The organism is Luteitalea sp., assembly GCF_022842525.1.
Lineage (GTDB): Bacteria > Acidobacteriota > Vicinamibacteria > Vicinamibacterales > Vicinamibacteraceae > Luteitalea.
In genome coordinates this window covers 1-46,875 of sequence record NZ_JALHPM010000033.1, presented here as the reverse complement: position 1 = coordinate 46,875, position 46,875 = coordinate 1, and the positions used below count along the sequence as shown (strand labels likewise).

Below are 46,875 nucleotides of genomic sequence, written 5' to 3'. Positions count from 1 at the left end.
CCGGCCACATCGTCGGCGTGCTGCCGGTGGTGGCGTTCCGCAGCCGGCTGTTCGGGCAGTTCTTCTGCTCGCTGCCGTTCGTGAACTACGGCGGCGTGCTGGCCACCACCCCCGACGCGGCCGCGCCGCTGGTGGCCGAGGCGACGCGGCTGGCGCGGGAGCGTGGCGCGTCGCACGTCGAGCTGCGGCACATCGGCCGGCAGTTGCCCGACGCGCCCGTCAAGCAGCACAAGGTGACGATGCTGCTGACGTTGCAGGAGACGGCCGAGGCGCAGTGGACCGCCCTGGACAACAAGGTGCGGAACATGATCCGCAAGGCCGAGAAGAGCGAGCTGACGAGCGAGTCGGGCGGCGTCGAGCTGCTCGAGGCCTTCTACGAGGTGTTCAGCGTCAACATGCGCGACCTCGGGACGCCGGTCTATCCGAAGCGGTTCTTCGCGGCCGTGCTGGCGGCGTGCGGTCCTGCGGCGCGGCTGCACGTCGTGCGTCACCAGGGCAAGGCCGTGGCCGGGTCGATGACCATCGCTCATGCGAACCGCGTCGAGGTGCCCTGGGCGTCCGCCCTGCGCGAAGCCCGGACCATGAACCCGAACATGCTGCTCTACTGGCACATGCTGCGTGACGTCATCGCGCGGGGCGGGCGCGTGTTCGACTTCGGGCGATCCACGCCGGGCGAGGGGACGTTCCTGTTCAAGAAGCAGTGGAAGGCCGAGCCGGTGCCGCTGCACTGGGAGTACGCGCTCATCACGCGCGAGGCCCCACCCGATCAGAGCCCGGGCAGCGGCAAGTTCGCCATGGCCATCGAGCTGTGGAAGAAGCTGCCGGTGCCGGTCGCCAACACGATCGGCCCGTTCATCATCGGGAACATTCCTTAGCAATTCAAAGTTCAAAATTCAGAATGAAGCTCAGCTCGGGGCACCGCCACGCTTCGCGCCAAAGCCGGAGCAGCTCGGAGCATTGCCACGCTCCGCGCCACAGCGGACGCAGCTCGGGGTACTGCCACGCTCCGCGGAGCAAGGCGGAGCCACAAGCGGCACTTCATTTTTGAATTCTGAATTCTGAACTATTGAGCGCGGATCGCAATCACCGTCTGGTCGTCGTGCTGCGGCGCTCCGGCGGCGTGCTCGGCAGCGGCGGTGGTCACGGCACTGACGATGCGGGCCACGGGCGTGTTGGCGAGCGCCAGCGTCGTGAACAGCGCGATCAGGCGATCTTCGCCGAACTCCTCCTCGTCGACGCCGTGCGCTTCGGTGATGCCATCGGTGACGAGCAGGAAGACGTCGCCGGCCGCGTAGGTCAGGTGCTGCTCCTCGAGCTCGGTGGCGAAGAGATCGCTGGCCGTCAGGCCGAGGCCGAGGCCGCGTGGCAACCGACGATGCACCGCGCCGGTGGCGGCTTCGTAGTGATACAGCGGCAGGTGGCCGCCGCGGGCGAGCGACATCGTGCGGGCGACCGGGTCGATGAACGCTCCCAGCACCGTCACGAAGGCGCGGCGCTCCATGTCGCGCCCGAGCAGGTCGTTGGTCCGCACGAACAGCTGGCGTGGTGACAGCGCGAAGCCGTGCAGCGATCGCACGATGCCCTGGAGCTTCGACATGTACAGCGCCGCCGAGGTGCCCTTGCCGCTGACGTCGCCGATCATCACCGTCAGGTGCCCGTTCGGCCCCTCCAGGTAGTCGAAGTAGTCGCCACCGACTTCCTGCGCCGGCACCGACACGCCGTAGACGTCGAGCCCCTCGACCCGTGGGGGGCGCTGTGGCAGCGACTCGAGCTGGATGCGGCGCGCGATGGCGAGTTCCTGCCGCACGCGCTCCTGCGCCGCGAGGTTCTCGTAGAGGAAGGCGTTCTCCACCAGCAGGGCCGCCTGGCCGGCGATGACGCCGAGGAACGCGAAGTCGTCAGCGGTGTACGCGGCTTCGGACAGCTTCTCGCCGATGAAGATCACGCCACGCAGTTCGTCGTGCCCGCCGATGGGATACAGGTGGTGGATCTGGGCCCGGCGCAGCGCGAGCCGCAGTCGCGGTGGCGCATATTCGGTGTCCATTTCGGCACCGCGTGCCGCGCGCAGCACCTGCACGGCCTCCTCGACGCATCCGGTGCAGAAGATGTCCCAGTCACCGGAGTCGAAGCCGATCGACCGCTTCGAACTCACGAGGCGATCGCCCTGCACGAACACCACGCCGGCCCGCTTGACCGGCATCAGGCGGTCGACCACCGTGAGCAGCCCGTCGGCCAGTCCGTCGAGGTCCATGCGCGGCCCCATGACGTCGCTGAACTCGCGGGTCGCGCGCCGATAGTCGTAGCCCTCCTGGTAGTACTGCTCGGCAAGGAAACGATGGCCGCGCTTGAGCAACGAGCGAAACGCGTAGGCGAAGACGACACCAGCGGCGATGAGGACGCCCTTCTCGACGATCGCCCGCGTGGCGACATCGACCGGCGTCGGCAGCACTTCGATGGCGTCGCTGGTCAGCCTGACGTTGGGCAGCGGCAGTTCCAGGTGCATCAGCTCCCACCACAGGAACAACCCGGCGCCGACCACCAGCACCGTCCACGCCGTGCTCACCAGCAGGTACTGCACGTTGCGGCGCACGCGGAGGTCGAGTTCGAGCAGGCGATAGCGACCGATGACGAGCAGGTGCACCGCCAGCACGGCGAGGAACAGCAGCCCAGCGAAGATCTGGACGACAGGGACGGCGAGTCCGGGCAGATTGCGCCCCCGGGTGAACAGGCCGACCACCACCGCGGTCAGGACGAAGCCCACCGCGATACTGGTCATCGTCGACGTCGGCCGCGAGATCTGCCGATCCTCGGCGCTGTAGGTGCGTCGCGTACGGATCGACACGAGCGACGCGTACGTCATCATGATGACGGCCGCGGGGAACGACAGCCCGTCGACGCTGAAGGGTGCGGTCCACGTCAGGGCGAGATTGGCCACCGCGAGCACGATCGCCAGGACGTAGGCCCCGCGGATCGCCCACCGCCGCGACACCAGGCCTGGCCGCTCGCGGGGAAAGTACTTCTGCGCGTGCAGCCACGCGGCCACCCCCAGCGTCGCGCTGAGGGCGAGGACGACGTCTGAGGTGAAGACGTACCAGCCGGGCAAGGTCCGTCGCGGTCGGTTGAGGACCACGGCGATCGTGAAGCCGGCGCCCATCCAGCCGAGACCGAGGTAGTACGCGGCCTTGATGTGCGCGCGCAGCGTCGCCAGCAGCGTGCCGCTGGCGATGAACAGGAAGCCGACCACGAAGAGCAGCAGGCCGCCGGGCGCGATGCCGAACGCCGACAACTGCACGTCGAGCGTCAGCGGTTCGCCGTCGCGCAGCACGTCGTACTGGCTCGTGCGGCCGACCTGCGAGGCGCGCATGATGCGGTCGGCGTCCAGCGTGCCAGAGAAGCCCTGACCGTTGATGCGCGTGATGACGTCGCCGGGCAGCATGCCGGCGCGGTCCGAGGCGCCGCCTGGCGTGACCCTCACCACCAGGACGGTGTTGCTGATCGACCGCAGGGCGTCCTCGAACTGCGCCACGGGTACGACCACGGAGAGCACCTGACCCACCCGGGCGCGGAACACCGTGGCTTCGATCTGCTCCGGGCCTCTGGCACGGGTGCGGGCCTCGGTCGTCCCGCGGACGCGCTCCCCCCCGACTTCCATCAGCACGTCACCGCGCTCGAGCGACGTGCCCGGCGTGACCTCGCGCGGGATCAGGTTGGACCCCGGGCCGGAAAGCTGCCGCGCCACACCCGGCAGCCCCGGAATCCGCTCGACCACATAGACCCCTGACAGCGGGTCCACGAAGATGTTCTCGTCGGTGGCGGCGCGGCCGACGATGAAGAGGTTCATCGCCGCCAGCACGACCAGACACACCCCGAGCGCAGCCACGGCTGCGCGCAGCACGGCACGGGGGCGACTGGTCGTCGTCGGCGTCATCAGGCGAGGGTCACGGCTGCGACGGCGTCGCCGGCTGGCCCGGCTTCGGCGCCGCGAACGGCAGCACGTCCGGCATCACGCGGACGCCCGTGGAGAAGGTCAGCGGGGCTGGGCCACCGTAGTCGAAGACCACCTCGAGGAAGCCGGCCGTGAAGCCCTTCTCCGGCGCCTGGACTTGCGCGCGATACACGCCGCTGGCGTCCGGCTGGACCTCGGTGGCCTTCCACACCGGACCGAGCGACTCGATGCGGAAGTCGCGCGCCGCCGGGTTGGTGGCCTGCCAGAACGTCACCTTCGCGGGCTTCGTGTCCGGCGTGAGCGTCAGTGCGCCGTCCTTGCCCGCCGTCCAGTCGAAGCGGGGCCGCGCCACGCCCTTGACGATGGCGCCGTAGAAGGCGAGCAGGCTGTCGGGCGCGTTGGAGCCCTTCAGCGAGTGGTCGGTGTTGGGGACGTAGCGCAGGTACTTCTCGCCCTTCAGGTCGTCGAAGTAGAACTGCCACGAATCCGGCAGGAAGAACTGATCGCCGCTGGCGTTGATCACGAACTTCGGGATCGTCAGCCGATCGCGATACGAGTACGGCTCGACCAGCGACAGCAGCGTGTCGAAGCGGGGATCGGCCATGCGGTCCATGATCCCGTGCGTCACGTAGTCGCCGACCGACGGCGCCCAGAACCCGTAGGCGCGGTAGTGGTGAATCATCGACGGCCGCATGTTGAGCACGTCGATCACCGCCGGCATGATGGCGACGACGCGACTGTCCACGGCGGCGGTGGTCCACGTCGTCCAGCCGCGCTTGGAGCCGCCGGAGACGACGAACTTCGTCACCGCGCGCCGGCCACCTTCGGGCGACTGCGCGAAGGCCTGCACCGTGTCCATGGCGCGCACGGCGGCCTTGGTCATCGGAAAGCGGGCGAGCCACTGGTCGTCACCGCCATCGAGGTACTTGCGCCAGCCGTAGGCGATGAGGTCGTCTTCCTTGCGTGCGACGCCGTCCTTGAAGAAGGTCAGCGGCTGGTTCGGGATCATCCGCAGCTCGGTGACGATCGTCTTCGTGCGCGCCGCGAAGGCGGCCAGCATCGCGTCGGTCTTCGGCAGCTTGCCGGCGCCGTCGTTGCCGCCACCGGCGATGAACAGCAGCGACGTGTCGCTCTCGACGACCTCGGGTCGGATCACCGTCAGGTAATGCGTCCACTCGGGACGATCGACCTCGGCGGCGGTGAGCCATGTCTGCGACGTCATCTGGAGCGTCGTGACGGTGAGCCGCCCTTCCTGGCGTGTGGCGACGACCGACCACTTGTAGGCCGGGTCCGGCGCCGCGACGTAGCGGTCGAGCGCCGTGGCGGACGCGGCGGTGGCCGGGACGCGGAGGGGCTGCGCCAGGGCAGGCGCGCCCAGGGCGAACAGCCCGACGAGGGCGACGGGAATCAGGCGCAGGGACATGCGGGAACGGTCCTTTTCAGCCGAGGTCGGCGACTGGGAGTGTATCAAGCCACCGCACCACGGTCTCGGCGACGCGGGTGTACACCTCGGCCTGCGGGGCGTCGCGCTTGCGCACCTCGAAGCCATGGCCGCCATGAGGCACGTCCACGACCTCCGGATGGGCACCAGCGGCCGCGAACTCGCGCCGGATGTCGTCAGGCCCCCCGAAGGGGTCGCGATCGCCCTGAATCACCAGCAGGGGCAAGCGAATCGCTGCGAGGTGTGCCACCCGCAGCTGATCCGGCTTGCCCGGGGGATGCAGCGGATAGCCCATCGCCACGCATCCGCGGACGGCAGCCGGCACGTCGTCTTCCGCCACCAGCATCGTCGCCATGCGGCCGCCCATGGACTTGCCGCCGATGGCGAGGGGGTCGTGCGGCCAGCTCGCCGCAGCATGGGCGACGACCGCGCGCCAGGTGGCGAGGAGCACGGGCGTCCGGTCGGGCGCCTTGCGTCCACTGGTGATGTAAGGAAAGTCGAACGTGACGACCCGCACGCCGCGGTCCGCCAGGTCGCCGGCGCGCGCTCGCATCCAGGGATGGCCCTGCCCGGCCCCGGCCCCGTGCGCCAGCACGAGCGTACGACGCGCCTGGGCAGGTGCATACAACGTCGCGCGAATCTCGCCGGCGGCGCCGTCGAGGGTGAAGGATTGGATCGACATGGTGTACGACTTTTCGGGGTTAGGGCGGGCTGTCCCAGCCGGCCTACATCGACATATTTGGTGGCGGCCGGCTCGGAGAGCCGGCCCTACCCACGGCGTAGAATTCCCCCATGCCCGACCGACGCGAGTTCCTTGCCTCCATGGCTGCGCTGGCTGCCGTGCCGTCTGCCCTCACGGCGCAGGAGGGCACTGTCGCCACCGTGACCGGCGACGTCGCCGTGCGCGACCTCGGCATGGTGCTCATGCACGAGCACGTCATGGTGGACTTCATCGGCGCCGAGCAGGTCAGCCGCAGTCGGTACAACGCCGATGAGGTGGTCCGCGTCGCCCTGCCGCACTTGCGGGAGGTGAAAGAGCTCGGGTGCGGCACGCTGGTCGAGGCCACGCCGGCGTTCCTCGGCCGCAACGTCGCGCTCCTGCAGCGACTCGCGCGTGAGTCCGGACTGCACATCATCAGCAACACCGGCTACTACGGTGCGGCTGGCGACAAGCACCTGCCGGCGCATGCGTTCAAGGAGTCGGCGGCGCAGCTTGCCCAGCGGTGGATCAACGAGCATCGGCGCGGCATCGACGGCACCGACATCCTGCCGGGATTCATGAAGATCGGCGTCGATCCCGGCGGGCTCTCGGACGTCGATCGCAAGCTGGTCGACGCTGCGGCCATCGCGCACAAGGCGACCGGCCTGCCGATCGCGTCGCACACGGGCGATGGTGTCGCCGCCCATCAGGAACTCGATCTGCTCGATGCGCAGGGGGTGGCTGCCGACGCCTTCATCTGGGTCCACGCGCAGAACGAGGGCGACGATGCCCAGCTGAAGCGGGCGGCGGAGCGGGGGGCGTGGGTCGAGTTCGATGGCATCGGCCCGGATTCGGTGGACCGCCACGTGCAACTCGTGAAGATGATGGCCGACGCCGGGCACCTGGGGCGCGTGCTGGTGTCGCACGACGCCGGCTGGTATCACGTCGGCGAGGACGGTGGCGGCACGTTCCGACCGTTCGACACGGTGTTCCGCCGCTTCGTGCCGGCGATCCGCGAGGCGCTGAACGACGCGGCCGTCACGCAGCTGCTCGTGGCCAATCCGGCGCGTGCGCTGGCCCGCCGCGGCTGAGGCTCACTGCAGGGCCAGGCGCCGTTACGCGCTGCGGAGTCCTTACGCGAGGGGGCGGTGCCAGCGAAGGCCTGGGAATCTCGCGTAGTCGGCGTCTGTCGACACCCACTCGCAGCCATGTTCGATGGCCAGTGCGGCGAACCAGGCATCCTGGACGAGGTTGCCCGATGCGTGGGTCGCCGCGCACAGGTCGGCGAACAGCGGCCAATGGCGCTCGCCCGGCTGGATCACCGTCGAATGCGCCGGCGCCAGTAAGGCGTCGCAGAACGCCATCGCCTCAGGCATCGTCGATGGCTGGTGGTAGATCCCGGTATGGGTGCAGATCCGGAGCACGCTCGCCAGCACCTGCGGTGAGATGCCATAGGCATTCGGGCCGTCGACCACACCCTGCAGCCAGCCCCGGTACTCCGAATGCCGGGGCGAGTCAGGTCGGAAGGCGTAGATGAGGACGTTGACGTCCGGCATGATCATCGGAGGTCGTCGAGCCGATCGAGCACCGAGCCGGTGTCGTCGAGGTCGACGCCCGGACGGAGGCCTCCGGACGCGCTCGACACGGGCAGGCGTACGCGCCCGGCGCGGGGCCCCTGGTGCGACCCGGACATCGCCAGACGAAGCCCGCGCTCCATCAGGCTGGTGAGCGTCTCTCCTCGCTTCCGGGCCTCTTCCCGCGCTTTGGCCAGAAGACCGTCATCGAGTCGCACCGTCGTCCTCATGCTGGTACGCTAGCGAGCTGACATACGTATGTCAAGAACGGTCGAACCCGTGATCGCGAGCTGGAGGTCCAGCGCGGTCGCGCTATCGTGACCGGCGTGGACTGGTCGCTTGCTCTTTCCGATCCCCAGGCGCTGCGCGAGGCCGGGCACTTCGTCGCCGAGGGGCGCCTCGTGCTCGAGCGCATCCTCGCGGGTGCCGCCGGTGGCCCCGACGCCATCGTCGAGGTCCTTGCCACGCCAGCCGCGGCCCGAGCCCTCGCGCTGGAGTCGCGACTCCCCGATCAGCTGACCGTCAGGACCCCTGCGGAGATGGAGGCGCTGACGGGCTTCAACTTCCACCGCGGCGTGCTCGCGCTGGTACGCAGGCCGGCTATGCCTGCCGTGGGTGACGTGGTCGACGCCGCGACCCCGGCCCCACTCCCGACTCCCGACTCCCGACTCCCGACTCCCGGTTTCCGGTTCCCGGTTTCCGGTTCCCGGTTGCCCGTCTTGGTGGTAGCCGAGCACCTGGTGGACGTCGACAACGTCGGCAGCTGCTTTCGCAATGCGCGGGCGTTCGGCGCGGCTGGCGTGCTGCTCGACGAGCGATGTCCCGACCCCCTGTATCGAAAGGCCGTCCGCACGTCGCTTGGGCATGTGCTCGAGGTGCCGTGGTCGCAGGCGCCGATCGTGGACGTTCTCGCGGTGCTTCAGGCGCGGCGCGTGACGACGGTGGGGCTCACTCCAGGCGGGGACGCGCGTTCGCAGGCGCCAGAGGACCTGCGGACCCTCACCGCGCACCTCGACCACTCGAGACCGGTCGCCCTCGTCGTCGGCAACGAGGGCAGCGGTCTCAGCGCGGAGACCATGGCGCGATGCACGCACCTCGCGCGGATCCCGATGGCCGAGGGCGCAGACTCACTCAACGTTGCCACGGCGCTCGCTGTGGCGCTGTATCAGTTCAGGGAAGGCTCAGGGCTCTAGGCTCAAGGCTCAGAGAACAGGCTCACGGCTCACGGCTCACGGCTCACGGCTTACGGCTCGAGGAGCACGGCCACGGCTCAGGGCTCAGAGAGAACAGGCTCAGGACCCAAGGAGCGCGGCCGCAAGGCGCAGGGCGCAACCGTCTCTGGCGCCGACTTGCAGTACTCGTTGCAGTACTTCTGGCTCGCTGGGATCCGGCGCGTGAACCGCTCAGCTCCCGCTCACAGGCGCGCCCCTTCCGTGACGGAGCCTTCGCTGGCCGGACTCGGGGAGCCGGCCCTACCTTCCTAAGCCGTGAGCCCCGAGCCTGAAGCCCTGCCTTCTGAGCCCTGAGCCCTGAGCCCTGAGCCGCCACCCAAACAGAAAGGGCGGGCACCCGAGTGGATGCCCGCCCCTCCGTCAGCCTTGAGCCCCGAGCCGTGAGCCTGAAGCCCTGCCTTCTGAGCCCTGACCCTTGAGCCCTGAGCCTGTTAGAACACCATCCGCACGCCGAAGCGCAGGATGCGCGGGGCAACGATGCCCGTCACCTGGTTGGCCGTGGACGCGGCCTGGTTCAGGTTGCGCGTCAGCACGGTGTTGACGTTGCCGACGTTGAACACGTCCATGCTGGCCTCGACGCTGCGGCGGCCGAACACGAAGCGCTTGCCGACGCGGAAGTCGAACGTCTGCAGGGCGTCGTAGCGGTTCTCGCCGAACGGCTCGAGGATCAGGTTGACCGTGCCAGCGGCGCCCGCGCGGTTGGGCGACAGGATGCGCTGCGGGAACAGGTAGCCCTGGCGGTAGTTGTAGAACGCGCCGAGGCTGATGTCCCACGGCGCGATGTAGACGCCCGACAGCTTCACCAAGTGGCGGGCGTTGACGAACACGTTGTCGATACCGCTGCCGCCGGCTTCCTGGGCGTACTGCTGGCCGTTGAAGATGCCGAGGTTGGTCGGGTCGAACGTGGCGCTGTAGCCCTGCACGCTGTCGAAGTTGTCGATGGCGTTGTTGAAGCCATAGTTGGCGTCGATCATCCAGCGGTCCGACATGCGCTTGGTGAACACGGCCTCGATGCCGTTGAAGTCACGCGTGTAGCCGCCGCGGTTGACGAGGCGCTGGGTGCCCGGAATGCTGATGTTCGGCTGGAAGTAGGTCAGCTGCGGGCACGACGGCGCTGCCGCCGCGCAGGTCGGCTGGTAGGTGGTCGGGTTCCAGTTCGACTCGCTGATGCCGACGCGCTGGTCGAAGCGGAAGTCCGAGTACTTGCGGTAGATGTAGCTGAACGACACCGCCACCTTGTTGGACACCTGGTGGTCGACGGTCCCCGTCCATTCGATCGTGCGATCGTTCTTCAGGCCCGGGTCCACCGTGTTGGTGGTGCCGAGGAAGCCCGGGTTGTCGGGGTTGTAGTTGCCGCTGAAGGCGATGACCGCCGACCGCTGCAGGGTCACCTCGTTGAGCTGCACGAAGCGGTCGCCGTTGGCGTCGTTCCAGGGGAACGAGATGCTGGCGGCGCTCACCGGGTTCAGGGTGCCCGAGAGGCTGCCAGGGGCAATCTGGCCGTAGTACACCGAGAACGACGAGCGGACGACGGTGCGGCCGGTACCGAAGACGTCGTAGCCGAGGCCGACGCGCGGCGACCAGTTGGAGAACGTCACGCCGGAGTCGGCGCCCTGGAACGCGATGCCGGGGAGCCACTGCGGAATCAGCGGATTGGAGTCGACCGACGAGGCCAGCGCGGCGTCATCCTGACGGTCCCAGCGGATGCCGGCCGTCAGCGTCAGCCTGTTGCGCGTGAACACGTCCTGCACGAACGCGCTGTGCGTCGTCATGGCGTATTCGGTGGCGGCACTGCGCCAGAACTGGGCGCGCTCCGGCACACCGTTGCGCGTCTGGGCGTACACGTCGCCGCCGTACACCGTCGTCGAGCTCGACGGCGTGTCGCGGTAGACGTAGCCGACCTTGAACGCGTGGTCGCCGCCGAGGGTCGCCGGCTTGAAGTAGGTGCTGGTGAGCTGGACACTGGTGGCCGGACGGTCGAACTCCGACTGGTTGAACGAGCGTTCCCAGCGACCGGTGCCGAGGTCGTTCAGCGGCTGGATCTGACGGTTGCCCGGCTCCTGGAACAGCAGGCCGAAACCGCCGCCGACGTGGGCATACGCCGCGTCGGCAATCCAGCGGTCACTGAAGACGTGACGGTCGCTGGCCTTGTGGGTCCAGACCGGGCCTTCCTGGATGTAGGTGGTCTCGAACGGACGCGTGTCGCTGGCGTCACGCGCGTTGCGGATCTTGTCGGCGAAGTTGCTGTGCCACGTGAACGTGTTGCCCGAGAAGAGCAGCGCGCTGCCCTTGATGTTGTAGTTGTCGAGCACCGTGAGGTCGGTGTTGAGGCAGCCGTTGAGCTCGGCCACCGACAGCTGCTGCGCCAGCGGATCGGCCGCGTTGACCGGGCAGCCGGCCACCTTCTGGAAGAAGTTGACGACGCCGACCTTGATGTCCTGCTTGGAGTAGGAACCCCAGAACCACGCCCGACGCTTCCAGATCGGACCGCCGCCCTCGATGCCGTAGTCCTTGATGTTCTGGATCGGCGCGCCGGTGCGGGCGCCCTGGGCGCGCAGCTCCTCGGTCAGGTTGGTCGAGCCGAACTCCTGGTCGGTGATGTAGTAGCGCGCCGAGCCACGGATCGTGTCGCTGCCGCTCTTGGTCACGAGGTTGATGCCGACGCCGCCGGTCTGCTGCGTGACGTCGTTGCCGCCGGTGCTGATCTGCAGCTCCTCGAGCATGTCGAAGTCGTAGTACACGGCCGAGGCGCCGGTGGCTGCCTGGTCGGTGATGTCGACGCCGTCGAGCAGCCACTTGTTGTTGGTGGTCGTCGCGCCGCGCGAGACGTAGCCCGACTGCTGGCCCGACTGGCTGCCGCCCACGTTGGTGCGGTCCATCGTGATGCCCGGCGTGCGCTCGAGCATGACCCACGGGTCGCGCGCCGAGGGCACGTTCTGCAGCTGCTCCTGCGTGAAGTTGGTCTTGGTGCCCGTCTTGCGGGTGTCGACCAGCGGTGCCTCACTGGACACCGTGATGCTCTCCTCGAGCGCCGAGACCTCCAGCGTGGCGTTGGTCGTCGCGTTGCCGCCAGCGTTGACCTGCACGCGCTCGACCACCACCGTGCGGAACCCGGTCAGCTCGAAACGCACCGTGTAGTTCGCCCCCGGCTGGAGGCCCGGGAACAGGTACGTGCCCGTCTCGGCCGTGGTCGCCGTCAGCGGCTGGATCAGAGACCCGCCACTGACCGTCACCACGACGCCGGGCAGGACCGCCCCGGACGCATCCACCACCCGACCCACGATATCGCCGGTCGGGGCCTGCGCCATCGCTGGCGACGACCCGAAGACCAAGCCCAGCGTCGCCAACAAGGCGAGCAATCTGCCTCTCATCCGTGCCTCCTCGAAAGTTCAGACAAGAGCCGTCACACCAGCGCATGACCGGCTCGGCCCCATGAACCGGTGAAGTCTCGCCACGACCCTCCCGCAGAGCCCTCACTCCGGGGAACCACCGGGTCGACGCACCTGCAGCCGGGCCAGTGTGGTGGCCTGCAGGGAAGAACCGCACCTATCTGGGGGCCAGAGAGCAACCTTCCTGCCAGCCCTGCAGGTGCAACTTTGTTCGGGATTTGCCGACTCGACAGGTCCGGATTCGCCGCCAATACGAATTATTGGATGAGCGAGATCCAGTCGAGCGGATCGAAGTTGCAGATTGGAAGGACCACTTTGGAGTGCAAAGAACTTGCTGCTTCTAGTGGTCAGTTCAGCGAGGCGACGCGACGACGGAGCGTCTTGACGTGCTCCCAGACGGCCTCGAACTCCTCCTTGACGTCGGAGTCCTCATCATCGTCATCCCGACGCGTGTGGCGGGCCGTCAGCGCCAGGTAACGCTCGAGGTCGGCCAGGGCGGCCCCGTAGTGCCCCATCTGGTAGGACAGCAGGCCCCGATCGCGCAGCTCGGTGAGCGATGTCGGATCGAGGGCCAGTACGAGACCGGACACGTCCCGTGCGCGGCCGAACGACCGCAGCTTCGCGTACGCCCGCTTCAGGTTCACGAGCATCCGCACGAGGATCTGCGTCTTGAAGGCCGGCGCCAGCAGCGCCCGGTCGAACCGGGCCCCTTCGCCCGCGTACCGCGTGAGCAGCCGCGCGCAGTCACGCTGGGTCAGCACGATCCCGCCGTGGAACGGGTCGAGGATGATGTCCTCGGTCGGCGCGGCATCGCCGAGCATGCCCTTGCAGCGCACCAGGAAGTGCCCGGGGAAGTTGATGCCCTCGAGCCACAGCCCGACGCGTCGCCCGACGTGCATGTAGATGATCGACAGCGTGATCGGAATCCCCGTGCGCCGGGCCAGGACGTCGTTCAGGAAGCTGTTGCGCGGGTCGTCGTAGTCGCCGAGGTTCCCGCTGAACCCTTCGGTGTCGAAGAGGAACTGACCGAGGTGCTGCACGTGCCCCAGCACGTCGCCCGGGGCGGCGGAGGCCTGGACGAAGGCCGCCGTCCGCTCCACCAGCAACTGCAGTTGCGCGAGCGTCTCGGCCTCTCGCAGCGCCGGGTACTCCAGTCGTGCCAGGCACAGCGCCGCTTCGGCGAGATCGTCCTCGCCGGGCCGCTGGGCCAGCGCCACGAAGGCATCGACCTCGGCGCTCGTCACGCCGACGCCCGCTCGGTGGCCACGAGCGCCTCGAGGTGCTCGATGGTCACGTCGGCAATCGACGCGAGATGGGTCTCGGCGCTCGGCAGGCTGTCGCGTCCGTAGGAGGTCAGCACGGCCATCGTGCGCAGCCCGGCGCCGCGCGCCGACTGCAGGCCCCATTCGGAGTCCTCGATGGCCACGACGTCGGCGGGAGAGGCCGTGGAGGGCAGGGCGCCCGACGCCTTGAGCAGCTCGAAGGCACGAGCATACGGATCGGGCGACGGCTTGCTGCGCGGCGTCTCGCCGGCGGCGACGATCACGGGGAAGTGCGCGCGCTGTCCGCTGCGATCGAGGATCAGCTCGATCTCGTGGCGCAGCGCACCGGACGCGATGGCGACGGGGACGCGCGCGGCGACGCGTGCGATGCACGCACCCGCCCCCGGGTACAGCGCGTGGTCTCCGAGCGCCTCTGGGAACAGCCCCTTCTTGGTCTCGAGCAATGCCTCGAGGCCGGCCGCGTCCATCGTCACGCCCCGATCAGCGAACACCTGGATGAAGGCGTCGCGGTCGCTGTAGCCGAGGTACTTCTCGTAGTACTCCTCGGGCGTCAGCGTGATGCCGACCGAGTCGAGCACCGTCTGGAACACGGCCAGGTGCACCGGCTCACTGTCGGCCAGCACCCCGTCGAAGTCGAAAATCACAGCAGCAAGCGGCACGGAGATCCTTACGATGACGGTCGGCTCGGAGAGCCGACCCTACCCGATGACGGCGGGCTCCACCCTCCGCCTTCGCCAAGGCTTCGGCGGACACGTCGGAGAGCCAGCCCTTACGATGACGGCCCGCTCGGAGAGCGGGCCCTACCCGATGACGCCCCGATTGCCCGGCTCCCGGTTCCCGGTTCCCGGTTCCCGGTTCCCGGCTTCCGGTTCCCGCTATTGACGCATCCGCTCGCCGGCGCGGATCGGCACCGTGAGGCGATTCTCCGGCGGCGGGATGGGGCAGTCGTATTTCGGGTCGTAGTAGCAGTACGGCTGATAGGCCGCGTTGAAATCGAGATCGTACAAACCGGTCGGCGTGCGGTCGAGATCGAGGTACCGGCCCGAGGCATAGGTTTCGAGGCCGGCGGTCAGGTCGCGGAACGGCACGAACAGGCGGCGTCGCGCGGCGTCCTCGGCCGTCACGAACGCCGTCAGCGTGTAGGTCTGCCCCTGAATGGTGAACTTCAGTTTGCCGGCCTTGCGCATCTGTCGTCGCTGGCCGGTGGACGTCGGCATCTCGAAGGCCGGCGACTCTTCGTCCGACAGCGGTGCCAGTGCCGCCGGCGTGCGATAGCTGACGTCGATCGGGTAATACGCGAGCGGCAGGAACCGTTCGACCTCGGCTCTCGGCACCGGCGAGTCGAGCGCGTCGCGGAACATCGCGTCCTTCTCGGCGCGATGCGTCGTCAGGCTCGCCGTGTGGTCCACCTGGGGTGGCTGGGTCGAGCACGCCGACAGCACGCCCACGAGCAGGACGGGCAGGGCTCGCCGCGAAAAGAGTGTCACCCGGCAAGCATACCGTGGCGGGCCGACTCGCCGAAGACCGCGCCCGGACGGGCCACGCACGCGGCCGCGAGTGCCCGCCGCCATGGTCGCTGGTCCGCGGCCGGCACCTTCAGCAGGCGACGCGCGCCCGAGAGGGCGATGCGCAGCATGTCGCCCTCCAGCACGGCCGGCAGGGCGCGCCGCACCAGCATCTCCGCCCGAAGCGCTGCCTCGCTGGCGGCGATCAGCGCCGCATCCCGGTGAATCGCGGCCACCGAGGCGTCGGCCCGCGCCATGACGCGCGACGCCCGCAGCGCGGCGCTCTCGATGGCGTACGCCTCGATCGCCAGATCGGCGATCCACAGCAGCACCTCCTGCTCCTCGGCCAGCGATTCCCGATAGCGCTGCATCGCCGCGCCCAACAGCAGGACCGTCGTCTTCTTCAGCCCGGAGACGATGTGGGCCAGCAGGGCGGCGGGGTCGTCCGGTGGCGTCAGCGGTAACGCGAGGAACTGATCGGGCAGGGCCCGTGCGGCGGCGATCAGCGGCAGCTCGCCCTTCACCGCGCGACGTGCGAGTTGCCCGGCGATGAGCAGCCGGTTGATCTCGTTGGTGCCTTCGAAGATGCGGTTGACCCGGGCGTCGCGATAGGCGCCTTCGGCAGGATAGTCGCGCACGAAGCCGTTGCCGCCGTGGATCTGGACGTTCTCGTCGAGCACGTACTGCAGGGTCTCGCTGGCGAGCACCTTCAGGATGGACGCCTCGACCGCGTGCTGCTCGAACGCCCTGCCGCGGACCTCATGTGGCAGCTCGTCGTGCTCGAGCGAACCGGCGAGGCGATACAGCGCGCTCTCCGTGGCATAGAGGCGCGCTGCCATCTCCGACAGCTTCACCTGGATGGCCCCGAAGCGTGCGATGGGCTGGCCGAACTGGCGCCGGGCCGCGGCGTAGGTGGCCGCCTCCTTCAGCGCCTGGCGTGCGCCACCGACGGTCATGGCGCCCAGCTTCATGCGGCCGTAGTTGAGCACCGTGAAGGCGACCTTGTGGCCCTTGCCGACCTCACCGAGCACGGCGTCGGCGCCGACGCGCGCGCCCTGCAGGAGCAGCGGCGCGGTCGACGACCCGTGCAGGCCCATCTTGTGTTCCTCGCGGCCTGGCGTCACGCCCGGGGTCGCCCGGGGCACGAGGAACGCGGTGAAGTGCTCGCCGTCGACCTTGGCAAAGACGACGTAGAGGTCGGCGAAGCCACCGTTGGTGATCCAGAGCTTCTCGCCGTTCAGTTCGTACCCGCCGTCGGGCAACCGGGTCGCCGTGGCGCGCGCGCCGAGCGCATCGGAGCCGGACGCCGCCTCGCTCAGGCCGTAGGCGCCGATGATCTCGCCAGACACGAGTCCTGGCAGATACGTCCGCCGCTGCGTCGGTGTACCGAACCAGAGGATCGGCACGATGCACAGCCCCATGTGCGCCCCTGCCGTCGTCGCAAACGACGCGTAGCGGCCCATGGCCTCCGAGACGAGCACGGAACTCATCACGTCCAGGCCGACGCCGCCCCAGGCATCGGGCACATCCACACCGAGCAGGCCGAGTTCGCCACACTGCCGCATCAGCGTCCGGGCCAGCGCCCAGTCCTTCGCCTCCAGCGCCTCGCGCCGAGGCAGCACTTCCTGCTCCATGAACGCATGCGCCGTCGCCGCGATCATGCGGTGTTCGTCGGTGCGATCCTCGGGCAGGCACACCGCGTCCGCACTCGTCTCGCCCAGCAACCACTCGCCCCCGCATTGCGAGATCATGTCCGTTGCCTCCAGCGTGTCGTCGACCCTCGACTGTAGTCGTCGACCTTCAGGTCGACGGTCAGTGAACTCCGCAGTTTGCTGGCCTCCTTACCGCTCGCCGACCAGCCGCGCGATCGCGCGCATGCCCTCGTCGCCGATGTCGAGGCTGTGCGCGTTGACGTAGAGCGCGATGTGCTGCGCGCAGACCTCGTCCGACATCTCCTGCGCATGGGCACGGGTGTAGTCGCGACTGGCGTCCGGGTGATCGAAGGCGTACTGCACCGAGGCGCGGATGGCGCGCTCGGCCGCGGCCCGCGTCGCCTCGTCCATGTCGCTGCGGGCGCAGATGCCGGCCAGCGGCACCGGCAACCGGGTCTCGTGCTCCCACCAGTCGCCGAGGTCGATCACCTTCACGAGGCCGTGATCGGCGTACGTGAACCGGCTCTCGTGGATGATCAGGCCGGCGTCGACGTCCCCCGTCTCGACTGCGCGCAGAATCTGGTCGTAGCGCAGCTCCGTCACCTGACCGAGGTGCGGCGCCGCCAGTCGCAGGAGTCGATACGCCGTCGTCTCCCTGCCCGGAATGGCGACGCGTCCTCGCACCGCCTCCTCGAGCGACACCGCCGTTCGCGCGACCACGAGCGGGCCGACGCCGTGGCCCAGCGCCGCGCCGCTGGGCAGGAGCGTGTAGCGATCCCCCACTGCGGCGAATGCGCCGACGCTCAACTTGGTGAGATCGAACGCGCCCTCGTGCGCGCGCCGGTTCAGCTCCTCGATGTCGAGCAGCACCGGGCGGATCCGGAACGGCGCCTCGACGAGCCCATGCGCCAGGGCATGGAAGGCGAACGTGTCGTTGGGACACGGCGAGTAGCCGAAGGTCAGCTCACGCAACGCGCCACCTCCTCCACCAGCCGCGCCGTGGCGGCCGTGATCGCATCGAAGGCCGCGTCGAAGTGCCAGCGCGCACGATCTGTCTCCTCGATCTCGTTCGAGATGGCGCGGACCTCGACCGCAGGGATGCCGGCCAGCTGCGCCGCACGCAGCACCGCGAACCCTTCCATCGCCTCCACGTCCGTGTCCGTCGTCCCACCGATGCGGGCACTCGTGCCGATGGGCAGCCGCGGCGCATCCGGGAATGCTCGTGCCACCGCACTGACCAGCGCCGGGTCCGCCATCACCACACCTGGCGCGAGGTGCGCCGGCACCCGCAGGTCGTGATAGCGCGCCTCGATGCCGACCACCAGCGAGGCCGGCATCAGCGCTCGTGCCCGTCGCGTGCCCGCGATGCCGACGTGCACGATGGCAGCCGGACGATCGAGGGCGATGGCTGCCGCGGTGGCCGCCGCGGCGTCGACCGGTCCCACGCCGCAACACAGCGTGCGCCACCCGACTGGGGTTACCAGTTCACGCGGGGTGGCGGCGACAACGAGGACGCGATCGAGGGGAACCATAAGAAATTCAGAATTCAAAATTCAAAATGAAGCGCGGGGCCAGCATCGCCATTTCCAGGGACGCAAGGTTCTTGCTGCGAGCCGCCGACCATGCATCGACTTGGGTGGCGTTGCCGGGAGCTGAGCTTCATTCTGAATTCTGAACTCTGAATTGCACTGTCATCGACGTGGGCGGCGTTGCCGAGAGCTGAGCTTCATTCTGAACTCTGAACTCTGAATTGCACTGTCATCGACGTGGGTGACGTTGCCGCGAGCTGAGCTTCATTCTGAATTCTGAATTCATAATTTCTCGAATACTCCCGCAGCGCCCATGCCGCCGCCGACGCACATGGTGACGATGCCGTAGCGGCCCTTGCGGCGGTGCAGTTCGTGCAGCAGCGTGGTCGTCAGCCGCGCGCCGGTGCACCCCAGTGGATGCCCGAGGGCGATGGCGCCGCCGTTGACGTTGACCTTCGAGAGGTCGAGCTCGAGGTCGTGGGCGCAGGCGAGCACCTGACTGGCGAACGCCTCGTTCAACTCGATGAGGTCGATGTCGGCGAGCGTCAGGCCGGTTCGCGCCAGGACCTTTCGCACGGCGGGCACCGGTCCGATGCCGAAGCGCTCCGGTTCGACGCCAGCCGTCGCGTACGCGACGAGGCGCGCCAGCGGCGTCAGCCCGAGGTCGCGCGCGCGGGTGTCGCTCATCACGACGACAGCCGCCGCGCCGTCGCTCATCTGCGACGAGTTGCCGGCGGTAACCGTGCCCTTCACGTGGAACGCCGGTCGCAGCTTCGCGAGGGCTTCGACCGACGTGTCGCGGCGTGGCCCCTCGTCTGCCGAGATCACCACCTCGGTGGCGGCCATCGGGTTGGAGGCGGAGGGCGTGAGCCGAGTGGACGTCACCGGCACGATCTCATCGGTGAAGCGCCCGGCGTCCTGTGCGGCCAGGGCGCGTCGATGGCTCTCGAGCGCGTAGGCATCCTGCGCCTCGCGTGAGATGCGGTGCTCGCGGGCGTGGTTCTCGGCGACGAGGCCCGTCGTCAGATAGACGTCCGGGTACGAGGCCACGAGCCCTGGATTGGGCGAAATCTTGTGCCCGCCCATCGGCACCAGACTCATCGACTCGGTGCCGCCCGCCAGCACCACGTCGGCGCCGCCGGCACGGATGCGGTCCACCGCGCAGGCAATCGCCTCGAGCCCGGACGCACAGAAGCGGTTCACCGTGACGGCTGACGCACTGTGCGGCACCCCGGCGTGCAGACTGGCGATGCGCGCCACGTTCATGCCCTGCTCGGCCTCCGGCATCGCGCATCCCAGGATCACGTCGTCGACGGTCGCGGGATCGAGGCCGGGCACGCGGTCCAGCGCGGCCCGGATCACGAGCGCGGCGAGGTCGTCCGGCCGCATGTGGCGCAGCTGGCCGTGCGGCGCCTTGCCCACGGGCGTGCGAACGGCGGCAACGAGGACGGCGTCGGTCACGGCAATGTCTCCACGAAGTGCGTCACCTCGCGCGCAAACGCGTCGCGTCGCGTCACGAGGCCCCAGTGTCCCGTCCGGTCGAGCACGACATGCCGCGCATTGGGCAACCAGTCCAGCATGCGGCAACTCGCTTCCGCGGGCACGATCTTGTCCAGACCCGACTCCCCCGTGAGGAGCAGGGTCGGCTGCGTCACCGCGCGGCAGTCGGCCACGAAGTCCTCCGAGGCGATCATCCGGATGCGCTCGGCCATCCGGTCGGGCGAGTGCGGCGCTCGCACCACCCGGCTGAGCAGACCCAGCGCCCGGGGCACCCAGTCGCGCCCATGCGCCGCCCGCAACTCGGGGACGATCCGCCCCGGTGAGCCCGCGAGGAAGGCCGGCGCCATCAGCCGCGGATGCGCGACCCAGCGACGGATGCGGTCGTCCGGCGCGAAGTCCGCGTTGAGCGGCGAGGCCAGCACCAGGGCGCGGACCCGCTCCGGGTGTCTCGTCGCGAGCCGCAGCGCAATCAGTCCCCCGTACGACACCCCGCACACCACGGCCGGTCCGTCAGTCACGCGGTTCAGCGCATTGAGTGCCTGCCGCACGAGGTCGTCGAACGACCGGGGCACCAGCGGCGGCACGGTGTTGCGTTCCCCGCACAGCGAGTAGCTGACGACCCGATGATGCGCGGCCAGCGCCTGCAGGGCCGGTCGCGCCCATTCCCAGCGGCCCTGGATGCCGGGAATCATCAGCAGGGTCTGGCCCTGCCCCGCGATCAGCATCAGTTCCTCAGCGTCTTCCCGGTCTTCAGCGTGTGGGCGATGCGCGCCTGCGTCTTCGGCTCCCCACAGAGGCTCAGGAAGGCCTCGCGCTCCAGATCGAGCACGTACGACTCGGGCACCTCGGTCGCGTGGGGGACGTCGCCCCCGGCCAGGACCCACGCCAGCTTGCGGCCGATGGTGGCGTCGTGGTCGCCGATGCGGCCGGCCCTGTGCGCGAGATGGACGCCGAGCGTCAGCGCCGCGCGCATGTCGGGTCCGCCGACGGGGATGGCCGTCGGCGCGCGCCCTGGCACGTAGCCCGCGGCCCTGGCCTGCACGAGCTCGCGCGCATCGGCGTGCAGGCGCGTGCGGTGCATGCTGATGCCGTCGCCATGACGCAGGAACCCGAGCGCCCGCGCATGCGGTGCGCTGGTCGAGACCACCCCGAACCCCATCGTCTCGAAGGCCTTCTGCACGAAGGGGAGGGCGTCGGCGTGCTTCGAGGGCCGCTGCTGGCTGGCGCGCCAGAGCATTTCCTTGGTGCCGCAGCCGGCCGGGATCAACCCGACGCCGACCTCGACCAGCCCCATGTAGGTCTCGGCCGCCGCCTGCACGGCGGAGGCATGCAGCGACATCTCCGTGGCGCCCCCGAGCGTGAGGCCGTTGATGGCCGTGATCACCGGCACTTGCGCGTCGCGCAGCGACAGCACGGTGCGCTGGAAGGCCCGCACCATCGCGTCGATCGACTCCCACTCGCCGTCCTGCGCCTCCATCAGCACCAGCATCAGGTTGGCCCCGGCCGAGAACGCCTGGCCCTGCGTCGCGACGATCAGGCCGACGCCCTCGCGCTCGGCCCGGGCGATGCCCGCCTGCAGCATCGCGAGCGTGTCGCCGCCGATGGTGTTCATCTTCGAATGCAGCTCGACGGCGAAGATGCCGTCGCCGGTGTCCAGCACCGAGGCCGCGCCGTTCGACTCGACCACCTGCTGACGGTCCCGCGCACCCGCCAGGACGAGCAACTCGACCGGGTCGGCCCGGAACGACCCGGGCACGCGCATCGTGTCCCGTCCGCCTGCCAGTCCGTTGGGTAGGGCCGGCTCTCCGAGCCGGCCGTCATCCCTCATCGCCGCTGCAAATGCCTGGATGCCGATCGCATCGATGATCTCGAACGGGCCCAGCTCCCAGCCGAAGCCCCACCGCATCGCCCGGTCCACATCGTCGATGTCCCGGGCGATGTGCTGCCACACGCGCGCCGTGTAGAGCAGCGTCTCGCCCAGCGTCGCCCGCGTGAACGCCGACTCCGCTGATGTGCCGAGCATCAAGGCCTTGATGCGCCCGGCCGCGCCGCCACGCTGATCGCGAAGCGCGTCCAGGACGGGCCGGTGCACCGGGACGCGCGGGACGTACGTCCACGTCGCAGGATCGAGCACGAGGATCTCGGACGTGCCGCCAGGTCCCTTCTCGCGCTTGAAGAAGCCCTGACCCGCCTTCTCGCCGATCCACTGGCGTTCGAGCATTCCGGCGATGCGTGGGCCGACCGTGAACAGGCGGTGCAGCTCCGGGTCGCTCGTCCGCTCGACGAAGTTCCGCGCGACCTGCGTCGCCACATCGAGTCCGGTGATGTCGATCGTGCGGAACGTGGCGCTCTTCGGCCGACCGATGACGGGCCCCGTCAGCACATCGATGGTGTCGATGTCGAACGGCCCGGTCTCCCATGCCTGCAGCACTGTAAACAGGCCATGCAGACCGATGTGGTTGGCGATGAAGTTCGGCGAGTCCTTCGCCACCACGACACTGCGGCCGAGGCGGACGTCGAGCCAGTGACGCACGCGCGCCACCGTGTCGGCGCTGGTCGCCTCCACCGGGATGATCTCGACCAGCGGCATGTAGCGCGGTGGGTTGAAGAAGTGGGTGCCGACGAAGTGTCGGGCGAAGTCTTCGGTGCGGCCCTCGACGAGGCTGGCCAGCGGCAGGCCCGACGTGTTGGAGCTGACGATGGTCGTCTCGCCCCGTTGGCGGTCGATGCGCTCGAACAGCGCACGCTTGGGCTCGAGTCGCTCGACAATGGCCTCGATGATCCAGTCCGCGCCGCCGAAGTCACCCTCGTCGATGGCGCCCGTCCGGACCATCGTGGCGTGCGTCGGCGTGAACAAGGGGTCCGGCTTCAGCGCGAGCGCCCGCTTCCAGCCCGCTGCCGCGGTGGCCGCATCGACGTCCAGCAGGTGAACGGCCACGCCGGCGTTGGCCAGATGTGCCGCAATCTGTGCGCCCATCGTGCCGGCGCCGATGACGATCGCACTGCGAAGGGTCTTGGACACGACGTCCTCGATTATTCCTCCATTCACGGAATTCGGCGTAGCGCCACGCCTGCGGGTGGAAGGTCCGGAGGCGAGGCGGGGCATAATTCGCAGCCATGCCGCGTTCCACCCTCACCATCGCGTGTCTGCTCGTCGGTCTGACCCTGCCACCGCCCCTGGCGCTCGCCCAGACGCCGTCTACCCAGGCGCGTTCGTCACGCCCGGCGCGTACACCCGGCGCGGCATCGGCGTCAGGCCGGTTCGATCGCACCAGACTGGTCGAGATCACGAAGGTGGTCGAGGCGGCTGTCGCCCGCAAGGAACTGCCCGGGGCGGTCGTGGCCGTCGGCACCGAGGTGGGCGTCGCCTGGCAGACCTCGGTCGGCCAGCGGATGCTGCAGCCGGTGCCCGAGCCGATGACCGCGGACACGATCTTCGATGCGGCCTCCCTCACCAAGGTCGTCGCCACCACCACCGCGGTGATGATGCTGGTGGAGCAGGGCAAGCTCAGGCTCACCGATCGCGTGGCGGTCCATCTGCCGGGCTTCGAGAAATACGGCAAGCGCGACATCACCATCCGCCACCTGATGACGCACACGTCGGGGCTGCGTCCGGATCTTGAGTTCAACCCCGAGTGGAACGGCTACGACACGGCGATCAGCAAGGCGCTCGACGAAGTGCCGGTAGCCCGCCTGGACGAGCGCGTCATCTACTCCGACATCAACTTCTTCCTCCTCGGTCACATCGTCGGCGTCGTCGCCGGCGAGCCGCTGGACGTCTTCACGCGCACACGCGTCTTCGTGCCGCTGGGCATGAAGGACACGATGTTCAAGCCGCCCGCCGCCCTGGCCTCACGCATCGCGCCCACCGAGAAGTGCCGGCCGATCTCGTTCCCGTGCGGGCAGGACGATGGGACGTGGCTGCGCGGGGTCGTGCACGACCCGACCGCGCGCCGCATGGACAACGTCGCCGGGCATGCCGGCCTGTTCACCACCGCGGCCGACCTCGCGCGCTTCGCGCGGATGCTCCTCAACGGCGGCCAGCTCGAGGGCGTCCGCATCCTGGCGCCGCTCACCGTGGCCCGCATGACGTCGCCCTCGACGCCGCTCGGCGAGCGCAACATCCGCGGCCTCGGCTGGGACATCAACTCGAGCTTCTCGGCCAACAAGGGCGATTTGTTGCCGTCGCGGTCGTTCGGCCACACCGGCTTCACCGGCACGTCGCTGTGGGTCGACCCTGGCACGAAGACCTTCATCGTCTTCCTCTCCAACCGCGTGCACCCCGACGGCAAGGGCGACGTCGGCATCCTCCGCTCCCGCGTCGCCAACATCGTCGGCGGGGCCATTCGCGTGGCGCCGGCACCGGTGGTCGACACGCACGACTTCGCGCAGGTCGGCCCGTCCGGGGCCACCCCAGGCCGTCCCGCGCCGGCACGTACCCTCAACGGCATCGACGTCCTGCAGGCGGAGGGCTTCGCGCGCCTCGCGGGACGCAAGGTGGGTCTGCTGACCAACCACACCGGTCGCACGCGCGGCGGGCAGTCGACCATCGACGCGTTCCATGGCGCGAAGAACCTCACGCTCGTTGCGCTGTTCAGTCCCGAGCACGGCATCCGCGGCATCCTCGACGAGGATGTGCCGTCCTCGGTCGACGAGAAGACCGGCCTGACGATCCACTCGCTGTACGGCAAGACCCGGCGCGTCACGCCGGAGATGCTGCAGGGCATCGACACGATGGTCGTCGACCTGCAGGACATCGGCAGTCGCTTCTACACCTACATGTCGACGCTCGGCCTGTTGCTCGAGGAAGCCGCGCCGCGCGGCATCGAGGTGGTCGTGCTCGACCGCCCGAATCCGATCAACGGCTGGCAGATCGAGGGACCGAAGCCCGATCCGCTGCCGGACGGGGCCGAGCGCAGCTTCATCGCCTACTTCCCGACGATGCCGGTGCGGCACGGAATGACGCTGGGCGAGCTCGGCAAGCTGTTCAACGAGGAGCGCAAGATCGGCGCCAGGCTGACCATCGTCGAGATGAAGGGCTGGTCGCGCGAGGCCTGGTGGGACGAGACGATGCTGATGTGGGTCAACCCGTCGCCGAACATGCGCAACCTGACGCAGGCGACGCTCTATCCGGGCATCGGGGCCGTGGAGTACGCCAACCTGTCGGTGGGACGCGGTACGGATGCGCCGTTCGAGCGCATCGGAGCCCCGTGGATCGACGGCGTGCAACTGGCAGAAGCGCTCAACGCGCGCAATCTGCCGGGCATCCGCTTCTATCCGATCGTCTTCACCCCTGCGTCGAGCGTGTTCAAGGACGAGGAATGCCAGGGCGTCTACTTCATCGTCACGGACCGGAGCGCGCTGCGACCGGTGCGTGTCGGCCTCGAGCTGGTGAGTGCGTTGTCGCGCCTCTTCCCCGGCAAGCTGGATCTGAAGCGCACGGCCACGCTCTACGGGTCAGCCGATCAGCTCGCGCGGGCCATGACGGGCGAGGATCCCGAGCAGCTGTCGGCGCAGTGGGCCGCCGACGAGGTCAACTGGCGGACACTGCGGTCGAAGTATCTGCTGTATCGGTGACGGGAACCGGGAACCGGGAACCGGAAGCCGGAAACCGATGGGAGGGACGCCTCGCCGAGGCGTCCGTTCGCCCCCGTGGCAAGGAAACCTCGCATGAAGCTCGTGTTGCTGCCGCTGTTCGCCCTGCTGATACTGCCGCCCAGCGCGTCCGCCCAGCCGACGGACTGCCTGCCGCTCCTGCCGACGGGCACGCAGGGGGGCGCGCTGCTGCCAGGCGCCATGATGAACGTGCGGTTCGGCGGCACGGAGGGGGCGCCGCTCGCGCTCGACGTCTATCCGCATGCCGACAGGGCAACGCGTCCGCTCGCCGTGGTGCTGCGCGGCGGCACGGGGACGGTCGGACAGCGCTCGTCGTACGTCGGGCAGCTCGTCGAGACGCTCGGTGATGCGGGCTATGTCGTCGCCGCCACCGACTATCGCTCGCCGAGCCTCGACGCCTCTGCCGAGGATCTGACGGCCGCGCTGCGCCTGCTGACGATGTGCCATGCCGCGGCGCTGCACGTCGATCAGTACAAGGTCGTGCTGGTGGCCGAAGACACGGCGGCCCCGATGGCGCTGCTCGTGGCCGCACGGCTGAAGGAACTGCGGCTCGGTCGACATGCCGGTGCGCCCGCGCCCCCGACCGCCGTCGTCGTGGTGGGCGGTCGCTTCACCAACGCGCCCGCGCCGGTGGTGCCGACCCGCGTCGTTCATGGGGGTGACGATTCCGAGGTGCCGGTGACCGAAGCACACGCCCTCTGTCGACGAGGCACGGGCGGCTGCGAGGTCGTGGAGGTGGCGGGGGCCAGCCATCGCGCCGAGAACTGGTGGCCGTCACAGTGGTCGTACAAGGCCGCACTGCTGGAGTGGCTGGCGCCCCACGTCGGCGCCGTGCCGGCGCCGGCACGGCCCGCCGCCGCCGCTGGAGGCGGCCCGGCTTCTTCGGGGCACGCCCCGGCCGGAGGTGGTCTTCGCAAGCGCATCGTGTACGACGAGGCGCACGGGCTGTCGCTCGACGCCTGGGTGCCGTCCGCGACGTCACCGACGCCCGCCGTGGTCCTCGTGCATGGGGGCGGCTGGGAGGCGGGTGACCGTGTGACCTACATCGCGCCGATGTTCGCCCTCGCAGCCGCGCGAGGGTGGGCGTGGCTGTCCATCGACTATCGCCTCACGCCGGAGGTGACCAATCGCGAGCAGGTGACGGACGTCCGTGCCGCGCTGGCGTACGTCCGTGCGCACGCCGCCGAACTCCGCATCGACCCGAGGCGCCTCGTGCTCGTGGGCGAGTCGGCCAGCGGGCAACTGGTGACGCACGTGGCGGCGAGCGAGCCGACGCTGGCGGGTGTCGTGTCGTTCTACGGGGTGTACGACCTCGTGGCGATGGCCGGCGACCCCGCCAACCCGCGGTCGCTGGCGCGCCGCCTGTTCCGCATCATGACGATGGACGCGGCGGCGCAGGCCACGCTGCGCGAGTTCTCGCCGGGATTGCGCGCGTCGAAGGCCCTTCCACCGCTGCTGCTGATCGCCGGCACCGCCGATCGCCTGATCGCGCAGCAGCGCGCGTATGCGGCCGCGCTGACGACGACAGGTGCGCGGGTGGACACCGTTGAAGTCGACGGGGCGCCCCACGGCATGGAAGCGTGGCACGAGGAGTCCGGCTGGAGAGTCTGGGAGCAGCAGGTCGGCGCCTGGATCCAGCGCATTGTCAAATGATTCAAGATTCACAATTCAGAATGAAGCTCAGCTCGGAGCTCCGCCACGCTCCGCGCCACGATGATGTGCGGGAGCGCCAGACCGTGCTGGCCGCGCGTTCATCGTGAACTCTGAATGTGCCTCTTCCGGGATCAGCGTGGGTAGAGGTACAGGAAGCCGCAGGCCTTCGGGCGACCTTCAGGTGCTGCGTCTGCGCTGCCGCGAAGGCGTCGGTGCGATCGGCCCACGACACCCCAACGTGCCGGACGCCGTGTGCGGACAGTCGACAGGCGTCACCCGTGCATGCAGGAATGTCTGGTGCTGACACACGTCGAGGTGGCGCCGGCGGCCCGCCCCACCCACCCACGCCTGGCCCGGAAAAACCCGAATTCTTGACCTGAATGCAGCGCAGCTCAGCTCAGTGCTCGCTGCGCTGAGCATCACGATGATGTGCGGGAGCGCCGACCGTGCTGGCCCCGCGCTTCATTCTGAACTTTGAATCGTGAATTACCTGACGTGCCTGCCGCCGTCCACGCGGAGGGTCTCGCCGGTGATGAAGCCGGTGGTCACCAGCAGCAGCACGGCGCGGGCGATCTCCATCTCGCCGCCCCAGCGCTGCAGCGGCGTGGCGCGTGCGACCTCCTCGCGTTCCTCCGCGTCGAGATCGGGCGGCGGCACGATCGGCCCCGGGGCGATGGCGTTCACCAGGATGTTGTCCGGCGCGAGCTCCAGCGCCAGCGCCTCGGTCAGCGCCTTCACGCCCGCCTTCGCCACGTAGTACGCGACGAAGCCCGTGTAGCCCGGCCGACCGCTCGCGGGCAGCCAGTCCGTGAAATTCACGATGTGGGCCTGCGGCCGGGCGCGCAGCATCGGCAACATCGCCTGCGTGACGTGGAACGCCGACGACAGGTTGGCGTCGATGTCGTCCCGCCACGCCTGTTCGTCGATCTCGGCCAGCGGCCGCGACACGTACGTCGACGCCATGTTGACGACGATGTCGAGGCCGCCGAACTCGCGCTGGATGTCGGCGGCGAGGGCCGCGCAGTCCGCCGGCTGGCTGACATCGGCCTTCAGGACGATCGCGCGCTGGCCCAGATCCCGCACCCGCGCCGCCGTCTCCTCGGCCTCCTGCTTCGACGAGCGGTACGACAGGGCGACGTCGGCGCCGGCGCGTGCCAGCTCCTCGGCCACCACCCGCCCGATGCGCTTGCCGCCGGTCACCAGTGCCAGTCTGTGTGTCAGCATCGCCTTACATTCTGTACAGCATCAGGTACACGAGCACGCCGGTGACCGAGACGTACATCCACAGCGGCCACGTGATGCGGGCGATGCGGCGGTGCTGGTCGAAGCGCCGTGCCAGGGCCCGCGAGACGGTGATCAGCACGAGCGGCACGATGGCGATCGCCAGGATCACGTGCGAGATCAGGATGGCGAAGTACACCACCCGGATCGGGCCGGTGCCGGTGAACGGGCGCGACCCGATGTTGGCGTGATAGACGACGTAACTCGCCAGGAACAGCACCGACGTGGCCAGCGCCGCCAGCATGCACAGGCGGTGGGCCTCCACCCGCTTCTGGCGGACGAAGACGAAGCCGGCGAGCAGGAACAGCGACGCCAGGGCGTTGAGGCTGGCGTTGAGCGCGGGAAGGTCTGAGATGGACACGGTCGTGGCGGCCGTCAGGGCACGCGGGTGGCGATCATGAACAGCCAGATCAGCGGCAGGTAGATGATCGAACCGAGGAACAGCTGACGTGCCGTGCGGCGATGCAGGTCGCGCGCGAAGCGCACCGCGAGGAACAGGAAGGCGAGACCGAGCACCAGCGCCACCCCGAAGTACAGCGGACCGGCGAGGCCCGTCAGCGCCGGGGCCAGGCTGACCGGGATCAACGCGGCCGTGTACATCACGGTCTGCCGAGCCGTGCTCCGCCCCGTCGGTTCCACCACCGGCAACACCGGGAACCCCGCCCGCTCGTACTCCTCGCGGAACAGCCACGCGAGGGCGAGGAAGTGCGGCATCTGCCACAGGAACACGATGGCGAACAGCAGCCAGGCCTCGCGCCCGAGCGTGTCGGTCGCGGCGGCCCACCCGATCACCGGCGGCAGGGCGCCCGGGATCGCCCCGACGACCGTCGCCAGCGACGTGCGCCGCTTCATCGGCGTGTACCAGATGACGTAGCTGACCAGCGTGGCGAAGGCCACCAGCGCGCTGAGATGATTGACGCCGAAGGACAGCTGCGCGAGGCCGATGGCGCTGAGCAGCATCCCGAAGACGTACGCCCGCAGCGGCGTCATGCGCCCGTCGGGCAGCGGCCGCAGGCGCGTCCGCGCCATCAGCGCATCGACGTCCTGCTCGTACAGCTGGTTCAGCACCGCCGACCCACCCGCCACCAATGCCGTGCCCACGACCGTGTGGAACAGGGTCAGGGCGTCAACGTGCCCGGCCACACCTAGCCAGTAGCCGACACCCGTCGTGAAGACCACGAGCAGATTCAGCCGCGGCTTGGTCAGCTGCAGGTAGTCCGACATCCGGGTCGAGGTCAGGGGATAGGCGATGGCTTCGGGCCGCATCACGCGCTTTCGGGGCAGACGCCCCAAATTCCGATTATTTCACAGCGGGACAGGTCAGGGCGCCTGCGGCGCCGGCGCGCCGGCCGCGCGCAGCTTGCGCATCACGCGGTCCTCGATCCACTGCACGCTCCACCAGTCGACCGGCGTCACGAACTCGCCGTGCAGCACCATCGTGAAGTGCAGGTGGTCGCCCCCGGCCAGGCCCGTCTGGCCACTGCGTCCGAGCTCGCCGTTCATCTCGACGGTCTGCCCTTCCTGGACGCCGATGGAGCTGAGGTGGGCATACAGCGACTGCAGGCCCATACCGTGATCGACGATCACGCAGTTGCCGTAGATCCCGAGGAAGCCGGCAAAGATCACGACGCCGCGATTGGCGGCGAGAATCGGCGCGTTCTGCGTCGAGGCGAGATCGAAGCCGAGGTGCACCTGCTGGTCGACCGCCTTGCCCTGATAGGTGTAGGTGCGGTCGTCGGCGAAGCCGGCCTCGACCGCGGAGTTCATCATCTGGCGGAACGGCCCCCGCCACAGGATCTCCTTCGCGGTCTTCGTGCGGCCGAGTGTCCGGATCGTCTCGTTGTTGGCCTTGCGCAGGTCGCGGTTGATCACGAGGTAGCTGGCCAGCAGGTCGTTGGCGTCCTTGACGACGAGGTCCGGGGTGTTCTGCAGGATCGCCGGCACCACCTTCTGCAGGAAGGCATCGTCGAGCGGGATGGTGCTCTTGCGGAACTGCTTGGCGGTGACCTTCGAGTCCAGGCTGGCGGTGGCGGCGTTGCCGGCCTCGTCGCGAGCCCACAGGGAGACGGGCGTCGACGCGGCCTGGTTGAACAGAAACGGGAAGAAGGCGACGCGCAGGCCCGGCGCGGCGTTGGGGATGCCGGCGCCACTGGCCGCCATGCCCGGATACTCGCGGTCGCCCACGCGCACGCCGGACGGCACATCGGCCGGGTTCACCTGATAGACGACGACTTCGGCGCCGCCCTGGTTGATGAAGTGGAACTGCGACAGCACGGTGACCGTCGGCGGCGTCAGGCGCACCTGCAGGTCCTTGCGGAACGTCGAGCTGACCTGCCGCAGGCCGAAGAGCACGGGACGCGTCGCGTTGACGACCAGCGTCGCCGGACCGGTCTTCAGGGAGGGCGCCGTCTGCCGGCCGATGACGCCGGTGACGGCGACGCGGTCGGCCGCAGGCGTGATGGCCAGGCCCTGCGGCGTGGCCAGCGAGCCCATCGGCATTGCCGTCCCGCCCTGCTCGAGGCTCACATCGAGCGCCGTGACCACGCCGCCCGGCGCGAAGACGTCGAGCTTCAGATCCGTCTTCTGGCCGACCACCGTCGTCGGCGCACCGAGGGTGATGGCGGGCCCGGCGGCCCGCCCCGCCAGGAACCACACGAGGCCGACCGCAATCAACAACGCCAGGAGCAACGCCAGCAACGTCCGCATCCCCGCGATGATAGTTGATGGAGGGAGGGACCGCTCGCCGAGCGGTCCGCGCGACGGTCGCGGCGGTTGACAGCCCGGCCGGTTGCCCGTAATCTTGTTCGTCTGTGTGCCTGGACGGCGGTATCGTCTAGGGGTTAGGACACGTGGTTCTCAGCCACGGGACCGGGGTTCGAATCCCCGTACCGCTACCAACCATGGCGCTCAGCAGCCAGTCGACCAGCCCCGCGATGCGGGGCTTTGTCGTCTAGATGCGATCCCGCTTCCTGCTCGCCGCCGCCTTCGGGCTCGCCGCGGGTCTCGCCGGTCTGGCGCTCGGCCAGCTCCCGTTCTTCCGCGTCATCGAGTCGAAGCTCTACGACCTCGACCTGCGCTGGACCGTCGATCCGGCCCGAGCCGATCCGTCCATCGTCATCGTCGAGATCGACGAGATCAGCATGCGCCGCCTCGAGCCCGTCGTCGGGCGCTGGCCGTGGCCACGGCTGGTGCATGCGTCGGTCATCGACTACCTCGCCCGCGGTCCGGCCAGGGCGGTGGCCTACGACGTCAGCCTCACCGATCGCGACCGGCGCACCGGCTTCGACGCCGGCGGCACAACCTGGACTGGCGCCGAATCCGACCAGGCGCTGGTCGACTCGACGCGCGCGGCGGGCAACGTCATCCATCTCGCCGACGCCGTGTTCGAGGGGGCCGCGGATGCGCAGGGCGTCGAGCGGGCGCTGACGGCGGCACCCCAGGGCGCCTATCGCCTGGACGACAGCGTCGACCTGCGTCCTGGGCTGTCGGGCCCGTACCCCGGGCTCGGCGAGGCCGCGATGGCCCTTGGGCACAACCTCATGCTGGTGGACGAGGACGGCCCGGTCCGGCAGGTCATCCCGTTCGTCCGGCGCGACGGGCTGTTCCTGCCGTCGCTGGGCGTGGTGGCGGCGCAGATGGCGCTGCAGGTCCCGAGCGGGGACATCGCGCTCGACGGCGACCACCTGCGCATCGGTCCCACCCGCCTGCCGGTACCGCGCGTGGCCATCCCGAGATTCGACGACGAGGCAGGGCCGACCCGGTACGGGCGTCGTGCGGCCATCCGCTACCGCGGTCCGGCCATCCTGCCCGACGGCCGGACGCCGACCTACCCGACCTACTCCTTCTACGACCTCTTCTACTCCGAGCAGCAGTTGCTCGAGGGGCAGACGCCGCTGGTCGACCCGGGGCGCTTCGCCGGCAAGCTGGTCTTCATCGGGGTCACGGCGGTCGGGCTGAAGGACGTCTTCGCGGCGCCGCTCGGCGAGACCGGCGCGATGTCCGGCCCGACGATTCACGCCAATGTGGCGGACATGATCCTGTCCGGGCGGGTCATCAACCGCCTCGCGCCCTGGTTGTGCGTTCTCCTCGCGCTGCTCGTTTCCGTTGGTGCAAGGGTCGCGGTGATGCCGACGCGGGTCTCGCTCGGCGTCGCGGGCGCCGTGGGGGTACTCGCGGTGGTCCACGTGGCGGGCGTGGCGGCGTTCGGACGCGGACTGTGGGTGCCTCTGGTGCCCTCCACGCTGGGCTGGATGCTGGCGACGGGCAGCGGGTTCGCCTATCAGTACCTGGTCGAAGGACGCGAGAAGCGGCAGGTGCGGGGGCTGTTCTCGCGGTACCTGTCGAAGGACGTGTACGAGCAGGTGCTGGCCAATCCCGCGCTGGCCGAACTCGGCGGCAAGCGCCGCCACATGTCGGTGCTGTTCTCGGACATGCGCGGGTTCACGACGCTCTCCGAGCGTGGGGATCCCGAGGCGCTCGTCCAGCAGCTCAACGAGTATTTCTCGCGGATGGTGGACGTCGTCTTCGCGCACCGCGGCACGCTCGACAAGTTCGTCGGCGACATGGTGATGGCGCTGTACGGCGCGCCGCTGGACGATGAGGATCACGCCGAGCATGCGGTGGCCACGGCCGTGGCGATGGTCAGGGCCCTGGAGGAGCTGAACCGGGGCTGGGCGGCCGAGGGCCGGCCGACGCTGGGCATCGGGATCGGCATCAACTCCGGCGAGATGATTGCCGGCACCATCGGCTCGCGGCAGGTGCGCAGCTACACGGTGATCGGCGATGCCGTCAATCTCGGCGCGCGTCTCGAGTCCCTGAACAAGGACTACGGCACCGCGATCATCATCAGCGAGGCGACCCGACAGCAGTTGCGCATGCCCTGGCCGTTGCGGCCGCTGGGCAGCGTGGTGGTCAAGGGCAAGAGCGTGGCGGTCGATATCTACGAAGTCATCGTCGAGCCCGGTGGGCCGGGGCCGTCGGGCGAGCCGCCAGTGGCGAACATGTGATTCAGGAAGGTCATCAACCGTGAAGGTCATCCGCACAGTGCTGTCCCTTTCCGTGCTGCTCGGGCTCGCGAGCCCGGCGGCCGCGCAGTTCGGACTCCTCGAGCAGGGCGCCAAGCGCGCCAAGCAGGTCAGCGACTTCAACTGGTCCGACGAAGAGAAGGCGGCGCTCGGCCAGAAGGTCAGCGAACTGGTCCGGCAGCGGTATGGCGTGGTGCAGGATCCCGCCGTGCACAAGTACGTCACGCTGGTCGGCCGCACGGTCACCGAGAAGAGCACGAAGCCGGGCCTGCCCTGGACCTTCATCGTGCTCGACACCGATGCCGTCAACGCCTTCGCGGCGCCGCATGGCTACGTGCACATCACGCGGGGCGCCCTCGCGCTGATGAAGGACGAGTCGGAGCTGGCCGGCGTGCTCGCGCACGAGATCGTCCACGTGGCCGAGGAACACACCATCGACGCCCTGAAGAAGAACACGCTCAAGAGCGCGGCGGCCGAGCAGGTGGCCGGCGGCAACGGCCTGATCGAGTTCCTGGCCAACGCCGCCTACAACAACATCCTCGACAACGCCTACAGCCGCGGCGACGAAGGTGCGGCCGACACGCAGGGCATCACGCTGATCAGCAAGGCCGGCTACGCGCCGCAGGGGCTCGGCAGCTTCCTCACCACGCTGGCCGATCGCAACAAGAGCGCGACCGAGAAGCGGGGCCTGTTCAGCTCGCACCCCGAGATGCAGGCGCGTCAGGACAAGCTGACCACGACCATCACGAAGGGCCAGCTGGCCGGCACGCAACTGGTGGCCGACCGCTACAAGGCGACGATCAAGTACAAGCCGGTGCCGCAGTCGCAGATCGCCACCGTTGCCGCGGGCACGAAGGGTCTGGCCGGCGGATCCTCGGCCAGCGCCAAGGACAGCAAGAGCGGCACGACGGCCAAGGCCGACCCGCCGCAGGAGGCACCCAAGAAGAAGGGCTTCGGCCTCGGCAAGCTGGTGTCCGGTGGCGGCAGTGAATCCAAGTCGGCCCAGGTGGTCGGCTCCGGAGGCGCGCGAGGCCTGGACCCGGAGAAGGACGCCAAGGGCGGCGGCAATCCAGCCGTGGTGGCCGTGAAGGTGACGCCCGCCGACCTGCAGGCCTTCAAGAAGGCCGGGTCGCTGACGTAAGCGTGTCGATACCCGTTCTGATCGGTGTGCTGGTGCTGGCCCTGGCCCTCGCGGCTCGGGCCGGCACCCGCAACACCTATGTCAAGCGCAAGCTGGTGTTGTCGCTGGCGCTCGCCAGCGCGTACCTGATCGCCCACGTCGTGTCCCTGTGGGTGGGCACGCCGCCTGGCATCGCGCGCACCCTCGGCACCATCGAGCCCGTGCTGCTGGTGCTCGCCGCCAGCAACCTGATCGTGGTGCTGGCGGTGAACCCGTACCGACAGGACCGCCTGCCGGCGCACCTGCCCGCGATTCTCCAGGACGCCATCACGGTGGCCATCTTCGCCACCGTCGTCGTCCTCTTCTTCAACGATCGACTCCAGCTCACGGCCGCCGCCGGCGCCGTGGTCCTCGGGCTGGCCCTGCAGGACACGCTCGGCAACGCCATCGCCGGACTCGCCCTGCAGGCCGACCAGCCCTACAAGGTCGGCGACTGGATTCGCGTCGGTGACCACGAGGGCCGCGTCACCCAGATCTCGTGGCGATCGACCGTCCTGCGGACGCGCGAGAGCACGCTGGTCGCCCTCCCCAACAGCAGCATCGCCGATGGCGCCATCGTCAACTTCTCGGAGCCGGCGCCGCCCACGCGCATCTTCGTCGACGTCGGCGTGGCCTACGCCGCGCCGCCCAATCACGTGAAGGCGATCATCGTCGAGGCCATCGCCCAGGTCCCCCTGGCGATGCCGACGCCGCCGCCGGACGTGCAGCTGCTCGATTTCGGCACCTCGTCGATCACCTATCGGTGCCGGTGCTTCATCCAGGACATGGAGCGATCGTCGATGGCGCAGGACCAGATGCGCACGGCCATCTGGTACACCTTCCAGCGTCACGGCATCGAGATCCCGTTTCCGATTCAGGTCGAGTATGCCGGCGGCGACATGCCCGTCGTGACGTTCCCGGAGCAGGCGCACCTGCACACGCTGATCGGCAACAGCGCGCTGCTGGGCGGACTGACGGCCGACGCGCGCGCGCAACTGGCCGCATCGGCTCGTCCGAGACTCTACGGCGCCGGCGAAGTGGTCGTACGGCAGGGCACGGCCGGGGGCACCGCGTATCTCATCGGGCGTGGCGTCGCCCGGGTGAGTCTCGGGCCGGAGGACCTGGAGGTCGCACGGCTGCAGGTGGGCGAGATCTTCGGGGAGATGTCGTGGCTGACGGGCGATCCGCGCTCGGCCACGGTCACGGCGGTCGAGGACACGCTGGTGTTCGAGCTCGACGAGAGCGTGCTGCGCGATCTGGCGACGGCCTCAGAGGGCGTGCTCGACACGCTGGCCGACGCCGTGTCCCGGCGGCGGCTCGAGCTGGAGTCCCTCTCGGCCGACACGGCACAGCGCCACCTGAAGGCGCTCGAGCCCCCGCACACGCTGGTGGCCCGGATGAAGCGGTTCCTGCGGCTGGGCTGACCGCGCGGCGGCGACGGTCATGATCCGCCGGAAAACACGAAAGGCGCGGCGGTATACCCGCCTGCGCCTCCGTGTGCTGTCCTGCTGTGCTGAAGGGTTGGACGCACGGGTGCGTCCGTTGGTCGCGTCGCCGGACATCTGCCAGCCGCCTACGCCTGCCTACCCAATCGGCCCGCGCGCGCGCCACCTTTACCGATAGCGCCCCTCCCGGTACCCACGGTCGTATCCCTGCTGGAACGACTGGCGATACTCGTACTTGTACTGCTCACGCGACCCGTACCGACCGTTGTAGCCCTCGTCGCCCTCGCGGTACTTCTTCTTGCGCGTCGGCTCGTAGCGATCGTTGTCGCGCGCGTCGTTCCGCCCGTCGCGATAGCCGTCCTCGAAGCCGCGCTGTGATGCGGGCGATCGTCCGTAGGCGCCACCGTCCCGCGGGTCCCAGCCGCCCTGCGGACGGTAACCTCCGTCGGGATAGCCGTAGGCGGGGCGTCCGTAGCCGCCATTGCCACGGAAGCGGTCGTACCCGGCGAGATAGCCTTCGGCAAAGCCTCGACGGAACAGGTCCGCATCGCGGCTGCCACCGCCGTTGCCCCAGCCCCAGCCGCTGTTGCCGCGGCGGAACTCGTCGTGCTGCCGGTAGTCGCGACGGCGACCGCTCCGCGCATCGCGTTCGCCCTCCCGCAGGCCCGACCGGTAGCCATTGTCGTAGACGCGCTGGACGTCGCCGCGCGACTGACCCCACTGGGCGCGGGCCACGACGGGCTGAGACGAGGACGCCGCTGGCGTGCCGATGACGATCAGCGACGCGACGGCGAGAGTGGCAAGGGTCCGTGTCATGGTGTCCTCCTTCGGGGCGAACACCAGGGAAGGAATCAAGCGGCGTGCCAGCGCCCGTGTCCGCTCACCAGGACACCTCGACGTTGTCCTATTCGGTCCAGACGAGCACACGGGACTCGTCGCTCTTGCGCAGGAAGAGCGGACCGGGACCGGCACTCTCGACGTCCTCGATCGACAGTCGAAGGTTGTCGAGGCCGACTTCGTCGCGGTTGATGTCGATGCGACCGTCCGGCGACAGCCGCAGGAACCACATCGGCACGGTCAGCCTGACGAGGGTGCGCTCGCGCGCGGAGAACACCAGGACGTGCAGGTTGGCGACGGTTCCCCCGCGCCTGCGTCGCTCGGCCAGCACCTTGCGGGACATCTCGGGCCCCGCGGGCCCGGACACGACGATCGGGGCGACTCCGGCGAATCGCTTCAGGATGACGGCGGCCTCGCGCTCGTAGTCGTTGGCAGAGGCGGCGGTCGTCACGGCGACCTGCTGACGCACGACGTAGGCGCAGCTGCCCGCCAGCGCGATGATGCCGAGGACGAGCACCATCAGCATGCCCAGCACGATCGGAAGCCAGCGTCGTACGGCCATCTGAACAGGAGAGACGTTATCCGCGACTGAGGCGTTCGAGCAACCGCATCGCCCGGTGTGGCATTCCTGCGTGTCCTCGTCGGTCTCGCTGCAACAGGACCATCTCACGATAGGTGACGGCTAAGTCGCGGATAACCTTCGCCCGCAGGTGGTACTGCCACTTAGCGCCACACTTGCAGGCTGCCGGGAGAAATCACGTTATGCTTGGGCGTTTACCAGGCGTTCCCCTCCCGGAGTCATGGCCATGGCAAAGACACGTAAGTCATCGAACACAGGTATCGGCAGCAGTCGCGAGTTGCTCACATGGGCGTTCCATGGTCTCGAGCAGGAGATCGCCACCACGCGCGCGCGTCTGGCGGAGCTCGAGTCGCAGGCGCGCAAGCTGCGCACATCAGCCAGGGGAGCCGCGCCGGCCGCCGCCGCCGCCCCGGCTGCGGCCGACACGGCCGCGCCCAAGGTGCGCAAGAAGCGCAAGCTCAGTGCCGATGCTCGTCGCCGGATTGCCGAGGCGCAGAAGCGCCGCTGGGCGAAGGCGAAGGCCGGCAAGGAATAGCGCGGCCCCACAGCCGCGCACACGCCGCGGCTTCGGCAATCGTGCCGGCGTGGATGCGCGCGATGGCATCCACGTCCGGCGCGTAGCCACCGGCCATGCTCACGGCGACGGGCACGCGCTCCGCGTAGCACCGACCGAGCACGATGGCGTCGCGACGCCTGAGCCCCGCCTCGGTCAGGCGCATGCGACCCAGTCGATCGCCTTCATAGGGATCGGCTCCCGCGACGAAGAAGACCAGATCCGGACCTGACGCGAGCACGAGGTCGAGCGCGCCAGTCAGGTGCGCCAGATACTCGTCGTCGGCGATGCCGTCGGGCAGCGGCACGTCCAGGTCGCTGCGTTCCTTGCGGAACGGATAGTTCGACGCGCCGTGCAGCGAGCAGGTGAAGACGCGCGCGTCGTGTTCGAAGATCGCCGCCGTGCCATTGCCCTGATGCACGTCGAGATCGATCACGGCGACGTGTCGGACGCGACCGGTGTCGAGCAGGGTGGCGGCCGCGACGGCGACGTCGTTGAACACGCAGTAGCCCTCACCGCGGTCGCGGAAGGCGTGATGCGTGCCCCCGGCGAGATTGGCCGAGACGCCGTCCTGCAGCGCCGCCCTCGCGGCATCGAGGGTCCCGCCCACGGATCGGCGTGACCGCTCGACCATCTGTGGCGACCACGGGAAACCGATGCGCCGCTGCTCTTCGCGGGTCAACTGCCCGTCACGCACGCGCGCGACGTAGTCCGCGGTGTGGACGCGCGTCAGGTCGTCCCAGGCGACCGCCCCGGGCTCATGCAACGCGTCGGCGGGCAGGATGCCGTCCTCGAGGACGCGCGCCCGCAGGCGTGCGTACTTGTCCATCGGGAACCGGTGGCTGGCCGGCAGGGGCAGGACGAAGTGATCGCAGTAGAACGCCCGCACGCAGGTGTTACGGGGTGGGTGCCGACTCGCCTCGAGCTGCCACCTTGAAGGCCTTGCGCGCCGCCCGGATGGTCGTGTCCACGTGGTCGGTGGTGTGCGCGCCCGACAGGAACCACGCCTCGAACTGCGACGGAGGAAGGTAGATCCCCTGGGCGAGCATGGCTTGGAAGAACCGCCCGTAGGCCGCCGCGTCCGCCCCCCTCGCATCGTCGTAGTTCCTCACCGGCTGATTGGTGAAGAAGACGGTGAGGAGCGACCCGACACGGTTGATGCTGACGTCGGTGCCGGCGCGGTGCGCGGACTCGGAGAGGCCCTCGGCCAGGAGGGCGCCGAGGCGCTCGAGCTTCGCGTACAGTTTGTCGGACAGCTGGGAGAGCGCCCAGAGGCCGGCCGCCATGGCCATCGGGTTGCCCGACAGCGTGCCGGCCTGATAGACGGGCCCATCGGGCGCCACCATGCGCATCAGGTCCTCGCGACCGCCGTACGCGCCCACGGGCAGCCCGCCACCGATGATCTTGCCGAGGCAGGTCAGGTCGGGCCGTACCCCGAGCAGGTGCTGCGCGCCGCCCCGCGACGCGCGGAACCCGCTGATGACCTCGTCGAAGACGAGCAGGGCGCCGCTCCGGTCGCACAACGCGCGGAGGCCTTCGAGAAAGCCTGGCTCGGGAGGCACGACGCCCATGTTGCCGGCGATGGGTTCGACCAGCACGGCGGCCACGCCGCCCTTCACGCGCCCGACCACGGCGTCGACCGACGCCAGGTCGTTGTAGCGTGCCGTCAGGGTGAGGGCCGCGGCGGCCTTCGGGATGCCGGGTGACGTCGGCACACCGAGCGTCACGGCGCCACTGCCGGCCTCGACGAGGAAGCCGTCGGCATGGCCGTGATAGCAGCCGGCGAACTTGAGGACGGCGTCACGCCCCGTCGCGGCCCGGGCCACGCGCAGCACGCTCATCGCGGCCTCGGTGCCGGAACTCGTGAAGCGCACGAGTTCCATCGACGGCACCAGCGAACGCACCAGTTCGGCCATCTCGATCTCGAGACACGTCGGGGCGCCGAAGCTGGTGCCGTGCCGGGCCGTCTTCGTCAGCACGCTCAGCAGGCCCTTCGGCGCGTGGCCGTGGATGAGCGGCCCCCACGACATCACGTAGTCGAGGTACGTCCGTCCATCCTCGTCCGTGATGGACGCCCCCTTGCCGCGCTTCATGAAGCGCGGCGTGCCGCCGACGGCCTTGAACGCCCGGACGGGACTGCTGACGCCACCGGGCATCACCTGCTGTGCCCGCGCGAACAACTTCGCCGACCGCGTTGCCTGTCGCTCTGCCATGCGCGTGTGACCTCGAGAGGGGGAATCCGGCGCGTGCGTCAGAGCAGCCGCGCGGCGTGTCGTGCGTAGTACGTGATGATGGCATCGGCCCCGGCGCGCCGAATCGACACCAGCGACTCCATCATCGCGCGGGCTTCGTCGATCCAGCCGTTGGCGGCCGCGGCCTTGACCATCGAGAACTCGCCGCTGACGTGGTAGGCCGCCGTTGGCAGCCCGAAGGTGTCCTTGACCCGCCAGAGGATGTCCAGATAGGGAAGCGCCGGCTTCACCATCACCATGTCCGCGCCCTGATCGATGTCCAGGGCCACCTGCCGCAGCGCTTCGCGCGCGTTGGCGGGATCCATCTGATGGCTGCGGCGGTCGCCGAACGCCGGCGTCGATTCGGCGGCCTCACGGAACGGCCCGTAGAAGGCCGAGGCGTACTTCGCGGCGTAGCTCATGATCGCCGTGTCGGCGTACCCGCCGCGATCCAGCCCGTCGCGGATGGCACCGATGCGCCCGTCCATCATGTCCGACGGCGCCACGACGTCGGCGCCGGCCTCGGCATGCGACAGCGCCTCCTGCACGAGCAGATCGACGGTGGGATCGTTCTCGACGATGCCGTCGGTCACGAGGCCGCAGTGGCCATGCGACGTGTACTCGCAGAGGCAGACGTCGGTCACGATGACGGTCTGCGGCTGCGCGGCGCGGATGGCACGGACGGCCGCCTGCACGGGCCCCTGCGGGTCACTGGCGCTGCTGCCACGCTCGTCCTTGTGCGCCGGCAACCCGAACAGCAGCACCGACGTCACGCCGTCACCCGCGGCCGCCTCGACCTCCCGCACGATCTCGTCCACCGACATCTGCGCCACGCCGGGCATCGAGCCAATCGGCTTGTGGACGCCCTCGCCAGGGCAGACGAACAACGGGTAGATGAACTGTGACGGCTCGAGATGGGTCTCGCGCACCAGCGCCCGAAGGCCCGGCGTGCGGCGAAGACGACGAGGGCGGTGCGTGAGGTCGAGGGCCATGAGGCTCAGCGCTGGCGGCGGCTGCGGACGTGCGCGACGATGGCGTCCACGAGCGACGGAATCGTGTACGGCGCCTGCGGCATGATGCTCGTGGCCACGCCGAGTTGCTGGGCAGCCTCCGCGGTCACGGGACCGATCGACGCCACCAACACCTGCTGCAGCAGGTCGGCCGCCTGTTCCTCGCCGAGATTGGTCACAAAATGTCGGACGCTCGATGCGCTCGTGAAGGTCACGATGTCGACGTCGCCTTCGAGCAGCTTCTTGTAGATGTCGGGCTGGCCTTCCTGGCCCCAGGTGGCGCGCACGGTGCTGTAGGCCGCGATGTCGTCGACCTCGGCGCCGGCCTGGCGCAGCTCCTCGGGCAGCATCTCCCGCGCGATGTCCGCGCGCGGCAGCAGCATCCGCTGGCCCTCGAGACTGCCTGCGGCCGTCAGCGCCGCGATGACGCCCTCGGCATGATCGTCCTCGGGCATGACGTCCACGCGCAGGTGCAGGCGTTGCAGCCGCTCGGCCGTGGCCGGGCCGACGGCGCAGATGCGCGGTCCGTGCAGGTCGCGGATGTCGCGCACGCGGGCCAGGGCGCGGCGCATGAAGTGGTCCACGCCATTGGCGCTCGTGAACACGAGCCAGTGGTAGCTCGCGATCTGCTCGATGGCACGGTCGACTTCGTCGTAGTCGTCGAGCGGCTCGATGTGAATCGACGGCGCCTCGATGACCTCGGCCCCCAGATCGTGGAGACGATCGACGAAGTCGCCCGCCTGCTCCCGCGACCGCGTGACGACGATGCGCGTGCCGAAGAGCGGCCGCTCGTCGAACCAGCGGAGGTGCTCGCGCAGGCCCGCCGACGGCCCCACCACCAGCACGGCCGGCACTTGCGGGGGACGGGCCGTGAGTTCCTGCGACAGGCTCTCCAGCGTGCCCGACACGGTGCGCTGCTGCGGCGTCGTCCCGTTGTAGATGATGGCCGCCGAGTCGTCGGCGGGGCGCCCATGGTCGAGCAGCGAGGTCGCCACCCGCGCGAGCTGTCGCGGGCCGGCGTAGCAGAGCAGCGTCCCGTCGACCTTGGCCAGCTGGTGCCAGTCGAGGTCGGGCGTGGCTTCCTCGCCGTGCTCGTAGCCGCGGATGAAGGTCAGCGTGTTGCCCGAGCCGGGATAGGTGACCGGGATGCCCGCGTACGCCGGAATGCCCACCAGCGCCGGGATCCCCGGCACCACCTCGAAGCGGATGCCCTGCTCGTGCAGGAACAGGGCTTCCTTGCCGCCGCTGTCGAAGACGAAGGGATCACCCCACTTCAGCCGGACCACCGACTTGCCTTCGCGCGCCTTCTCCGCGACCAGCAGGCAGATGGCATCCTGCGCCATCTCGCCCGGCGCGGCATCACCGACGTCGATGCACTCGGCATCGGGACGGGCCATGCGCAGCAGTCGCGGGTCGATCAGCGTGTCGTGAACGACGACGTCGGCACGGGTCAGGTAGCGCAGCCCGCGCACGGAGATGAGGGACGGGTCCCCAGGGCCAGCGCCCACGATGGACACGGAAGTCATGACTGAATCTTACTGCCGAAGCGGATCGGGAGCACGCGGCTCCGGTCACTCGTCGGCGGGCAGCGGGCCATCGTACTCGCGCACGGCATCCAGGATGGCCCCGGCGCCGTCGGCCAGCAATCGCTCGGCGACCTGCTCGCCCAGGGCCTCGGGATCGCTCGCGTCGCCGAACCCGATCGCGCGCACCTCGTGCTCGCTCTCGATCGAGGTGACGCAGGCCAGCAGCTCGAGACTGCCGTCCTCGCCCTGCCGGCAATGGGCCCCGAGCGGCAGCTGACAGCCGCCGCCGATCGCCGCCACCAGGGCGCGTTCCACCCGCAGCGCGACGTCGGCGGCCGCGTCGCTCATCGCCACCAGCGTCTGCGTGATGTCGTCCGCGTCCTCGCGACACTCGATGGCGACGATGCCCTGGCCGGGCGCCGGGATGCAGACGTCCACCGGCAGGCAGCCACTGATGCGTGACCCGCGATCCAGTCGATGCAGGCCGGCCGCCGCGAGCACGAGGGCGTCGTACTCGCCGGCGTCGAGCTTGCGCAGACGCGTGTCGACGTTGCCGCGGACGGGCAGGAACTCCGCGCCCGGGAACTGTCGATGCAACTGCGCGACGCGGCGGACGCTGCTGGTGCCGATGCGGGGCGTCGGACCGAGCGCCCCCGCGAGGTCGGCGAGCGTGGCGTCGGAGAGGCCGCGGGCCTCCGGCACCACCACGGCGTCGCGCGCGTCGGCACGCGGCAACACGCCGGCGATGTGCAGGCCGACCGGCAGCGTCACCGCCATGTCCTTGGCGCTGTGCACGGCGAGGTCGATCTCGCCCTCGAGCAATGCGTCCTCGATTTCCTTCACGAAGAGCCGCTTGCCCCCGATGTCGGACAGCGGGGCCTCCTGCAGGCGATCGCCGTCGGTCCGGATGACGACGATCTCGCACGGGGCCACGCCCAGGGCCTCGAGCCTGGCCTTGACGGTGTGGGCCTGCCACAGCGCAAGGGCACTGCCGCGGGTGCCGATACGCCAGGTGACGGTCATCGACGGGTGCCTCGTCGAGCGGCGTCGGCCCGGTCGGCCTCGGCGGCCGCAGCGTCCTCGTCGAGGGCGAACAGGCGGCGGAGCGCCGCGGAGCAGGCATCCATGGTGTCGTGGTCGTCGATGGCCTTGAGTTGTTCGGTGGGGGTCAGCAGCAGCTTCTCGACCATCAGCCGCGTGATCTCGTCGACGCGGTCGCGCGCCTCCGGGCCGAGGGCCGCGAGCCGCGGCGCGAGCCGGTCCAGCTCCGCCTGGCGCACGCGCTCGAAGCGCGTCCGCAGGGCGACGACGGTCGGAATGGCGGCGCGCGAGCGCAGCCAGGCGTACCACGCCGAGACCTCGTCGTTGACGAGTCGCTCGGCCTTCGATACGGCGTCCTGCCGGCGCGCCAGGTTCTCCTGGACGATCCCCCGCAGGTCGTCGATGTTGTAGAGGAAGACCTCCTCGAGCGCGCCGACCTCAGGGGCGACGTCACGCGGCACCGCGAGATCCACCACGAACATCGGGCGGCCGCGGCGTGCGGCGAGCACCCGGCGCATGTCGGTATCGGTCAGCACCAGCTCTGGCGATCCAGTCGCAGAGACGAGGATGTCGGCGTCGACCAGGGCATCGAACCTGGCATCCCAGGGCGCCACCTGGCCGTGGATCTCGGCCGCGAGGACCTCACCGCGATCCTGCCGGCGCGTCGCCACGGTCGTGCCGGCGACGTGCTGATGGAAATGCAGCGCGCTCAGGCGCGCCATCTCGCCCGCTCCGAAGACGACGACCTTGCGCCGCGCCAGGTCGCCGAAGATCTTGCGCGCGAGCGTCACCGCGGCGTAGCTGAGCGACACCGCGCCTTCGGCGAGCCCGGTGTCGGTGCGCACGCGCTTGCCGATGGCGAACGCGCCATGGAACAGCCGATTGATGACGCTGCCGGTCCCGCGCGACTCGCTGGCGACCTTGTAGGCGTCCTTCACCTGTCCGAGGATCTCGGGTTCGCCGACGACCAGTGAATCGAGTCCTGCCGACACCCGGAACAGATGACGGGCGGCGTCGGCGTCCATGCGGACGTACAGCGCGGCGTCGATGTCCTCGCGACTCACCCCGCGGTAGTCGGCCAGGCAGCCGATGATGCGCTCGCCCATCAGTGCGGGATCGGCGGCCACGGCGTACACCTCGGTGCGGTTGCACGTCGACAGCAGCACCGCGTCGTCGCAGCCGTCGGTGGCCAGGCGATCGAGCGCGGCGGGCACCATCGAGCGGCTGATGCCAATCCGCTCGCGCACCTCGAGGGGCGCCGTGTGGTGACTGAGGCCGACCAGGACGAGGTGCATCAGGCGAAGTTGTGGCTCCGGGCGAAGAAGTACGCCACGGGCAGGAAGTTCAGCAGGACGATGGCGAAGCCGAGCGCGGACAGCCAGGCGGCCCGGCGCGGGGTGAGGCCAGCCCACCGGCGCGTGCCGAGCAGGATGCCGTAGACGACCCAGGTGATGACGGCCATCAGGATCTTGGGATCGGTGATGGTCATGTGCGGCAGGCGCGGATCGTCGGCCATGTGGATGCTGACGTCGCGCAGCCAGACGGCACCGCCGACCAGGCCGATCGTCAGCAGCAGCCAGCCGATCCCCACCGCCCGCATGTTCATGCGGTCGAGCACCTGCAGGGACGGCAGGCGCTGGAAGAACACGCCGGGCGTGCGGCGCTTCAATTCGCGGAACAGCAGGACATAGGTGATGCCGATGACGCAGGCCAGGGCGAAGCTGGCGTAGGCGAACAGCAGCGCGCCGACGTGCACCGCCACGAACGGCGCCCGGAAGTACTCGGGCACGTCGGTCGGCATCGCGCCGTGCGCCACGAGGCCCTGCAGCGCCACGAGCAGCGGCGTGACGAAGATGCCGATGCCCCGTTCGTCGGTCGACAACTCGACCGAGAGGTAGGCGATGGCGAGCATCCACACGAAGGTCGACACGGCGCCGGTGCGGCCGGCCATCGGCGGCACGCCGAGGTCCATCGTGTACATGCCGAGCACGAACGTGTGCACGAGCACGGAGACCAGGAGCAGGCCCGTCGCGATGCGGCCGGCCAGCGCCTTCTGGCTGCTGAAGTGCCAGACGTAGGCGCCGAACGTCGCGGCATAGAGAACGGCGAGGCTCATGGCACGGGGGCGGGCCTACTCGGTCGGCCCGTAGTAGCCCTGCTTGGTACGGGCGATCGCGTTGGGCCGCTCGATGCGGACGACGACGCGCCGCCAGCGGCCGTCGCGGCGCTGGTTGCGCGACGCGTAGCCGACGGTGTACTGCGCCGCGAGTTCGTCGGCGACCGCGCCGTAGATGGCCGGCAGTTCCTCGGCGCTGGTCGGGAAGAACGCCTTGCCGCCGGTCTCCTGGGCGAACTGCTTGAGCACGAAGTCGGATTCGCTGAAGCCGCCCATGGGCCGGCCCTTGCCCCCGCCGTCCTTGAGGCCGATGGCGTAGATCTGCACCTCGGTCCGCTTGGCGAGCTCGAGCACTTCCTCGAACGGCACGAGGCTGGACGTGTCCTCGCCATCCGAGAGCACGACGATGGCCTGCCGACGGACCTCGTTCTGGGCACTGGCGGCGCGAATCTTCTTGAACTCGTTCAGGGCGATGTAGACCGCGTTGTAGAGCGACGTCGAACCGCCGGCGGTCGTGCGCTTGATTGCGGCGGCCAGACGCGCCTGGTCGCTGGTGAAGCCCTGGAGAATCTCGGCGCGGCTGTCGAAGTCGACCACGGTCAGGATGTCGTCGGTGCGCATGCGCTCCACGAACCCGATGGCCGCGCGCTGGGCGGTCGGCAGCTTGTCGTTCATGCTCGCGCTCGTGTCCACGAGCAGGCCGAGCGCGGTCGGCAACTGGGTGCCCGAGAAGAAGATGACGTCCTGCTTGACGCCGTCCTCGAACACGGAGAAGGCCTCCTGGGGCAAGCCGCTCACGAAGCGGCCGTCACGTTCGGTGACCGTCACGTTGAGGGACACGACCTCGACGCCGGCGCGAAACGTGGGCTGCTCGGGCGCGGCTGGTGGCGCGGGCGGCTGATCGGTGGAGACGCCCGGCTCAGCCGGAGGGGCGCCCGGTGTGACGGGCGCCTGGGGCGCGGCCGGTGCGGGCGCGGCTGGTGCGACTGGCGCCTGCGTGCCGACTCTGGCACCGAGCGCGAGCGCGAGGACGCCGCCGATCACGACATGGC

38 protein-coding genes and 1 tRNA gene are annotated in these 46,875 nt (G+C 69.4%); 10 read left to right on the top strand and 29 right to left on the bottom strand.

Annotation, left to right across the window (positions count from 1 at the left end; translation table 11 throughout):
• Positions 1-875 (top strand): FemAB family XrtA/PEP-CTERM system-associated protein (locus Q0C41_RS09295; RefSeq protein ID WP_291983107.1); only part of this gene is annotated, 875 nt, incomplete at its 5' end.
• 188 nt (positions 876-1,063) lie between these two features.
• On the opposite strand, the gene Q0C41_RS09290 is transcribed toward Q0C41_RS09295, so the two are convergent.
• Genes Q0C41_RS09290 through Q0C41_RS09280 form a run of 3 tightly spaced genes read right to left on the bottom strand, consistent with a single transcriptional unit; the run spans position 1,064 to position 6,069 of the window.
• Positions 1,064-3,928: a SpoIIE family protein phosphatase gene (locus Q0C41_RS09290; RefSeq protein ID WP_291983105.1), complete on the bottom strand. Its 2,865-nt coding sequence runs from the start codon at positions 3,926-3,928 to the stop codon at positions 1,064-1,066.
• Positions 3,929-3,938: 10 nt separating this feature from the next.
• A complete protein-coding gene (locus Q0C41_RS09285) occupies positions 3,939-5,369 on the bottom strand; it encodes a PhoPQ-activated pathogenicity-related family protein (RefSeq protein WP_291983103.1) in 1,431 nt (476 codons plus the stop codon).
• Between the two features lie 16 nt (positions 5,370-5,385).
• Positions 5,386-6,069, bottom strand: a complete 684-nt coding sequence (locus Q0C41_RS09280) for an alpha/beta fold hydrolase (protein ID WP_291983101.1) — start codon at positions 6,067-6,069, stop codon at positions 5,386-5,388.
• A gap of 110 nt (positions 6,070-6,179) precedes the next feature.
• Here Q0C41_RS09280 and Q0C41_RS09275 point away from each other — a divergent pair, with 110 nt between their 5' ends.
• A complete protein-coding gene (locus Q0C41_RS09275) occupies positions 6,180-7,178 on the top strand; it encodes a hypothetical protein (RefSeq protein WP_291983099.1) in 999 nt (332 codons plus the stop codon).
• A gap of 42 nt (positions 7,179-7,220) precedes the next feature.
• Here the strand turns inward: Q0C41_RS09275 and Q0C41_RS09270 are convergent, their stop codons facing one another.
• The gene (locus tag Q0C41_RS09270) at positions 7,221-7,649 is read right to left on the bottom strand and encodes a type II toxin-antitoxin system VapC family toxin (protein WP_291983098.1); all 429 of its coding nucleotides are present in this window, start codon (positions 7,647-7,649) and stop codon (positions 7,221-7,223) included.
• On the bottom strand, positions 7,646-7,891 hold the full coding sequence (locus Q0C41_RS09265; RefSeq protein WP_291983096.1) for a hypothetical protein: 246 nt from the start codon (positions 7,889-7,891) through the stop codon (positions 7,646-7,648). Before Q0C41_RS09265 ends, Q0C41_RS09270 begins: the two co-directional genes overlap by 4 nt.
• Before the next feature lie 96 nt (positions 7,892-7,987).
• Here Q0C41_RS09265 and Q0C41_RS09260 point away from each other — a divergent pair, with 96 nt between their 5' ends.
• Positions 7,988-8,854 carry an RNA methyltransferase gene (locus Q0C41_RS09260; protein WP_291983094.1) on the top strand — a complete coding sequence of 289 codons (867 nt, stop codon included), beginning with the start codon at positions 7,988-7,990 and terminating at the stop codon, positions 8,852-8,854.
• A gap of 470 nt (positions 8,855-9,324) precedes the next feature.
• Here the strand turns inward: Q0C41_RS09260 and Q0C41_RS09255 are convergent, their stop codons facing one another.
• The 10 genes from Q0C41_RS09255 to Q0C41_RS09210 form a co-directional block, all read right to left on the bottom strand.
• Positions 9,325-12,264 carry a TonB-dependent receptor gene (locus Q0C41_RS09255; RefSeq protein ID WP_291983092.1) on the bottom strand — a complete coding sequence of 980 codons (2,940 nt, stop codon included), beginning with the start codon at positions 12,262-12,264 and terminating at the stop codon, positions 9,325-9,327.
• Positions 12,265-12,629: 365 nt separating this feature from the next.
• Positions 12,630-13,526 (bottom strand): SirB1 family protein, encoded by an 897-nt coding sequence (locus Q0C41_RS09250; protein ID WP_291983090.1) that lies wholly within the window; start codon positions 13,524-13,526, stop codon positions 12,630-12,632.
• Positions 13,523-14,224 (bottom strand): HAD family phosphatase, encoded by a 702-nt coding sequence (locus Q0C41_RS09245; protein WP_291983088.1) that lies wholly within the window; start codon positions 14,222-14,224, stop codon positions 13,523-13,525. Before Q0C41_RS09245 ends, Q0C41_RS09250 begins: the two co-directional genes overlap by 4 nt.
• Positions 14,225-14,440: 216 nt before the next feature.
• Complete coding sequence (locus Q0C41_RS09240; protein WP_291983086.1) at positions 14,441-15,052, bottom strand: DUF1684 domain-containing protein; 612 nt, start codon at positions 15,050-15,052, stop codon at positions 14,441-14,443.
• Positions 15,049-16,821 (bottom strand): acyl-CoA dehydrogenase family protein, encoded by a 1,773-nt coding sequence (locus Q0C41_RS09235; RefSeq protein WP_291983084.1) that lies wholly within the window; start codon positions 16,819-16,821, stop codon positions 15,049-15,051. The genes Q0C41_RS09240 and Q0C41_RS09235 overlap by 4 nt, the downstream gene beginning before the upstream one ends.
• Before the next feature lie 90 nt (positions 16,822-16,911).
• On the bottom strand, positions 16,912-17,694 hold the full coding sequence (locus tag Q0C41_RS09230; protein ID WP_291983082.1) for a 1,4-dihydroxy-6-naphthoate synthase: 783 nt from the start codon (positions 17,692-17,694) through the stop codon (positions 16,912-16,914).
• Positions 17,682-18,254: a hypothetical protein gene (locus Q0C41_RS09225; protein ID WP_291983081.1), complete on the bottom strand. Its 573-nt coding sequence runs from the start codon at positions 18,252-18,254 to the stop codon at positions 17,682-17,684. Before Q0C41_RS09225 ends, Q0C41_RS09230 begins: the two co-directional genes overlap by 13 nt.
• A 279-nt stretch (positions 18,255-18,533) precedes the next feature.
• Positions 18,534-19,712 (bottom strand): acetyl-CoA C-acyltransferase, encoded by a 1,179-nt coding sequence (locus Q0C41_RS09220; protein WP_291983079.1) that lies wholly within the window; start codon positions 19,710-19,712, stop codon positions 18,534-18,536.
• A complete protein-coding gene (locus Q0C41_RS09215; protein ID WP_291983077.1) occupies positions 19,709-20,476 on the bottom strand; it encodes an alpha/beta hydrolase in 768 nt (255 codons plus the stop codon). Before Q0C41_RS09215 ends, Q0C41_RS09220 begins: the two co-directional genes overlap by 4 nt.
• The gene (locus Q0C41_RS09210; RefSeq protein ID WP_291983075.1) at positions 20,476-22,773 is read right to left on the bottom strand and encodes a 3-hydroxyacyl-CoA dehydrogenase/enoyl-CoA hydratase family protein; all 2,298 of its coding nucleotides are present in this window, start codon (positions 22,771-22,773) and stop codon (positions 20,476-20,478) included. Before Q0C41_RS09210 ends, Q0C41_RS09215 begins: the two co-directional genes overlap by 1 nt.
• 95 nt (positions 22,774-22,868) lie before the next feature.
• On the opposite strand from Q0C41_RS09210, the gene Q0C41_RS09205 reads away from it, so the two are divergent.
• On the top strand, positions 22,869-25,328 hold the full coding sequence (locus Q0C41_RS09205) for an exo-beta-N-acetylmuramidase NamZ domain-containing protein (protein ID WP_291983072.1): 2,460 nt from the start codon (positions 22,869-22,871) through the stop codon (positions 25,326-25,328).
• Positions 25,329-25,421: 93 nt separating this feature from the next.
• A complete protein-coding gene (locus Q0C41_RS09200; protein WP_291983070.1) occupies positions 25,422-27,020 on the top strand; it encodes an alpha/beta hydrolase fold domain-containing protein in 1,599 nt (532 codons plus the stop codon).
• Between the two features lie 486 nt (positions 27,021-27,506).
• On the opposite strand, the gene Q0C41_RS09195 is transcribed toward Q0C41_RS09200, so the two are convergent.
• From Q0C41_RS09195 to Q0C41_RS09180, 4 genes are read right to left on the bottom strand one after another with little or no spacing between them, the layout of a single operon-like run.
• Positions 27,507-28,244 carry an SDR family oxidoreductase gene (locus Q0C41_RS09195; protein WP_291983068.1) on the bottom strand — a complete coding sequence of 246 codons (738 nt, stop codon included), beginning with the start codon at positions 28,242-28,244 and terminating at the stop codon, positions 27,507-27,509.
• 4 nt (positions 28,245-28,248) lie between these two features.
• Positions 28,249-28,662, bottom strand: coding sequence for a DUF420 domain-containing protein (locus Q0C41_RS09190; protein ID WP_291983066.1), 414 nt, complete (start codon positions 28,660-28,662; stop codon positions 28,249-28,251).
• A gap of 14 nt (positions 28,663-28,676) precedes the next feature.
• Complete coding sequence (gene cyoE / locus Q0C41_RS09185; RefSeq protein WP_291983109.1) at positions 28,677-29,567, bottom strand: heme o synthase; 891 nt, start codon at positions 29,565-29,567, stop codon at positions 28,677-28,679.
• A 54-nt stretch (positions 29,568-29,621) separates the two neighbouring features.
• Positions 29,622-31,007: a M23 family metallopeptidase gene (locus Q0C41_RS09180; protein WP_291983064.1), complete on the bottom strand. Its 1,386-nt coding sequence runs from the start codon at positions 31,005-31,007 to the stop codon at positions 29,622-29,624.
• A gap of 116 nt (positions 31,008-31,123) precedes the next feature.
• On the opposite strand from Q0C41_RS09180, the gene Q0C41_RS09175 reads away from it, so the two are divergent.
• The 4 genes from Q0C41_RS09175 to Q0C41_RS09160 all read left to right on the top strand — a co-directional run bounded on the left by Q0C41_RS09175 (position 31,124) and on the right by Q0C41_RS09160 (position 35,908).
• Positions 31,124-31,198, top strand: a tRNA-Glu gene (locus tag Q0C41_RS09175).
• Positions 31,199-31,255: 57 nt separating this feature from the next.
• Complete coding sequence (locus Q0C41_RS09170; RefSeq protein WP_291983062.1) at positions 31,256-33,307, top strand: CHASE2 domain-containing protein; 2,052 nt, start codon at positions 31,256-31,258, stop codon at positions 33,305-33,307.
• A 19-nt stretch (positions 33,308-33,326) separates the two neighbouring features.
• Complete coding sequence (locus tag Q0C41_RS09165) at positions 33,327-34,466, top strand: M48 family metalloprotease (RefSeq protein WP_291983059.1); 1,140 nt, start codon at positions 33,327-33,329, stop codon at positions 34,464-34,466.
• Between the two features lie 2 nt (positions 34,467-34,468).
• Positions 34,469-35,908, top strand: a complete 1,440-nt coding sequence (locus Q0C41_RS09160) for a mechanosensitive ion channel family protein (RefSeq protein WP_291983057.1) — start codon at positions 34,469-34,471, stop codon at positions 35,906-35,908.
• 189 nt (positions 35,909-36,097) lie between these two features.
• On the opposite strand, the gene Q0C41_RS09155 is transcribed toward Q0C41_RS09160, so the two are convergent.
• Entirely contained in the window at positions 36,098-36,745 is a 648-nt protein-coding gene (locus Q0C41_RS09155; protein ID WP_291983055.1) for a hypothetical protein, read from the bottom strand.
• An 88-nt stretch (positions 36,746-36,833) separates the two neighbouring features.
• A complete protein-coding gene (locus tag Q0C41_RS09150; protein WP_291983053.1) occupies positions 36,834-37,328 on the bottom strand; it encodes a hypothetical protein in 495 nt (164 codons plus the stop codon).
• Positions 37,329-37,572: 244 nt separating this feature from the next.
• Here Q0C41_RS09150 and Q0C41_RS09145 point away from each other — a divergent pair, with 244 nt between their 5' ends.
• The gene (locus Q0C41_RS09145; protein ID WP_291983051.1) at positions 37,573-37,881 is read left to right on the top strand and encodes a hypothetical protein; all 309 of its coding nucleotides are present in this window, start codon (positions 37,573-37,575) and stop codon (positions 37,879-37,881) included.
• Here the strand turns inward: Q0C41_RS09145 and Q0C41_RS09140 are convergent.
• The 8 genes from Q0C41_RS09140 to Q0C41_RS09105 form a co-directional block, all read right to left on the bottom strand.
• Positions 37,805-38,788 carry a histone deacetylase gene (locus Q0C41_RS09140; RefSeq protein WP_291983049.1) on the bottom strand — a complete coding sequence of 328 codons (984 nt, stop codon included), beginning with the start codon at positions 38,786-38,788 and terminating at the stop codon, positions 37,805-37,807. The two genes, Q0C41_RS09145 and Q0C41_RS09140, sit on opposite strands and share 77 nt — an antisense overlap.
• Positions 38,789-38,795: 7 nt before the next feature.
• A complete protein-coding gene (hemL, locus tag Q0C41_RS09135) occupies positions 38,796-40,112 on the bottom strand; it encodes a glutamate-1-semialdehyde 2,1-aminomutase (protein ID WP_291983047.1) in 1,317 nt (438 codons plus the stop codon).
• Between the two features lie 38 nt (positions 40,113-40,150).
• On the bottom strand, positions 40,151-41,122 hold the full coding sequence (gene hemB / locus Q0C41_RS09130) for a porphobilinogen synthase (RefSeq protein ID WP_291983046.1): 972 nt from the start codon (positions 41,120-41,122) through the stop codon (positions 40,151-40,153).
• Positions 41,123-41,127: 5 nt separating this feature from the next.
• Positions 41,128-42,666, bottom strand: a complete 1,539-nt coding sequence (gene cobA / locus Q0C41_RS09125) for a uroporphyrinogen-III C-methyltransferase (RefSeq protein ID WP_291983044.1) — start codon at positions 42,664-42,666, stop codon at positions 41,128-41,130.
• A gap of 45 nt (positions 42,667-42,711) precedes the next feature.
• Positions 42,712-43,689 carry a hydroxymethylbilane synthase gene (gene hemC, locus Q0C41_RS09120; protein ID WP_291983042.1) on the bottom strand — a complete coding sequence of 326 codons (978 nt, stop codon included), beginning with the start codon at positions 43,687-43,689 and terminating at the stop codon, positions 42,712-42,714.
• Positions 43,686-45,002 carry a glutamyl-tRNA reductase gene (hemA, locus tag Q0C41_RS09115; protein WP_291983040.1) on the bottom strand — a complete coding sequence of 439 codons (1,317 nt, stop codon included), beginning with the start codon at positions 45,000-45,002 and terminating at the stop codon, positions 43,686-43,688. The genes hemC and hemA overlap by 4 nt, the downstream gene beginning before the upstream one ends.
• Positions 45,002-45,823, bottom strand: coding sequence for a cytochrome c biogenesis protein CcsA (gene ccsA / locus Q0C41_RS09110; protein WP_291983038.1), 822 nt, complete (start codon positions 45,821-45,823; stop codon positions 45,002-45,004). The genes hemA and ccsA overlap by 1 nt, the downstream gene beginning before the upstream one ends.
• 15 nt (positions 45,824-45,838) lie before the next feature.
• A partial coding sequence (locus Q0C41_RS09105; protein ID WP_291983036.1) for a VWA domain-containing protein occupies positions 45,839-46,875 on the bottom strand: 1,037 nt, incomplete at its 5' end.

Excerpts from the sequence above, each read along its gene's own strand:
- Q0C41_RS09270 (WP_291983098.1), bottom strand. The coding sequence starts at position 7,649 with ATGATCATGCCGGACGTCAACGTCCTCATCTACGCCTTCCGACCTGAC.
- Q0C41_RS09290 (WP_291983105.1), bottom strand. The coding sequence starts at position 3,928 with ATGACGCCGACGACGACCAGTCGCCCCCGTGCCGTGCTGCGCGCAGCC.
- Q0C41_RS09150 (WP_291983053.1), bottom strand. The coding sequence starts at position 37,328 with ATGGCCGTACGACGCTGGCTTCCGATCGTGCTGGGCATGCTGATGGTG.
- Q0C41_RS09285 (WP_291983103.1), bottom strand. The coding sequence starts at position 5,369 with ATGTCCCTGCGCCTGATTCCCGTCGCCCTCGTCGGGCTGTTCGCCCTG.
- Q0C41_RS09265 (WP_291983096.1), bottom strand. The coding sequence starts at position 7,891 with ATGAGGACGACGGTGCGACTCGATGACGGTCTTCTGGCCAAAGCGCGG.
- hemB (WP_291983046.1), bottom strand. The coding sequence starts at position 41,122 with ATGGCCCTCGACCTCACGCACCGCCCTCGTCGTCTTCGCCGCACGCCG.
- Q0C41_RS09215 (WP_291983077.1), bottom strand. The coding sequence starts at position 20,476 with ATGCTGATCGCGGGGCAGGGCCAGACCCTGCTGATGATTCCCGGCATC.
- Q0C41_RS09145 (WP_291983051.1), top strand. The coding sequence starts at position 37,573 with ATGGCAAAGACACGTAAGTCATCGAACACAGGTATCGGCAGCAGTCGC.
- Q0C41_RS09205 (WP_291983072.1), top strand. The coding sequence starts at position 22,869 with ATGCCGCGTTCCACCCTCACCATCGCGTGTCTGCTCGTCGGTCTGACC.
- Q0C41_RS09225 (WP_291983081.1), bottom strand. The coding sequence starts at position 18,254 with ATGGTTCCCCTCGATCGCGTCCTCGTTGTCGCCGCCACCCCGCGTGAA.
- hemC (WP_291983042.1), bottom strand. The coding sequence starts at position 43,689 with ATGACCGTCACCTGGCGTATCGGCACCCGCGGCAGTGCCCTTGCGCTG.
- Q0C41_RS09200 (WP_291983070.1), top strand. The coding sequence starts at position 25,422 with ATGAAGCTCGTGTTGCTGCCGCTGTTCGCCCTGCTGATACTGCCGCCC.
- Q0C41_RS09155 (WP_291983055.1), bottom strand. The coding sequence starts at position 36,745 with ATGACACGGACCCTTGCCACTCTCGCCGTCGCGTCGCTGATCGTCATC.
- hemA (WP_291983040.1), bottom strand. The coding sequence starts at position 45,002 with ATGCACCTCGTCCTGGTCGGCCTCAGTCACCACACGGCGCCCCTCGAG.
- hemL (WP_291983047.1), bottom strand. The coding sequence starts at position 40,112 with ATGGCAGAGCGACAGGCAACGCGGTCGGCGAAGTTGTTCGCGCGGGCA.
- cobA (WP_291983044.1), bottom strand. The coding sequence starts at position 42,666 with ATGACTTCCGTGTCCATCGTGGGCGCTGGCCCTGGGGACCCGTCCCTC.
- Q0C41_RS09195 (WP_291983068.1), bottom strand. The coding sequence starts at position 28,244 with ATGCTGACACACAGACTGGCACTGGTGACCGGCGGCAAGCGCATCGGG.
- Q0C41_RS09170 (WP_291983062.1), top strand. The coding sequence starts at position 31,256 with ATGCGATCCCGCTTCCTGCTCGCCGCCGCCTTCGGGCTCGCCGCGGGT.
- Q0C41_RS09235 (WP_291983084.1), bottom strand. The coding sequence starts at position 16,821 with ATGATCTCGCAATGCGGGGGCGAGTGGTTGCTGGGCGAGACGAGTGCG.
- Q0C41_RS09180 (WP_291983064.1), bottom strand. The coding sequence starts at position 31,007 with ATGCGGACGTTGCTGGCGTTGCTCCTGGCGTTGTTGATTGCGGTCGGC.
- cyoE (WP_291983109.1), bottom strand. The coding sequence starts at position 29,567 with ATGCGGCCCGAAGCCATCGCCTATCCCCTGACCTCGACCCGGATGTCG.
- Q0C41_RS09275 (WP_291983099.1), top strand. The coding sequence starts at position 6,180 with ATGCCCGACCGACGCGAGTTCCTTGCCTCCATGGCTGCGCTGGCTGCC.
- Q0C41_RS09280 (WP_291983101.1), bottom strand. The coding sequence starts at position 6,069 with ATGTCGATCCAATCCTTCACCCTCGACGGCGCCGCCGGCGAGATTCGC.
- ccsA (WP_291983038.1), bottom strand. The coding sequence starts at position 45,823 with ATGAGCCTCGCCGTTCTCTATGCCGCGACGTTCGGCGCCTACGTCTGG.
- Q0C41_RS09255 (WP_291983092.1), bottom strand. The coding sequence starts at position 12,264 with ATGAGAGGCAGATTGCTCGCCTTGTTGGCGACGCTGGGCTTGGTCTTC.